This is a genomic window from Streptosporangium sp. NPDC053982 (assembly GCF_055585205.1).
The window spans coordinates 226785-284455 of the sequence record NZ_JBVJKQ010000009.1 but is presented as its reverse complement, the minus strand read 5'-3'; the positions used below and the strand labels follow the sequence as shown (position 1 = coordinate 284455).

Below are 57671 nucleotides of genomic sequence, written 5' to 3'. Positions count from 1 at the left end.
GCAGGTCGTTCCAGACCCAGAGGAACTGGAAGATCCCCAGCGACGCGATCGCGGGCTTGGCCAGCGGGAACACCACGGTCGAGAAGATGCGCCACTCACTCGCGCCGTCCATCCGCGCGGCCTCCAGCAGGGAGCCGGGGATGCCCACGAAGAAGTTGCGGAGCAGGAAGATGGCGAAGGGGAGCCCGAACGCGACGTGGAAGAGCACCACGCCGACGATGGAGCCGAAGATGCCGAGCGTGCCGTAGAGCTTCGCGATCGGGATCAGCGCGATCTGGATCGGCACCACCAGCAGGCCGACGACCACGAGGAACAGCGGGTCCCGGCCGGGGAAGTCCATCCAGGCGAACGCGTAGGCCGCCATGGCCGCGATGCCGATCACCAGGACCGTGGCGGGCACCGTGATGGCCACGGTGTTCCAGAACGACGAGGTGAACCCGGTGGCCAGCAGGTCGCCGTAGCTCTTCAGGGTGAACTCGGCCGGCTTGGTGAACGCGGTCCACCAGCCGGTGGAGTTGTTGGCCGCCTCGTCGCGGATCGAGACCACGAACAGGCCGAGGGTGGGGACCAGCCAGAAGACGCCGATCAGGACCATGAGGGCCTGGATCACGCCGCCGCCGATCCGGTCCGCGACCCGGCCCAGGGCGCCGCGCCGCGGGGCTCCGGCGATGGTGGAGGTTGTCACTGGTTGTCCCTCCTGAACCGGCGGATGTTGATGACCATGAACGGCAGGACGAGGATCAGCAGGAAGATGGCCAGCGCGCTGCCCAGGCCCTGGTTGTTGCCGCCGCCGAAGGCGACCCGCCACATCTCCAGCGCGATCACGTTGGCCTGCGGCTGCACCGATCCCGGCGCGATGACGAATACCAGGTCGAAGACCTTCAGGGTGTTGATGATCATCGTGACGAACACGACGAGCAGCACCGGCGACAGCAGCGGCACGGTGATCTTGCGGAACACCTGCCACTCCGTGGCGCCGTCGATGCGGGCCGCCTCCAGGGCGTCACGCGGGATGGCCGACAGGCCCGCCGCGATCAGCACCATGGAGAACCCGGCCCACACCCAGATGAAGGCCCCGATGATGGCCGGGGTGATCAGCGTCGGGCCGAGCCAGGAGACCCCGCCGAAGGCCGCCTCGAAGTTCGACTGCGGCAGCCGTACGACGTAGTCGCCCGGGGCCAGGCCGGTGAGGCGGAAGGTGCCGTCGGCGCCGGTGGTGCCGGTGGCCTTGACGGCGCCGTTCTGCACCGCCTCGACCGTCAGTCCCGAAAGGGCCTTCTCGGTGGGGTCGACCTCGTTGATCCGCCCGCCGCCGCCCTGGGTGAAGTCCACCCAGACGGTGCCGGCCAGCTCGCCGGGTCCGGCCTGCGGAGCCGCCTTGGCCGTGGAGGCCGTGGCGAGGTCGGCGGGCTTCACGCCCACCAGCGGGACCAGTACGGCCTTGCCGGGCTGCGCGGGCTGCCTGGTCACCACCGCGCCCTGCTGGGCGGCGATGGGCGCCTGGTCGTTCTCCCGGGGCCGGGCGTCGGGGAAGCCGGTGTGGCCGCCGAAGACGCCCTGGACCGAGGTGATGACGGCGTTCGCCACGCCCCGGTCGGGAGCCTGCTCGTACACGAGCCGGAAGATGACGCCGGAGGCCATCAGGGAGACGGCCATCGGCATGAAGACGATCAGCTTGAACGCGGTCGCCCAGCGGATCCGCTCGGTCAGCACCGCGAAGATCAGGCCGACCACGGTCACGATGGCGGGGGCCACCACGACCCAGATCAGGTTGTTCCTGATCGTGGTGAGGGTGCCGGAGTCGGAGAAGATCGCCCCGTAGTTGTCCAGCCCGACGAAGGCGTTCCCCGTGCTGTCGTAGAGGCTGCGGAAGATCGAGTAGATGATCGGGTAGATCACCATCGCGCCGAGCAGCACCACGCCCGGCAGGAGGAACAGGATCGCCAGCGTCGGCGACGGCCCCAGCCGGGAGGGGCCGCGCCCCGCTGCGGGAGCGGCCGCTCCGGGGGCGGCCGCCCCGGCGGTGGCGATCTCCGGCTCGACGGCCGGGGTCATCCGCTCGGCGGGGTCGTCGGAGGTGGCGGGGGTCACGTCGGCGAGGGCGGGGTGGACCTCGCCGTCGGCGCCGGGGCCCTCGGCCGCCTCGCCGGCGGTCCCGGCGGCGTCGCGGGTGTCCGCGACCGTGTCCCCGGGGTCCGCGGCGGTGCCGGCGGGGGCGCCGGAGGTGGTCCCGGCGTCCGCCGGGGGTGGGGGCTCCTCGCGTGGTCCGGCGGAGGAGCCGGGTGCGTCATCCGGTCCGGGAGAGGACCCGCGGGCGGCGTCGCCGCCGCCGCGCGGGGCCCGCGGGCCGTTCAACCGTTCGGTCACGGCCGCTCTCCCTTACTTCCAGGCCTTCTTGGCCTCGGCCTCGAGCTGCTTCTGGATGTCCTTGATCTTGGAGGGGTCGCGGACGAAGTCCTGCAGGAGCTTCCACTCGCCCTTGCCGTCGGTGCCGCCGAAGGCGCTGGGGGCCAGGTCGGACATGTCGTAGCGGACGGCCTCACCGGCCGAGACGATCGTCTCGGCGAGCTTCTTGGTCAGCTCGGAGGGGTAGTTGTCGGGCGAGACGTTGCGGTTGGGCGACAGGTAGCCGGGAAGCTTGGCCCAGACCTCGCCGCCCTCCTTGGAGGCGAGGAACTCCATCAGCGCCATCGCGCCCTTGGACTCCTTCATGACCACCGCGATGTCGCCGCCCAGCACGACCGGCTCGGTGTCACCGGCCTTGGGGAACGGGAAGTACTTGGCCTCCTCGCCCACCTTGGCCTTGGACTCCTCGGCGGTGGTGCCGACGAAGTCGGCCTCGATGACCATCGCCGCCTTGTCCTGGCCGTAGACCTGGGTGACGCAGGTGGGGAAGTCGGTCTGCAGGGCGCCGGAGGTGTCGCCGAGCAGGAACTCCTTCTTGCCGACGAGCTGGCCGATCTTCTCCAGCGCGGTGGTGACCGAGGGGTCGGTCCAGGGGATCTCGTGCTTGGAGAGCTTGGTGTAGTTCTCCGGGCCCGCGCTGGACAGGTAGACGTTCTCGAACAGGTCGGTCAGGGTCCAGCCGGAGGCGCCGCACAGGGCGAACGGCGGGGTGCCGGAGTCGGCGACCGTCTGGGCGGTCTTGACGAACTCGTCCCAGGTGGTGGGCGGCTGCGCGCCGGCGTCCTGGAAGGCCTGGTCGCGGTACCAGACCAACGACTTGTGCGCCGCCTTCATCAGCACACCGTAGGTCTTGCCGTCGGCGGAGCCCAGCTCCTTCCAGTACGGGGTGTAGTTGTCGTCGAGCTGCTTCTGCACCTCGGGGGAGAGCTCCTTGAGCGCGTTCTCCTTGGCGTACTGCTGCAGCAGGCCCGGCTGGGGCAGGATCGCGATGTCCGGCGGGTTGCCGCCCTGGATGCGCGGGCCGAGGTAGGCGCCGGTGTCCTCACCGGTGGAGGCGTAGGTGACCTTGGCGCCGGTCTTGGCCTCGAACGCCTTGAGGACCTGCTCGAAGTTGGCCTGCTCGGCGCCCGTCCACTTGGCGGCGACCTCGACCTTCACGCCCTCGAGGGTCTTGGCCGCCGGGGCCGCCGCGCTGTCGCTCGCGGCGGCGGAGGGGGAGGCGGCGTCGTTCTGGCCGCCGCAGGCGGCGAGTGCGAGCGCGAGGCCCGCGGTGGTCAGGGTGATGACGGATTTGCGCATGCTGGGAAGACCTCCTGTGCTTGCGGAGGACCCGTGGGAGCCGGGTCCTTCCAGGGGGGTGGCGGAGGAGGGAGGGCCGTGCGGAGCGAGAGTGGGGATGACGACTCGGACGGGGGGATCGCCCCCGGTCACTGAGTCCGTATGATCTCGCTGAGCTGGCCTTTGATGGAGGCGACGATGTCGCCGTCGTCCTCCTCCAGGGGATGTGTGAGGGCGTTGGAGACCGCGCTGGCGATCACCAGGCTCACCTGGTTGTAGTTGGCGCTCGCCGGTCTGGGGCGGGCGGAGAGGATGCTCTGCTTCAGAACCGGTAGGTAGGGGAAGCGCTTGATCAGGCCGGGGTCGTCGTACAGCTCGGCCCACACGGGCGGGAACGAGCCGTCGGCGAGCACCCGCCGCTGGTTCTCCAGGCCGGTGAAGTAGCGGATGAACTCCACCGCCGACTTCTGCCGCTTGGAGTAGGCGCTGACCGCGAGGTTGACCCCGCCCAGCGAGCTGGAGCCGGGACCGTTCAGGCCGGGCAGCCGGGTCACCCCGAACTTCTTCCCGACCGCCGAGGCGGTGGCCGGGCCGTAGGCGTGGGGCCAGTTCCTGGCGAAGGCCAGGCGGCCCTCCTGGAACGCCAGCCGGGACTCCTCCTCCTTGAAGGAGAGGGCCTCGGCCGGGATCCATCCCTCGCGGACGCCGCCGGTCAGGAAGTCCAGGCCCGCCTTGGCCCGGTCGGCGTCCATGGTGACCCGCGTGCCGTCCGGGCTGAGGATGTCGGTGCCGGCCGACTGCACGGCCTCGGCGAAGTTGACGGTCAGCCCCTCGTAGGCGAGGAACTGCCCGGCGTAGCCGCCGACGCCGTACCTCTCGTGCAGGGTCCTGGCCTGCTCCCGCAGCTCCGCCCAGGTCGTGGGCGGCTTGAAGCCCTGCTTGGCGAGCAGGTCCTTGCGGTAGTAGAGCAGGCCGGCGTTGCTGGTGTAAGGAACCGCCCAGAGCTTGCCCCGGTAGAGCGCGGTGTCGACCACCGGCGGCAGGAACCGGCCCAGCGGGAACGCGCCGCGGTCGAGCGGCACGATCCAGCCGGCGTCGGCGAACTCAGCCGTCCAGACCACGTCGAGGCCGAGGACGTCGTATCGTTCGCTCTTGGCCTGGAGGTTGGCGACCATCTGGGCGCGCTGCTCGTCGGCCGCCTCCGGAAGCTCCAGAAGGGTGACGCGCTCGGCCGGATGGGCCTCGTTCCAGCGGTCCAGGAGCGGCTGGAGATACCCGGTGGTGTCCCGTCCCGTGACGAAGGTGATCGGACCGGTCCCGCTCGACCGTTCCGGTGTCTCCTGCGCGACGGCCCCCGAGCATCCCGCCGCAAGCAGCGCGGCGAGCGCGACCGGGAACAGTCTGCGCATGATTGCCACCTCGTTTCGGTGCGGTTACATACGTGTTAGGTAGATGCATGCATGTTATGCACAGCGTTAATGTGGACGTCAACGGATAAGGCCGTAACGCTCAGATAACGAGCTCCTGGAGGAGGTGGGGCGTGAGGCTGTCGCTGCTGGCGCTCCTCGCGAAGGAACCTGCCCACGGGTACGAGCTGAAACAGGCGCTTGAGCAGATCTTCGGCCGGGCGTACCCCTCGCCGAACATCGGGCAGATCTACGTGACGCTGGGCCGGATGGAGAAGGACGGCCTGGTGAAGGCGGTGGACGTCGAGCAGTCCAACCGGCCGAACAAGAAGGTGTACTATCTCACCGCCAAGGGCCGGGACGCCCTCGACGCGTGGGCCGACGAGCCCACCGAGGGCCCCAGGGTCCGGGACGAGTTCTTCATGAAGCTCGTGCTGGCCCCGATGACCGGCATCGCGGACCGGACGGCGCTGATCAACCGCCAGCGCCGCCACTACCTCGCGCTCATGCGCGACCTCAACGAACTGGCCGAGCGGACCGACCGGGGGGATCGCGTCGCGCTCCTGCTGATAGAGGGGGCCATGCTGCACCTGCAGGCCGACCTCGACTGGCTCGAACGCTGTCAGGAGGACCTCCCGTGAGTCCACCCCCCATCGTGAACACCGTCAACCTCGTCAGGATCTACCAGGACGGCGGGGTTCCGGTGCCCGCCGTACGAGGGGTGGACCTGAAGGTCGAGGCGGGGGAGTTCGTCGCGATCATGGGGCCGTCCGGGTCCGGCAAGTCGACCCTGGTCCACATGCTCGGCGGCCTGGACGCCCGGACCAGCGGCGAGATCTGGCTCGACGGCTCGCGCGTCGACGCGCTGAGCGAGAGCGCCTGGGCGCTGCTGCGCCGCAGGAAGATCGGTTTCGTCTTCCAGTTCTTCAACCTGGTCGCCAACATGACCGTCGCCGACAACGTCGAGCTGCCCGCGCTGCTGGCCGGAGCCTCCCCCCGCGAGGCCCGCGAGCGCCGGGAGTACCTCCTCGGCGAGCTCGGCCTGGCCGACCGCGCCGACGCCGCCCCCGCCCAGCTCGCCGGCGGCGAGCAGCAGCGGGTCGCGCTGGCCCGCGCGCTGGCCAACCGGCCGAGCCTGCTGCTGGCCGACGAGCCCACCGGCAACCTCGACAGCCGCAACACCCGCGACGTCCTGCGCCTGCTCGGCGAGGTCCACCGCGACGGCCAGACCATCATCCTGGTCACCCACGACGCCCGGGTGGCCAGCCTGGCCGACCGCGTGGTCTCGCTGCTCGACGGCCAGATCGTCGACGACGGGGCCGTCGGCCCGGTACGGCGCCGCCCCCGCGCCTCCGCGGGCGACGTCGTCGAGCTGAGGAGCTAGCCGCCGATGAGCACGACCGGCCGCCCGCCCGCGCGCCGCGGGACCCACGTCGCCCCCGCGCGCCGCGGGACCGGCACCGCCCCCGCGCGCCCGGGGGCCCCGGCATGAGCACGGCCAGGGCATCGGCCCGGTGGATCCGCGCCGACCTGAGGGCCCGCCGGGGCCAGGCGCTGCTGACGGTGCTCGCGGTCGCGGGGATCGTCACGGCGCTGATCGTCTCGGTGACCCTCCTGGAGGACGGCACCAACCCCTGGCGGGGGCTGTTCGCCGAGTCCCGCGGCGCCCACGTGTGGATCCACACCAGGGACGCCCCCGACGTGACCGCGCTGTCCCGCCTGCCGGGTGTGGCCGAGGTGGCCGGGCCGTACCGCACCGCACCGGTGACGCTCACCCTGGAGGGCAAGAAGTCACCGGTGGCGCTGCGCGGGATGGCGGCGACGCCGCCGGCGGTGGCCACACCGCTGGTCCGGCAGGGGCGGTGGCTGCGCCCCGGCGACATCGACGGCGTGGTCGTCGAGCGGTCCTTCGCCGAGGCGCTGGGCCTGCGGATCGGCGCCCCCTTCCCGGTCACCGCGCTCAACGGCGCCTCGCACCCGATGACCGTGGTCGGCCTGGCAGACACCGCCGACCAGGGCTTCTACCCCGAGTGGACGCCCGGCCTGGCCTGGACGCTCACCTCCACCCTCGCCAGGGTCGAGCCCGCGCTCGGCCGCAGCGAGTCGGTCACCGGCCTGCGGCTCGTGGACGGCGAGGACACCCTCCCGGCCGTGCACGGCGCGGTCACCCTGCTGGACGACCAGATCCAGCGCATGTCCACCTGGCGTGAGATCCGCGCGGCCATGGAGCTGGACAACCGGCTGCTCGGCCTGCTGCTGGCCCTGTTCGGCGCCACCGGGCTGGTCGCCGCCGCGCTGGCCGTCGCCAACGCGGTGGGCGGCCGGGTGCTCACCCAGACCCGGGACATCGCCACCCTCAAGTCGCTGGGCTACACCCGGGGCCAGATCTTCGGCCTGCTGACCGTGGAGCACGGCGCGCTCGGCCTGCTCGGCATCGCCTGCGGGCTGGTCTGCGGGCAGCTCGTCGCCTTCTTCGCGCTGGACGGGATGCCGCTCCTGCCGCCGTCGCCGCTGCCGCTGCTGCTGATCATCCTCGGCACCGCCGCGGTGGTCGTGGTCGCCGCGGCCCTGCCCGCCTGGCGCGGGGGCCGCACGCCGCCGCTGCCCGCGATGCCCGCCGCCCCGCCCCGCGGCCGCCTGTCGCGGATGGCCCGGCTGGCCCTCCTGGTACGGCTGCCGCCGGCGCTCGTCCTGGGCACCCGCGACGCCTTCACCCGGCGGACGCCCGCGCTGCTGAGCATCTTCGGCCTCGCCGTCCCGATGATGATGATCACCATCGGGCTGGGGTGCTGGGCGACCCTGGACGACTTCCTGCGCCACCCCGAGCGGGTCGGGCAGGCCGCGGCGCTGGTCGTCCACCCCGACAAGCTGCCCGCCGACGAGGCCGCCCGGCTGGCCGCGGCCGACCCGCAGGTGCGGGCCGTCTACCCCGGCGCCGAGGTCTCCGCGCTGGAGCCCGAGCAGACCAGGACCGTGCTGGCCAGGGCGCTGGGCACCTCGGCGGAGCCGTACCCCTTCCGGGTGGCGGAGGGGCGGATGTTCGCCGCCCGGGGCGAGGCGCTGGCCGGGCAGGGGCTGCTCGACCTGCTGGGCGTGAAGATCGGCGACCGGGTGCGGATGACGGTCGGCGGCACGCCGCTGATCGTGCACATCGTGGGCAGGGTGGTGGAGCCCGACCAGGACGGCGAGGTGCTCTCCCTGGGGATGGACACCCTCGCGGCCAAGGACGCGGTGCCGCCGCAGTTCTACAGCCTGGTGCTCGCGCCGGGAGCCGACCCCGCGGCGGTCCGGGCCCGGCTGCTGGACGCCTCCGGCGAGAAGCTGGAGGTGACCCGGGTGGTCAACCCGGCCGAGCGGCTCTCGGTCATCCGCGTGGTGATCGTCGCGCTGATCGCCGTGCTCTCGCTGCTGGGCCTGGCGAACCTGCTGACCGCCAGCGCCCTGGGCCTGCGCGACCACGCGCTGGACCTGGCGGTGCTCAAGGCCATGGGCCTCACCCCCCGGCAGGTGGCCGCCACGCTGGTCACCGGCACCGGCCTGCTCGTCGTGCTGGGCGTGGTGGCCGGCGCCGCCGCCGGGACCTCCGTGGTGGCGGGCCTGGTGGACCTTCAGGGCCACACCAGCGGCGTCGGCGCGGGCATCGGCCGGGCCCCCTCGCCGCTGACCCTGGCCGTCGCGGTGGCCGTCGCGGTCGGCGCGGCCCTGCTGGTCGCGCTCATCCCGGCGAGGAAGGCCGCCCGCGCCCAGGTCCCGGTCACGGCCCGATAGCCGCGGGCCGGCACCGCCGGCGCCGGCCCCCGGTCACGCTCCGGGCCCGGGACCCGGGCCCGCCGAACGCCGCGAACCGGTGCGGTACGGCGGGGCCGTACCGCACCGGTTCGCGGGCGGGACCGTCTACGGGCGGGTGAGGGAGAACCAGTAGAAGCCGTAGGACGGCAGGGTCAGCAGGTAGGGGAGGGTGCCGATCTGCGGGAACGGCACCGAGCCGCGGGCCTCGACCGGCGTCATGCCCTCGAAGCGGCGCAGGTCCAGCTCGACCGGCTGGGGGAACTTCGACAGGTTGTTGACGCACAGCATCAGGTCGTCGCCGTCCTCGCGGATGAAGGACAGCACGGCCGGATTGCCGGACCACAGCTCGTTGTAGACGCCCGTGCCGAAGACCGGGTGGTTGCGCCGGATCTCCAGCATCCTGCGGGTGAAGTGCAGCAGGGACGCGGGGTTGCGCTCCTGGGCCTCGACGTTGATCGCCTGGTAGCCGTAGATCGGGTCCATGACGGTGGGCAGGTACAGCCGGCCCGGGTCGGCCTGGGAGAACCCGGCGTTGCGGTCGGGGCTCCACTGCATCGGGGTGCGGACCGCGTCGCGGTCCTCCAGCCAGATGTTGTCGCCCATGCCGATCTCGTCGCCGTAGTACATGACCGGTGAGCCGGGCAGCGACAGCAGCAGCGCGGTGAACAGCTCGATCTGGTCGCGGTCGTTCTCCAGCAGCGGGGCGAGACGGCGCCGGATGCCGAGGTAGGCGCGCATGCGCGGGTCCTTGGCGTACTCGGCGTGCATGTAGTCGCGCTCTTCCTCGGTGACCGTCTCAAGCGTCAGCTCGTCGTGGTTGCGAAGGAAGATGCCCCACTGGGCCTTCTCCGGGAGCTTCGGCGTCCGGGACATGATCTCGGAGATCGGCTCGCGGCTGCCGCGCCGCACGGCCATGAAGATGCGGGGCATCAGCGGGAAGTGGAACGCCATGTGGCACTCGTCGCCGCCGGTGGAGGGGTCGCCGAAGTACTCGACCACGTCCTCGGGCCAGCCGTTGGCCTCGGCGAGCAGCACCCGGTCCGGGTAGAGGCGGTCCACCTCGGCGCGGACCTTCTTCAGGTAGGCGTGCGTCTCCGGCAGGCCGGAGCAGGGCGTGCCCTCACGCTCGAACAGGTACGGCACCGCGTCGAGGCGGAAGCCGTCGATGCCGAGGTCCAGCCAGAACCGCAGCACCTCCAGCATGGCCTCCTGGACCGCCGGGTTGTCGTAGTTGAGGTCCGGCTGGTGGGAGAAGAAGCGGTGCCAGTAGTACTGCTTGCGGACCGGGTCGTAGGTCCAGTTGGACTCCTCGGCGCCGATGAAGATGATCGGGACGTCGGGGTAGCCGGTCGGCTCGTCGGCCCAGACGTAGAAGTCGCCGTAGGGACCCTCGGGGTCGTGGCGGGACGCCTGGAACCACGGGTGCTTGTCGCTGGTGTGGTTCATCACCAGGTCGGTGATGATGCGCAGGCCCCGCTGGTGGGCCTCCTCGATGAGCTTCACGAAGTCCGCCAGGTCGCCGAACTCCGGCAGGATCTTCATGTAGTCGGAGATGTCGTATCCGCCGTCACGCAGGGGCGACTCGTACAGCGGCAGCAGCCACAGGCAGTCGACGCCGAGCCACTGGAGGTAGTCCAGTTTCTCGATGAGACCGCGGAGGTCTCCCGTGCCGTCGCCGTTGGAGTCCTTGAACCCACGGACCAGCACCTCGTAGAAGACCGCGCGCTTGTACCACTGCGGGTCGGAGGAGACGAAGTCCTCGGACACGGTCTCGGGGGAGGGGGATGCGTGCATCGTGTTCTCGCTCAGGGTGAGAAAGGGCAGGACGATGTCGCCGGTCTACCGGCTGGACATGTTGTGGTGACCGCGCTGGCCGGGAGTCGTCATCCCCATGAGCTCCGGGCCCCGGTCGGACCGAATTCGTGGTTCGGTGCCGTCCGTTTGTGGCGCTTTCTGCGCGAAGACTACCAGCCGGAGGGGTGCGGGGAACCCCCAGAAATCGGACGGTCTCCGCTCCGTTCCGCGGATTCCCCGCGAGTATCGCGCCATACGCGCGTAGCCGTCACGACACTTACCGTTCCTTTACCGTGAAGCCGTCGGCCACGATCACGCTGACCTGGGCGTACGGTCACCCGGCCGGTCCGCGCCGGGGACGGTGGGAAAGGGTTTTCCGGCGATGCCGTCCCGGGGGTTCCGGGGCGCGGCCGTTTCGAACGGGGGGAGCCGGACGGGTCCGGAACCCCCGGAGGGCGTCCCTCAGGCCCAGGGCGGGGTGAGGCCGGTCAGGCGCTCCTCGTTGTCGGTGAGCCAGGCCCCGAAGAGCACCAGGCCGCGCACCCAGAACCGGTCGTTCCACCCGTTGAACCGCGCCAGGGCGTCCGGCCCGGCGGCGACGACGTCCTGGAGCTGCTCCGACAGCAGCTCGGGCACCGTCGAGGCGACCCGGGCCAGCATGCGGTGACCGTACTCCCTGGCCGGCGCGGCGGCCGAGCGCAGCGGGACCCGCTGGAGCGGCTGCTTGACCACGTTGGTGGAGGGCAGCGCCGCGACGCGCGGATCGGCCGCGTGCAGCAGCTCCCGGTAGAAGCGCCCGCCGTCCTTCCTGGCCACCCCCACCGACAGCGCCGCGTCGAAGAAGGCCGGGTGCATGAACGGCGCGACGAACGACACCTCGGGCCCGACGAGGTCGACGGCGGAGCGGGCGATGCCCCGGGCCGTCCGGGTGTGCAGCACGGAGAGGGGCAGCTCGGCCCGGTGGCCGTTCAGCATCGAGGTCGACTGGTCGAAGGCCGTCCGCACCACGGAGCCGATCCACTCGTCGGCGGCCTCGGACAGGAACGGCACCGAGGGGGCGCCCAGCGACAGCGAGCCCAGCAGCGCGGCCTTGCGCTCGGCCTGCGAGGAGGCGGTGATCGCGGCCCCGCTGACCATGAAGTTCTTCAGCAGCGGCCCGCCGGCCAGGCCGTCCACCAGGGTCCGGCCCGCCCGGTGGACCTCGCGGGCGAAGGGGGCGTACCAGGCGTGGTGCGGGGTGAGGAAGGAGAGACGCCGGGCGACGTCCAGCGCGTCGGAGGGGTAGGCGGCGGGGTCCTGGGGGATCACGCGGTGCCGTACGCCCAGCTCGCGGGTGATGGCGCGGGCGAAGGCGATGTCGGTGTCGGTGCCGTCGTCGGGGCTGGTCGTCCACGACTCCACGTCGGCGCCCCGGGACACCGCGACCGAGCACAGCAGCCGCGAGTCGTAGCCGCCGCTGACCGGCACCAGCAGCGGCCGGTCCTCGAAGTCCTTGTAGACCTCGTGCAGGATCTCCAGGATCTCCCCGGCCGAGCGCCCCGCCTCGAACGGCTCCTCCCGCAGCCAGCGGGGCAGCATCCGCTCGGTGGCGATCCGGCCGGTTGCCCGGTCGAGCACCAGGGCCCCGGCCCCGGCCAGCCGCTTGACCCCGGTGTAGGGGGTGTCGTCGCGGAGCGGGAAGGTGACCTGGATGATCGCGGCCCAGGCCTCCCAGTCGACCTCGTGGGGCCCACGCGTGAGCGACAGCAGGGGCTCCAGCAGGGAGGAGAAGTAGACCACGCCGTCCAGCGCCAGGTAGTAGACGTCGACCAGGCCGAGCCCGCCGGCGTGCAGCACGATCCGCTCGCCGTCGCCGATCAGGCCGGGCGTCTCGTACTCCTCCGCGATCCCGATCCACGACCGGGTCCGGCCCGGTCCCGACGGCCCGCGCTCACCCCAGGCGAACGCCCACGTCCCCTCGCCGCGGTGGTACGGCGGCAGCGGCGAGGAGCTGAACAGCGCCGCTCCCGGCTCGCGCAGCGCGGGCCGTACCCGCGGCCCGGCCTGCCGGAGGGTCTCCAGCGCGGCCTCGTCGAGGTGGCCGATGCCGCCGCAGACGTACGGCCTCACATTGAACGTCGGCCACTGCACCGTGCTACTCCTCTTTGTCGCGATTGAGTAAAGGGTATCCTTTCGCCCGGCTAAGGAATCGGAGGACGGCGTGACGGGCGATCAACTCGAGAGCACACGGCTGGCGCTGCGGGACGCCGTGGCCCAGGCGGAGCGGGCCGCCGAGCTGGCCAGACTGCTCGACGCGGCGCAGGCGAAGATCGCCGACGCGGAGCGCGCATCGGCCGAGGCGAACGCGCTGCGCGAACGCCTGGAGCAGGCCGAGAAGGGCCTCGCCGCGGCGCAGGCGGCCGAGGAGAGGCTCCGCCGCGACCTGGCCGAGCAGCGCTATCAGGCCGAGGTGGCCAGGTGGAAGCTCTCGTCGGTGCAGGTGGCCCGCTGGTCCCGGCTCGGCGACGCGATCAAGACGGGCAAGAGCAACCCGGTCAGGCTGGCGCGCGGCCTGCGCGGGGCCGCCAAGCCCGCCAAACGCCCGGCCGCGCCCAAGCGGCAGCCCATCCCGGTCACCAGGAAGACCGACCGGCAGATCCCCGGCGCGTCGTTCCAGGCCACCACCTCCACCCGGATCGTCGGCGGCGCCTCGGTCAAGCTCAAGCCCTTCCGCGTGCCGACCGGCCCCAACACCCGCCCCCACCTGACCGCGGCCGTCGTCGCCGAACCGCACGCCGAGGCGCTGCTGCGCTACGAGTGGCGCCAGACCGCCGGGTTCACCCCCGGCGACTTCACCCGCGCCCTGTCGGCCGAGGTCCCCCACCTGCTGCTGGTGGAGTCGGTCACCGAGGGCCCCTGGGCCGACGAGGTGCGCGAGGCCGGCCCGGGGCTGCGCGCCCTGCTGGCGTGGTGCGCCGAGCGGGGCATCCGCACCGTCTTCTGGCACACCCACGGCGAGGTCGGCCGCTTCACCGCCGCCGCGGGCCTGTTCGAGCACGTCGTCTCGGCGCTGCCCGGCACCGTCAAGGAGTGGGGCGCCGCCCTGGCGGCGCGGGAGCCGGAGCCCGGCCGCCGCCCGCCCTCCCTGGGCCTGTTGCCCTTCGCCGTCCAGCCCCGGGTCCACAACCCGCTGCCGCTGGCCGGAGACCGCTTCGACCGGGTGCTGACCCTCGCCGAACTGCTCCCCGCCCACCTGTCGTATCCCGACGTCCTCACCTCCTACCGCTGGCCCAGGGCCGTGTACTGCCCGCCGGGCACCGAGCCCTGGCGGATGGCCGAGCTGGCCGCCTGCGGCACCCCGATCACCCCGGTGAACCCGGCCGGAGCCGTGGCCGAGGCGCCGCCGCAGGCCGGGCCGCCCGCCCCGCCGGACGCCCTCGCCCTCTCCGCCGACGACCGCCGGGCCCACGCGGCGCTCCGCCAGGTCTACGCCGGCGGCACGATGAGCCACAAGGTCGACGACCTGCTCGACGCGATCGGCCTGCCCAGCGCCCGCGCCACCCTGAACATCTCGGTCATCCTGATCGACCGGGGCGACCTCGACCACGCCCTCGCCCAGGTCGCGCCGCAGAAGGGCGTCGTCCAGCTCGTCGTGCTGTCGGACGCCGCCGACGCGGCCGAGCGGGCCCGCGCCGCGATGCCCGACCGGGTGGACGTCACGGCCCGCCGCGCCGAGTCCGGGACGACCCTCGGCGGCATGCTGAACCGCGCCCTGGACCTGTGCGAGGGCGACCTGGTCGCCGTCATGGACGGCCGCGACCTCTACGGCGAGCACTACCTGACCGACCTCGCCCGCCCCTTCCTGTTCACCACCGCCGACATCGTCGGCAAGGCGGCCTACTTCGCCCACATGCGCGACGTCGCCGCGACGGTGCTGCGCCAGCCGGCGGCCGAGTACTCCTATCTGCCGGAGGTCTCCGGGGCGACGCTGCTGGCCCGCCGCGCCGTTCTGCGCGGCATCGGCTTCGCCGACGTCTCCGAGGGCTGGGACGAGGTGCTGATGCGTCAGTGCCGGGCCGACGGGATCAAGGTCTTCTCCGCCGACCGCTACGGCTACGTGTGCGTGCGCGACCGTGACCGCTGGCTCCTCGGCGCGGCACGGCTCGTCGACTACGGCCCGCCCGAGCCGCACGCGCTCGTCTAGACTGCGCGGCGTGGCACCGCTCACCGGCGCGTTCACCGCCGTGACGCCGCTCACGGGCGCGCTCACCGGCATGACGCCTCTCACCGCCATGGCACCGCTCACCGGCTCGTTCGCCGGTGTGACGCCGCCCGCGGGCGCGACCCCCGGCGGCCGGCCGTGACGCCCGGCGGGCTCGCGGAGGTCCTGGGCCTGCCGCCGATCCCGCGCGGCACCTGGGCCGAGGCGGCGACGTACGTCTCCCCGGCCGCGCTGCGGCGCGGCGAGGACCCGGAGGCGATGGCGGCGCGGCTGCGCGCGCTGCCCGGGATCGCGGCCGTGCGGGTACGACCGGGCGGGTTCCTGGAGATCGAGGTCGCCGTGCCGGGGGAGCTGGTCGCCGAGATCGGCCCGGCCCCGGTGGCCTCCACGGTCCCGGCCGCCGCCGGTCCTCCTCCCTGGCCGGACCTCCCGCGGACCTGGGCCAACCCGGGCTTCGCCGTACGGTACGCCCACGTGCGGGCGGTGGCCGTGCAGCGATGGGCCGCGGAGCTGGGCGTGGCCGGGGACTTCCGGCCCGAGCTGCTCACCGGCCGCCCGGACCGCGCCGTGCTCAGGTCGCTCGCCGAGCTGCCCGGCAGGCGGGTGAGCCGGGACCCCGGCTGGGCCGCCTACACCGAGCAGCTCGCCCTGGCCTACCACGACGCGTTCGAGCGCGCCCCCGCCCTGCCCTCGGGCGACGAGCCGCCCTCGCCGCTGCACGCCGCCCGGGTACGGCTGGCCCGCGCCGTACGGGACGTGCTGGCCGAAGGGCTGGCCGCACTCGGCGAGACAGCGCCGAGCCGCCTGTGATAAACCCTCACGGACAGTCCGTGGGGAACCTTTACGGAGCGAACGGACGGGAGGGGTCGATGAGCGGTCCGCGGGACTGGGCGCCCGGGGAGCCTCGCAGGCCAGGGGTGATCCGGCGCGTCCTGCCGATCGCGCTGGCCTTCGCGGTCATCGCGGGCGGGACGGTCTACCTCCGCGGCGACCTCCGGAGCCTCATCGGGACCGCGCCCGGCTCGCCCCGGTCGGCCGCCGCCACCCACCGCCTCTACGCCGCGACCCGGCCGGTCGGCGGACGCTGCGCCGGGCTGCCCCGCGACCTCGACGCCCGGGCGGGCGTGACCCTGCGCGCCCTGGCCCGCTGCCTGGACCGGATGTGGGCGGCGTCGCTCGCCGAGGCCGGCGTCGAGTACACGCCCCCCTCCGAGCTGCGGCTGGTCCGCGTCCCCGCGGACGCCGCGTGCGGCAAGGAGGACCACGACTGGGCCGGGATCTACTGCCCGAGGGACCGCGTGGTCAACGTGCTGGTCCAGGGCGGCGACGGCCGGACGGCCCCGATGATGTTCACCCTCGCCCACGAGTACGCCCACCACGTCCAGGAGGTCAGCGGGATCGCCGACCGGCGGGGCTCGGAGACCTTCGACGAGGCGTGGTCACGGCGGCTCGAACTGCAGGCCGACTGCCTGGCCGCGGCGGCGCTGCGGGTCGTCGGCCCGCGCCTGCTGCGCGACCAGCGCCGGCTGGCCGCCGCCGACGCCGGCGACGCGGACGGCCCGGCGGCGAGCTACCGCCAGTCGCACGGCTCGGGCGCCAGCAGCGCCGCGTGGATCGCCCGGGGGCAGCGCACCGGCACGGTGGGGGCGTGCAACACCTGGGGCGTCCCGGCGAAACAGGTGTCCTGACGGCCTCCCGGCGACGGGGGCGGCGGCGCGGCCCTTCGGGCACGGTCTCCCGGGTACGGTCCCTCCGCGCGGCGGGGCCGGGGCACGGATGTCCTGACGGCGAAAGCGGGGAGAAACGTAAAAATATCGCGTCTCGGGTGTGAAACACGTGAAAACTTCATGCCATTGGGGAGGACGGCGTCTCGACAGGTGGTCATCCGTCTCATCGGCGCCGCCGGGTCCGATAGCCTCGATCGGGTGAGTCGATTCGCCCATCCCGCCGGTGACCGGCACGCCGAGGTGCTGCCCGAGGAGCGCCCTCCGCACGCGCCCGCCGACCTCAACGGACTCGATCCCCAGATCTGGCCGCGAACGGCCGGCCGTGACGGCGGCGCCGTCACGATCGGCGGCGCCGACGTCAGGGACCTGGTCGCCGAGCACGGCACCCCTCTCTACGTGGTGGACGAGGAGGACTTCCGCTCCCGGTGCCGCGACTACCGCGAGGCGTTCGCCGGCGGCGACGTCCACTACGCCGGCAAGGCGTTCCTGTGCCGCGAGACGGCCCGCTGGATCATGCAGGAGGGGCTGGGCCTCGACGTGTGCAGCGCCGGCGAGCTGGCCGTCGCGCTGAGCGTCGGCTTCCCGCCCGAGCGGATCACGATGCACGGCAACAACAAGTCGCTCGCCGAGCTGGAGCGGGCCGTCGAGGCCGGCGTCGGGCACATCGTGGCCGACTCCTTCGAGGAGATCGCCCGCCTGGGCTTCCTCGCCGAGCGGCACGGCACGCGCCCCCGGGTGATGATCCGCGTCACCGTGGGCGTCGAGGCGCACACCCACGAGTTCATCGCCACCGCCCACGACGACCAGAAGTTCGGCTTCTCCCTCAGCAGCGGCGCCGCGGCCGAGGCGGCCCGCCGCGTCCTGGCCCTGCCCCAGCTGGAGCTCGTCGGCCTGCACTCCCACATCGGCTCGCAGATCACCGACACGGCCGGGTTCGAGGTCGCCGCGCGGCGGCTGGCCACGCTCCTGGTGCAGATCAAGGAGGAGCACGGCGTCGTCCTGCCCGAGCTCGACCTCGGCGGCGGCTACGGCATCCCCTACGTCGAGGGCGACACCGCGCCCGACGTCAAGGTGATCGCCGACGGCCTGCGGGAGATCGTCGCCAGGGTGGCCGAGTCCGCCGGTCTGCCGGTGCCCCGGCTGACCGTCGAGCCGGGCCGCGGCATCGCCGGCCGCGCGGGCGTCACGCTCTACGAGGTCGGCACGATCAAGGACGTCGAGGGACTGCGCACCTACGTCAGCGTCGACGGCGGCATGAGCGACAACATCCGCACGGCCCTGTACGGTGCCGAGTACACCGCGCGCCTGGCCTCCAGGGAGAGCGACGCGGAGCCGATGCTCTCGCGCCTGGTGGGCAAGCACTGCGAGAGCGGCGACATGGTGATCCGCGACCTGTGGCTGCCGGCCGACCTCGCCACCGGCGACCTGGTCGCGGTGGCCGGCACCGGCGCCTACTGCCGGTCGCTGGCCAACAACTACAACTACCTCCCCAAGCCCGCCGTGGTGGCGGTCAGGGGCGGGGAGTCCCGGGTGATCGTCCGCCGGGAGACCGAGGAAGACCTGCTGAGGGGCCAGCTGTGAGGGCGGCCGTGAGCGAGATGGGTGGTGCGGGCGCATGGCTCTGAAAGTCGCCCTCCTCGGGTGCGGCGTCGTCGGCTCGCAGGTGATCCGGTTGATGCACGAGCAGGCGGACGACCTCGCCGCGCGCATCGGGGCCCCGCTCGAACTCGCCGGGGTGGCCGTGCGGCGGCTCGGCCGCAGGCGGGACATCGAGGTCGATCCCGCCCTGCTGACCACCGACGCCGAGGCGCTGGCCGCCCGGGACGACGTCGACATCGTCGTCGAGGTGATCGGCGGCATCGAGCCGGCCAGGTCCCTCATCCTGTCGGCCCTGAAAGGCGGCAGGTCGGTCGTCACGGCCAACAAGGCGCTGCTCGCCGAGGACGGCGCGACCGTCCACGCCGCGGCGCGGGCCAACGGCGCCGACCTCTACTTCGAGGCGGCCGTCGCCGGGGCCATCCCGCTGATCCGCCCGCTGCGCGAGTCGCTGGCGGGCGACCGCGTCCACCGGGTGATGGGCATCGTCAACGGCACCACCAACTACATCCTCGACAAGATGGACTCCACCGGGGCGTCGTTCTCCGACGCGCTGGAGGAGGCCCAGGCCCTGGGGTACGCCGAGGCCGACCCCACCGCCGACGTGGAGGGCTTCGACGCCGCCGCCAAGGCCGCGATCCTCGCGAAGATCGCCTTCCACAGCCGCGTGACGGCCGCGGACGTCCACCGCGAGGGCATCACCGAGATCACCGCGGCCGACGTGGCCGGCGCCAGAGCCATGGGATACGTCATCAAGCTGCTGGCGATCTGCGCCCGCTCCGACGACGGCCGCTCCTTCGGCGTGCGGGTCCACCCCGCCATGATCCCCAGGTCGCACCCGCTGGCCGGGGTCCGCGAGGCGTACAACGCGGTCTTCGTGGAGGCGGAGTCCGCCGGCCGGCTCATGTTCTACGGCGCGGGCGCCGGCGGCGCCCCGACGGCGAGCGCCGTGCTGGGCGACATCGTGGCCGTGGCGCGCAACCGCCTGGCCGGCACCCGCGGCCCCGAGGAGTCCACCTACGCCGACCTGGCGGTGCACCCCATGGGCGAGACGGTCACGAGATACCACGTCTCCCTGGACGTCGCCGACAAGCCGGGCGTACTCGCCCGGGTCGCCGACATGTTCGCCAAACAGGACGTCTCCATCCAGACCGTTCGCCAGGAGGGGCACGGCGACGACGCCCAGCTCGTCCTCGTCACCCACCGCGCCGACGACGCCGCCCTCTCGGCCACCATCCAGGGGCTGCGCGAGATGGACATCGTCCGCGACGTGGTGAGCGTCATGCGCGTCGAGGGCGAGGACATCGCCTGACCCGGAGCCGTCCCGGCGATTCCGCCGGGACGGTTCGGTGACCCCGCGTGTGCCGGTGATCACCGGCTTGTACCGTGGTGTGTATGACTCCCTCCGCCGCCCGCAGGGCCGTGCCCGCCGACAGGACCGCCCGCCGGACACGGCCGCCCGCGACGGCCGTCCTGGCGGTGCTTCTCACGGCGTTCCTGACGGCCCTTCCGGTGGCGTTCCCGGGTGCGGCCCGGGCGGACGGACGGGAGGGCCCCGGGGCCGCCGGGCACCGTACGGCCGGAGGGGCCGGCGCGGAGGCCGCCGGCGCCCGTGCGGCGGGGGCATCCGGAACCCGGGCGGCGGGGGCGGCCGGAGGCCGGGCGCCGAAACGGGCCAAGGCGATCGTCTCGCTCACCTTCGACGACGGCGACGCCACCCACCCGGCCGTCGCCCGCATGCTGGAGCGGCACGGCATGCGCGGCACCTTCTACGTCAACACCGGCACCGTCGGGCACGAGCGGAAGCTGACCCGCCGCGGGCTCGCCGCGATCGCCCGTGCGGGCCACGAGATCGGCGGCCACACGCTGACGCATCTCCGCCTGCCCGAGCTGACCGTCGCCGAGCAGCGCGCCCAGATCTGCGACGACCGCCGGAAGCTGGTCTCCTGGGGATACCGGCCCGTCACGCTCGCCTACCCCTTCGGCTCGGTGGACGCCCGCGCCGAGGCCGCGGCCCGCCGGTGCGGCTACGACGCGGCCCGCGACGTCGGCGGGCTCCGCGAGTTCCCGTGCCCGGCCTGTCCGGCGGCGGAGAGCCTGCCCCCCAGGGACCGGCACGCGATCCGCACGGCGGGCTCGGCGGGCCCGGACACGCCGCTTCGGCGCCTGAAGCAGCAGGTCTTCGACGCCGAGAAGATCGGCGGGGTCCTGCCGCTGGTCTTCCACCGGGTCTGCGAGGACTGCGGCGACTACTCGGTGTCGCCGAAGCTGCTGGAGGACTTCCTCGGCTGGCTGGCGACCCGGAAGTCCCACGGCACGGTCGTCCGGCCCCTGGGGGAGGCGGTCGGCGCCCGCTACCGTCCGCTGCCGCCCTCCGCCGCACGATGAGCGGCCCGCCTGACCTCTCGGCGCGCCTCGGGCAGGGAGGACGCGGACGTCTCCATGCCGAAGACCAGGCCGGATGGGACATTTCGTGAAAAATGGCCTTTCGTCATCGCTATCCTTCGCTGGTGCCCGTTCAGCCTTCCCCCTCCCAGGCCGTCCCCGAGCCCTCCGCCCCGAACCCCGCCGAGACGGGCCCCGCCGAGGCGGACTCCGCCGAGACAGGGCCGGGTGAGACAGGGCCGGGTGAGACGGGTCCCGAGGAGACCGGTTCCGCTGAGAGCGGTCCCGCGACCCCCGAGGGCTTCAAACGCGCCGCCGACGGCCCCGTGGCCGAGCTGGTGTGGGACGGCCGGCACTGGACCGCCGACGGCGAGCCGCTCGGCGAGCGCCCGAGCGCCGCGGAGGTCGCCCGCCTGCGGCCGCTGCGGGGCCTGGCCGTACGGTGGCCCGCCGAACCCGCCCCGGCCGGCGCGGTCGCCGGGCTGGCCGCGGCCGGGGTGCCGCTGCACGCCGCCGTCTCGCCGGGCTGGGTCGAGCCCGGCCTGGCCCGGCTGCTCGCGGCCTGGACGCCCGAGGACGACCCCGGCGGGCCCCGCTCGGTGACCGCGCTGCGCCGCGAGGAGCACAGCGTGCGGCTGCGCCGCCACGTACTGCGCGGCCCGGCCTCCGGGACGGCGGGGGCCACCGTGAACGGGGCCGGGGCCGGGGCCGTGAACGGGGCCGGGACGGCGGCGGTCACGACACCGAAGGTCAGCGTCGTGATGTCCAGCATGCGGCCGCACCACCTCGGCCAGGCGCTCGCCCAGATCGCCCGCCAGCGGGAGATCGAGGTCGAGGTCCTGCTCGCCCTGCACGGCGTACCGGCCGGGCACGAGGCGGTACGGCGGGCCCTGGCCGCCTGCGAGGTGCCGGTGACGGTCGTCGAGGCCGCCGCCGACGTCCCCTTCGGGACGGCTCTCAACACGGCCGCCCTGCTGGCCGGCGGCGACCACATCGCAAAATGGGACGACGACGACTGGTACGGGCCCGAGCACCTGGCCGACCTGCTCATGGCGCGGTCCTACTCCGGCGCCGACATCGTGGGCACCGCCGCCGAGTTCTTCTATCTGGAGCCGCTGGACGCCACCGTCCGCCGCACCGACTACACCGGCGAGATCTGGTCCGACCACGTGGCGGGCGGCACGATCCTGCTCGACCGGGACCGGTTCATCGAGACCGGCGGTTTCCCCGCCCTGCCGAGCGGGGTGGACGCGGCCTTCCTCAAGGCCGCCCACGCCGCCGGGGCGCGCGTGTACCGCACCCACGGCCTCGGCTACGTGCTCCGGCGCTCGGTACGGGCCCAGCACACCTGGCGGCTCCCGCTCGCCCACTTCCTGCGCGTCGCGTCCGGTCAGTGGCGCGGCTTCCGCCCGAGCCTGCTCCTGGAAGCGTCATGACAGCACGGATCCCCGGCAACGACCACCGCGTCCTCACCCCTCCGGAGCTCGGAGGCTGGTCGCCCTCGCTGCGGGTCAGCGTGGTCGTGCCCGCCTACGGCGGTCAGGAGAAGCTCGACCTGGTGCTCGCCGGGCTGGCCGGGCAGAGCTACCCGGCCGGGCTGACCGAGGTCATCGTGGTGGACAACGGCAGCGACCCGCCACTGCGCCTGCCCGCGCTCCGGCCGCCGGGCACGAAGCTGATCACCTGCCCGGTCCCCGGCCGCCCGCACGCCCGCAACGCCGGGCTCGCGGCCGCCACCGGCGACGTGATCCACTGGCTCGACTCGGACGTGGTCCTCGACCGCCGGTCGATCGAGGCGCACATGCGCTGGCACCACGCGGCGCCGTACCTCGTGGTGACCGGCCAGCTGCGTTTCACCCCCGCCGAGCCGCCCACGCCGGAGGCGGTGGCCGCCGCCGGTGACCTGGCGGAGCTGTTCGAGCCCGCCGAGCCGCACGCCTGGCTGGTGGACCTGATCGAGCGCACCGGCGGTCTCACCGACAACCCGCACCGCGCGTTCAGCCTGCACGTGGGCGGCGCCACCTCGGTGAACGCCTCGCTGCTCGCGGCGGCCGGGCCGATGGACACCGGCCTCATCCTCGGCCAGGACACCGAGATGGGCTACCGGCTCGCCCAGGCGGGCGCGGTCTTCGTGCCCGAGCCGCTGGCCAGGGCCTTCCATCTCGGCCCCACCATGCGGATGCGCGGCAAGGCGCCGATCGACCGGGTGAGCCACGCGTTCGTGGCCGACCGGATCCCGTCCTACCGCTGGCTGCGCTCCCACCCGGCGCGGCAGTGGAAGGTGCCCTACCTGGAGGTGGTCGTCGAGGCCGGTGGGCGGGCGGGCTACGACGAGGTCCGCGCCACGGTCGACGCCGTCCTCGCAGGCACCCTCCCCGACGTCGAGGTCACCGTCGTCGGTCCCTGGGACCGCGTCGCCGCCGAGGGCCGCGCGCCGCTGCGGAACCCGGACCTGGAGAAGGCACTCGTCCGCGGCCACTACGCCCACGAGGGACGGGTGCGCTTCGCCCTCGCCGCTCCCGGGGCGGCCCGCGTGACCGTGCCGTACCGGGAGGAGGCCGCGCCGCGTCGCGGGGAGGCCGTGCCGTACCCGGGGGAGGGGGAGCCGGGATCGGTGACGGCGGTGCCGTACCGGCTGCGGCTGCCCGCGGGCTGGACACCGGACGAGGACACCCTGGCACGCCTGCTCGACCTGGCCGTCGAGGGCGAGTACGGCCTGGTCTCCGTGCTCCTGGCCGAGGAGGCCGGGACCGCCGGGGAGACAGCCGGGGAGACAGGGGAGACCGGAGACGCCGGGGAGACAGAGGAGACCGGAGACGCCGGGAACACAGACGGGGCCCGGACCGCCGGGACCGCCGGGACCGCAGCCGGTGCCGGGAACACGGGGGGTGCCGGGGGCGCGGGGCTGGTGACGGCCCGGCTGGAGCGCACCGCCGCGTTCGCCCGCGCCGCGATCGTCGCGGACGACGGCGAGGACCTCGACGACGCCGTGGACGACGTCTACGGGGTCATCTGGGTGGACGGCGAGACCTACGGGTTCGCCGCCGGGCCGCGGCGGATCACCGGACGCCGGAGCGCCTACCGGGCCCGTACCGAGGCGCGCGCGGAGGCCGACCGCCTCGCCAAGGAGACCGAACGGCTCCGCGGCGAGGTCGCCCGGTGGCGGGAGGAGTCGGGCCGCTGGCGCAAGAACGCCGTCGAGCTGCGGCGCGAGGTCGGCGGGCTGCGCAAGGAGCTGGCGGCGGCCCGGAAGGAACTGGCCGCCGCCAGGAAGGTGATGCAGCTCGGCCTGCTGTCGTCGGTCAGGCGGGCGCTCACACGCCGCCGGTGACGATCCCGACCCCGCCGAGGAAGTAGTCGCCGATCCCCCGGTAGGGCACCTCGGTGCCCGGTTCGGGACGCCACTCGGGAAGGTTGACGATGCCCGGCTCCACCACGTCGAAGCCGTCGAACATGCGGACGATCTCCTCGCCGGTCCGGGCGACGAAGGGCGCGGACGCCCGGTCGTAGGCCTGGGTGACGGCGCCGGCGGCCTGCGGCCGGGCGTCGATCGCCACGTGCGACATGATCAGGTGGCTGCCGGGCGCCATGGCCTCGCGCAGCGTGGCGATGATGCCCAGCGGGTCCTCCGCGTCCGGGACGAAGTGCAGGACCGACAGCAGCAGGACCGCGACCGGCCGGTCGAAGTCGATCGCGGCCAGCACGTCCGGGTCGGAGAGGATCTCGCGGGGGCGGCGCAGGTCGCCCTCGGCGATCGTCACCCGGTCGTCCTTGCCGAGGATCGCCCTGCCGTGGACCAGGACGGTCGGGTCGTTGTCCACGTAGACGACCCGGGCGTCCCGGGCGACCTGGTGCACGTTGTCCTGGGTCGGCAGGCCCGCCCCGAGGTCGAGGAACTGGTCGATGCCGGAGGCGGCGGAGAAGGCGACGGCGCGGCCCAGGAACGCGCGGTTGAACCGGGTGCTGTGCCGGATCTCCGGGACCGCGGCCAGGGCCCGTTCCGCGGCCTCCCGGTCGGCGGGGAAGTTGTCCTTGCCGCCCAGGTAGTAGTCGTACATGCGGGCGACGTTGGGAACGTCCACGCGGATGCCCTTGGGTATCTGGTCGGTCACGAGCCGCTCCCCCCGGGAGGTTCTTCCGAAATGCCGTGATCATATCGGTGGGAAGGCCCTGGAGAAGCGCCCCGGTAACTGACAAGATCGCCGCATGGCCGTCTCCTCCCCGCGCCGGGTCCTTGGCCTCCAGCTCGCCGACGGCATCGGCCGCGGCAACATGTGGGCCTTCCTGTTCCTGGCGTTCACCTCGACCATGGTGATCTCCTTCCTTCCCGCGGCGCAGCCGTACGTGCTGAAGGGCGTCCTCGGCGTCTCCGGGGACGACACGGGGAAGATCGTCGGATTGCTCGGCTCCGCCGCCGAGATCGCGATGATCGCCAGCCTGGCCTGGTACGGGGCGCTGGCCGACCGGTTCGGCCGCCGGCCGATCGTGGTCATCGGGTTCACGCTGTGCGCGCTGGGCGCCGGGCTGTTCCCGTTCGCCGGGAACACCGGGGCGCTGGTGGCGCTGCGGGTGGTCTTCGCCCTGGGCGTGGCCGCGCTGAACGGCATGCTCTCCACGCTGGCCGTCGACTACGTCCGCGACCGCTCCCGGGGGAAGTCCTACGGCCTGGTCGGCCTGTTCAGCGGGCTCGGCGCGATGGTCGCGGTGCTCGCGCTGGTCCGCCTGCCCCAGGCACTGGAGGAGGGCGGCGCGGAGCCGGTCACCGCCGCCCGCCTGTCGTTCCTGCTCGTCGCCGTCGCGGTCCTCGGCGTCGCCGTGCTGATGTGGTTCACCCTGTCCGCCGCGCGGGTCAGCGAGAGCGCCGCGCGCGTCCCGCTCACCCGCCTGGTCCGCGAGGGCGTGACGCTGGCCCGCGACCCCGGGGTGGCGCTGTCCTACGCGGCGGGGTTCGTCGCCCGCGCCGACCTCGCGGTGGTCGCCGGCTTCCTGTCGCTGTGGATCACCGACCACGCCACGAGGGAGCACGGCATGTCGGCCGCCGAGGCGCTGGCCCGCGCCGGGGCGGTGGTCGGCGTCGCGCAGACCGTCGCCATGCTCGGGGCGCCGCTGTTCGGCTGGCTGGGCGACCGGATGCGCCGCCAGGACGTGCTCATCCTCGCCCAGGCGGTCGCGGCCGTCTCCTACCTGTCCACGTTGCTGGTCGACGACCCGCTGGGGGCCGGGATGATGCCGGTGGCGGTGCTCGTCGGGCTGGGGGAGATCGCCGCCATCACCACCGCGGGCCCGCTCCTGGCCGAGCGGGTCCCGGCCGCCGTGCGCGGATCGGCCTACGGCGTGCAGACGCTCTGCGGGGCCGTGGGCATCCTGGTGGTCTCCTCGCTCGGCGGCGCGCTGTACGACTCCTGGCGGCCCGCCGCGCCGTTCGTGATCTCGGGGGTGTGCGGCCTGCTCGTCGTCGCCTTCGGCCTGGTCGTACGGCGGCGCCTCGGGGCGCCGTCCGCCGGGTTTGAGGACGTGCCCGCCGCCGCCCGCTGATCCGGCCCGCCGTCGCCCGTCGGTCCGCCAGCCATCAGCCGGCTGTCAGCCGTAGGTCGTCGGCGGACCGGTCGCCGGAGGGACGTGTCGGCGGGCGGGTGCGCCGGGCGGGTCAGTCGGGGCGCAGGGTCGAGCGCAGCACGGAGCGCCAGTTCCGCCGGGCCGCCGCGGACGCCGCCCGTCCGGGGACACGAGCGGACGGCCGGGCGCCGGAGGACGCCGACTTCGGCGCCTCCGCCGCCTTCTCGGGCCGGGCGGCCTGGGCCGTCTTCTCCGCCCGCGCTGTTTTCTCCGCTTCGTCCGTCTGCGTCGTCCGCACCGTCTGTGCCGCCTTCTGCGTCCTCCGAGCCTTCGAGGGCCAGAAGTCCGCCCGGACGCCGTGCCGTACGCCGTGGGTCGCCTCGATCGAGGCGGTGACGTCGGCGGCGCCCAGCAGCAGCGCCCGGCCCAGGGCCTCGGTCCGCACCAGCGTCGCCGGGCCGTCCTCGCCGAGGTCCGCCACGAGCATGCCGGACCGGTCGTCCTGCATCGCGGCGATCATCCGCTCCAGCGAGTCGCGGGCGGGCGGCGCCGAGAGCGGGCCCGTGTAGCGGAACGGGATCGGCGCGGGCGTCGCGGAGACCTCGTCGGCCAGCCGTATCCGCCGGTCGTGGGCGAAGTGCTCGCGCAGCAGTCGCAGTTCGAAGAGGGGGTCGTCCGGCCCCGGCCGATCCTCCGACAGCTTCGACCAGGGGGCGACCAGGGTGACCGCCACGTCGGGCAGCGACCCGGACAGCGCCGCGCCCACCGCCGCCCGGACCCGCCCGGGGTCCGGGTCCGCTCCGAGGCGGTACACGATCTCCACGTACGGCACCAGCCACTGGCGGCCCGGGTCCTTGCGCAGGTCGCGGCGGAGCGGCACGCGCTGGGCGAGGTAGGGCGCGACCGTGCGGACCGCCCGTTCGCGGTCGAGGCGCTGCGCGGGGATGCCCAGGTGCACCGCCTGCGCCTCCATGTCGGGCACGAACACCACGCCGTGTGCGGCGAGCCGGTAGGCGAACTCGGTGTCCTCGCCGCGCAGGACCGCCGGATCGAACCCGCCGACGGCGTGGAAGACCTCCCGCCGCAGCGACACCGTGGGACCGGTGCACACGTGGTAGGGGTTGCGGCTGGTCCGCAGGCCGTTCGTGCGGGCGATCGTCTGCTCGGTGGAGCTGGCCTGCGCCGCCGACAGGTCGAAGACCTCCCCGAGCGAGCCGGCCCGCACGGCGTCGTGCACCTCGCCGGGGGACAGGACGGGCTCCTCCACGAACCGCTTCGCGCCGATGGCGACGACGTATCCGGCCAGGTGGTGCCAGCGCGCCAGCGCCTCGATGTGCTCGCGGCAGACGACCATGTCGGAGTCGAGGCGCTGGACGATCTCGCCCCCGGCGCGGGCGGCACCGGTGTTGACCGCGTGCGCGATGCCCCAGCCGCCGGGGGCGGCCCGCTCGATCCTGGCGCCCGGCGGCGCGAGCTCCGGCAACCGCAGCGGGGGGTCGCTGCCGTCGTCCACCACGATCACCTCCATGAGGTGGGCGGGGTAGCTCTGCGCGGCCAGGGCGGCCAGGGCGAGGTCCAGGCGGTGCTGGCCGCCGCGGGCCGGGATGACCACGCTGACCGGCAGGGACGGCTCCCACGAGCCGAGCGCGGGCGGGGCCAGGGGAGAGTGGTCGTTGTGCCGGATCGGTGGCGGCCCGGCCGCTGCTCCATCCGTCATCCGAGAATGCCCCTTGTCTGCGTCGCCGCTTGTCAAGTTCGCGCCGACCCTACCCGGGCAGCCTGAGGGTTTCCTGTACGAGCCTTCGGAATCGGACGGATTCGTCCCACCTGGTGGACGGTGAATCCCGCCGCGCGGGCGGTTGCCCGTAGACTCGTGCCAACACCGCAGGTAGCGCGCGTGGTGTCGCCACGCGCGAGAGGAGCAATCATGACCAGGGCGTGGCGTGGCCTGATCGAGGAGTACCGTGACCGGCTTCCGGTGACCGCTGCGACGCCCGTCGTCACGCTTCTGGAGGGCGGCACGCCGCTCGTCCCCGCCCCCCGGCTGTCGGCACTGACCGGCTGCGACGTCCACCTGAAGGTCGAGGGCGCGAACCCGACCGGCAGTTTCAAGGACCGCGGCATGACCATGGCCATCAGCAAGGCCGTCGAGGCCGGAGCCAAGGCCGTCATCTGCGCCTCCACCGGCAACACCAGCGCCTCCGCCGCGGCCTACGCCGTACGTGCGGGCCTGACCTGCGCCGTGCTGGTGCCGCGCGGGAAGATCGCGATGGGCAAGCTGGCCCAGGCGCTGGTCCACGGGGCCAGGCTGCTCCAGGTCGAGGGCTCCTTCGACGACTGCCTGGAGATGACCAGGAAGCTCTCGGAGAGCTACCCGATCGCGCTGGTCAACTCGGTGAACCCGTTCCGGCTCCAGGGGCAGAAGACCGCCGCCTTCGAGATCGTGGACGCCCTGGGCGACGCGCCCGACATCCACTGCATCCCGGTGGGCAACGCCGGCAACATCTCCGCCTACTGGATGGGCTACACCGAGTACGCCGCCGACGGCGTCGCGACCCGTACGCCGCGCATGTTCGGCTTCCAGGCCAGCGGGGCCGCGCCGATCGTCAACGGCGCGCCGGTCTCCCACCCGCACACCATCGCCACCGCGATCCGCATCGGCAACCCCGCCTCCTGGCACCTCGCCGAGGCGGCCCGCGACGAGTCCGGCGGCCTCATCGACGCCGTCACCGACCGGCGGATCGCCGCCGCCTACAAGCTCCTGGCCCAGGAGGAGGGCGTGTTCGTCGAGCTGGCCTCGGCCGCCAGCGTGGCGGGCCTCCTCCAGGCCCACGAGCGGGGACTCGTCGCCCCGGGGCAGCGCGTCGTCTGCACGGTGACCGGAAACGGCCTGAAGGACCCCGACTGGGCCATCTCCGGCGCGCCCGCCCCCGTCACGATCCCGATCGACGCCCACGCCGCAGCCACAGCCCTGGAACTCGCCTGACACGTGACGCCGGCGTGGGTCGTCCGTGAGCGGGTCCGGGCCGCCACACGAGGAGACCAATGATCACTGTTCCCCGCGGGAAGGCCGTCGTCAGGGTTCCCGCGACGAGCGCCAACCTGGGCCCCGGATTCGACTCGCTCGGGCTGGCGCTCGCCCTGCACGACGAGGTCGAGGTCGAGATCGGGGCGACGGGCGGGCTGAGCGTCGAGGTCACCGGCGAGGGCGCCGGGCAGGTCGGCGCGGGTGAGGACCACCTGGTCGTCAGGTCGATGCGCGCGGCCTTCGACCTCTTCGGCGCCAAGCAGCCGGACGCGGTCCGGATGGTCTGCCGTAACCGCATCCCGCACGGGCGCGGCCTCGGTTCCTCCTCCGCGGCGATCTGCGCCGGCATCGTGGCGGCGCGTGCCCTGGCCTTCCCCGCCTCCCCGGACGGCGGCGGGGACGCGCCGTCGGAGGACGCCCTGCTGATCCTGGCCACCGAGATCGAGGGGCACCCCGACAACGTGGCGCCCTGCCTGGCCGGAGGGCTGACCGTCGCGTGGACGGAACAGTCCGGAGTTCCGCGTATGGTGAAACTGACCGTCCACCCCGAGGTCCGGCCCGTGGTCCTCGTTCCGGGGCACCGGCTGTCCACCGAGGTCGCCCGGGGTCTGCTTCCCGCGCAGGTGCCGCACGCCGACGCCGCCGCGAACGCCGCCCGGACCGCCCTGCTGGTGGCGGCTCTGACCGCCAGACCGGAGCGCGGGCTTCTGCTGGCCGCCACCGAGGACCGTCTGCACCAGGGTTACCGCGCGCCTGCGATGCCCCTGACAGCGGATCTGGTACAACGTCTGCGCGGGCTCGGCGTCCCCGCGGTCGTCTCGGGGGCCGGTCCCACGATCCTTGCGTTTTCCACGGGGGATACGCAGGATTTGATCGCACCGGAAGTGGGTAATGATTGGCACATCCAGTCACTGGATGTCGAAACCCACGGTGCCGGCGTGGTCTCTGCCGAGACACGCTGATGCCTCTTCGACCTTCAGGGAATAGCTGTGTGCGCTGGTGATGTTAGGCTGGTAGCCGCACCAGGTGTCCCCTTGTTGGGTGCGTGCTTGTCAGTCACACATCGCTGCACCACGACTCACCTTGTGAGGCGTGAGCGCCGCAGTGGCCTCCCCGAATCCGTCGCCTCCGAATGCTCCATATTCGGATGGGGCAACGCGAGGCGGCGTTTGAGGAGACATGCTCGTTCGAATTACCTCGACATCTGGTTGCCGGTAGCGATCCGGGGGGTGTCCTCCAAGCCCCACCGTCGGCGAATCTCGATGGTGACGGCAAGGATGTGCCCTTCCCCGACAGTGGCGGCGGCCTTCACCGGCCGTCGAGGATCGCGACGTGCAACCCGACCCGGTCTGTCCCTCCGGGTCGATCGCACCACCGGGACGATTGGCTGATCATGGCCACGCCCGACCCCTGGGAAGGACCCATTTAGTGAGCGACACCACCGAACTCCTCTCCGACGCCACCGGCACCCCGGCGGCCGGTGACACCCCCACCCGCCCCGCGGCCAAGCCGCGCCGTCGCTCCGGCACCGGCCTGTCCGCCATGGTGCTGCCTGAGCTGCAGGCCATGGCGTCCGGTCTCGGCATCAGCGGGACCGGGCGGATGCGCAAGAGCCAGCTCATCGCGGCCATTCAGGAGAAGCAGGGCGTCTCCGCCGAGAGCACCCCCGCCTCCACCAGCGCCGCCGAGGCCCCCGCGGCTCCGGTCGTCACGACCGAGTCGCCCGCCGAGCGCCCCGCCCGCAGCCGCAGGGAACGTTCCCGCGCCGCCGCGGCCGAGACGGCGCCCGCGGCCCCCGCGCCCACCGCCGCTCCCGCGTCCACCGCGGCCCCGGTGGCCCCGGTGGCCCCGGTGGTGCCGGCGACACCCGCCGCCGAGAAGACGGCTCCCGAGCCCGTGGCCGCGGCCGCTCCCGTCGTGGAGCAGCAGACGAACGAAGGCCAGGCCGCCGAGGGCCGCGCCGAGCGCGGGGAGAGCCGCCGCGAGCGCCGCAGCCGCGGTGAGCGTGGCGAGAGCCGCCGTGAGCGCGGCGAGCGTGGCGACCGCGGTGAGCGTGGCGAGAGCCGCGGTGACCAGCGGACCGCCGACGGCGGCCAGGGCCGCGACCGTGACGGCCAGGGCCGCGACCGCGACGGCCGGGCCGACCGCGACGGCCGGGCCGATCGTGACGGCCGTGACAGCCGGGGCGACCGTGACAGCCGGGGCGACCGCGGCGACAGGGGCGGCCAGAACCGCGGCGTACAGGACCGCCAGGACCGCCAGGATCGCAGCGACCAGCACGGCGACGACGACGACCGCCGCGGACGCCGCGGCCGGTTCCGGGAGCGCAACCGCCGCGGCCGCGACCGCTTCGACGGCAACGAGCCGGTCGTGAGCGAGGACGACGTCCTCATCCCGATCGCCGGCATCCTCGACATCCTCGACAACTACGCGTTCGTGCGCACCAGCGGCTACCTCCCCGGCTCCAACGACGTCTACGTCTCCCTGGCCCAGATCCGCCGCAACGGCCTGCGCAAGGGCGACGTCATCACCGGCGCCGTCCGCCAGCCGCGCGACGGCGAGCGCCGCGAGAAGTTCAACGCCCTGGTCCGCCTCGACACCGTCAACGGCATGGACCCGGAGCAGGCGCGCCAGCGCCCCGACTTCAACAAGCTGGTCCCGCTCTACCCGCAGGAGCGCCTGCGCCTGGAGACCGAGCCGAACGTCCTGACCACCCGGATCATCGACCTGGTGGCCCCGATCGGCAAGGGCCAGCGCGGTCTCATCGTCTCCCCGCCCAAGGCGGGCAAGACGATGGTGCTGCAGGCGATCGCCAACGCGATCACCCGGAACAACCCCGAGTGCCACCTGATGGTCGTCCTCGTCGACGAGCGTCCGGAAGAGGTCACCGACATGCAGCGGTCGGTGAAGGGCGAGGTCATCCACTCGACCTTCGACCGCCCCGCAGAGGACCACACCACCGTCGCCGAGCTCGCCATCGAGCGGGCCAAGCGCCTGGTGGAGCTGGGCCACGACGTGGTCGTCCTGCTCGACTCGATCACCCGCCTGGGCCGCGCGTACAACCTCGCGGCACCCGCCAGCGGCCGCATCCTGTCCGGTGGTGTCGACTCGACCGCGCTCTACCCGCCGAAGCGCTTCTTCGGCGCCGCCCGCAACATCGAGAACGGCGGCTCGCTGACGATCCTCGCCACGGCGCTGGTCGAGACCGGCTCCAAGATGGACGAGGTCATCTTCGAGGAGTTCAAGGGCACCGGAAACCTGGAGCTCAAGCTCAACCGTTCGCTCGCCGACAAGCGGATCTTCCCCGCGGTGGACGTCGACGCGTCCGGCACCCGCAAGGAGGAGATCCTCATGTCGCGGGACGAGCTGCAGATCACCTGGAAGCTGCGGCGCGTGCTGCACGCCCTGGACATGCAGCAGGCCCTTGAGCTGCTCCTGGAGAAGATGAAGGAGACCAAGTCCAACGCGGAGTTCCTCCTTCAGGTGCAGAAGACGACGGTCAACTCCGACCGCGACTGATCACCGTCCGCACCGTCCGCACTGTCGTACGGCGAACGCCCCGGCCCCGTGGCCGGGGCGTTCGCCGTTTCCGGGGCCGTGGCGGCCTTTACCCCTTGTGCGCCCGCGGCCCGGCGTGTATCCATGGCGTGAGGGCGCCCGTACTCTCCGTTCCGCCGCGTCCGGGTGCGCCGCCGCACCCTCCGGAGGGGCCGAAAAGAGACGGATCCGGGCGCGGACCGCGACCGGTGGCCGCGGAGCGCGGAGCCGGAGGGGCGCACGGAGCCGGAGGGGGCGCATGGCCGTCGAGACCGCGACCGGGAGAAGGCGCACGGTCATCAGGGCCGTCGAGGGCGTCGAGGGCGTCGAGGGCGTCGAGGGCGTCGAGGGCGCGACCGGGCGGGCGGCGCCCACGCCGTCGCGCGGACGGATGCCGCTGGGACCGTACGGGCCGCCGGCGCTGCTCACCGACCCGATGACCTGGCGGGCCGTGCCGTACCTGCTGGTGAACATGTTCTACGGCCTGGCCTTCTTCGGCCTGTTGTCGTTCGCGGTCCCGGCCGCGTTCGCCCTGACGGTCGTCGGCGTGGGGGTGCCGCTGCTCGCGCTGCTCATGGTCGTCTGGCGGGCCGTGGCGATGGCCGAGCGCCGCCTGCTCCGGCTGGCGTTCGGGGTCGTGATCGCCGACCCCTACCGGCCGTCCGCCGGGGGCGGCCCGCTGCGGCGCTGGCGGGAGATGGTCGTCGACCCGGCGACCTGGAAGGACCTGCTGTACCTGCTGCTGCTGCCTCCGATCGGGTTCGTGGAGCTCGTCGTCTCGGCGGTGCTGTGGACGCTCGGGGCGGTCCTGCTCGTCGCGCCGCTGCCGCTGCTGTTCGGCGGCGGGCCGCTGAAGGTCACCGACGGGCTCCTGGTGGACACCTGGGCCAAGGCGCTGGCGTGCCCGCCCGCCGGCCTGGCGGTCCTCGTCGCGGCGCTCTACGCGACCCGCGGGCTGGCCTGGCTGCACGCGCTGCTGGGCGTCGCCCTGCTCGGCGCCGGGGAGAAGGAGCTGCTGGCGGCGCGGGCGGCCCGGCTGCGGGCGAGCCGGGCCCGCGGGGTCGACGCCGCCGAGGCCGAGCGGCGCAGGATCGAGCGCGACCTGCACGACGGCGCCCAGCAGCGGCTGCTGACGGTCGCCATCGACCTGGGCCGCGCACGGGAGAGACTGGACCACGATCCCCGGGAGGCCGGGGAGCTCCTGGCGCGGGCCCACGAGGGAGCCAAGACCGCCCTCGCGGAGCTGCGGGACCTCGCCCGGGGCATCCACCCGGCGATCCTCACCGACCGGGGGCTTGAGGCGGCGCTGTCGTCCCTGACGGCACGGGCGCCGGTGCCGGTGCGGCTGTCGGTGGAGCTCGTCGATCGCCCGCCCGCCGCGGTGGAGAGCATCGCCTACTTCGTGGTTTCGGAGTGCCTGGCCAACGTCGTCAGGCACGCGTCGGCCACCGAGGCGTCCGTCCGGATCGGCGGCCTCGGGGAGCGGGTGACGGTCGAGGTGCGCGACGACGGCGCCGGCGGCGCGGTGCTCCGTCCCGGGGGCGGGCTGGCCGGCCTGGCCGACCGGGCGGCGACCATCGACGGCGTGCTGACCGTGGACAGCCCGCCGGGAGGCCCCACGACGGTCCGCGTGGAGCTGCCGTGCCGGTGGTGACCTCCCGGGCCGCGCGGACGGTCGCCCCCCGGCCCATGCGAGTGGTGATCGCCGAGGACTCGGTGCTGCTGCGCGAGGGGCTCGCCCGGCTGCTGGCCGACGGCGGGATCGAGACCGCCGGGACGGCGGGGGACGGCCCCGGCCTGGTGGCCGCGGTGGCCGAGCACGACCCGGACATGGCCATCGTGGACGTGCGGATGCCGCCGACCCACACCGACGAGGGGCTGCGCGCGGCCCTCGCGGTCCGGGCGGGACGGCCCGGCCTGCCGATCCTGGTGCTGTCGCAGTACGTCGAGGAGAGGTACGCCGCCGATCTGCTCGGCGGCGGAGCCTCGGCGGTCGGCTACCTCCTCAAGGAGCGGGTCGCCGACGTGGCGGAGTTCCTCGACGCGGTCCGCCGCGTGGCGTCCGGCGGCACGGTCGTCGACGCCGAGGTCGTCGCCCAGCTCCTGGGACGGCACCGCCCGGGAGACCCCCTGGCGGCGCTGACCGCCAGGGAGCGGGAGGTCCTGGCCCTGATGGCCGAGGGCCGCTCCAACACGGCGATCGCCGCGCGCCTGGCCGTCACCGAGGGGGCGGTGGAGAAGCACATCTCCGGCATCTTCGGCAAACTGGGCCTCGGCCCCGCGCCGGACGACCACCGTCGCGTCCTCGCGGTCCTGGCGTACCTCGGCCGGTGAGCCCCCGGCCCGCCCGGACCGGTGGCTTCCGGCCCGCCCGGAGCCTCCAGCCGGCCCGGACCGGTGAGCGGGGTCCTGCGGGACGGCGGGCGGAGCCCATGAAGCCCGGTGGGCAGGGGGCGGAGGGCCGGTGCGCGAGTGCCGGGGACCGCCGGGGAATGTCTTGTGGCCTGGGATGGTTGGAGCATCTGGCACACTGGTAGCCGAACCGAAGCGGTTCCGGTTCCCGCCCGCGCGCATCCCGGTGTGCTCACCGCGCGCGAAGCCCCATCGGGCGACGAGACAGTGGCGACCCGGCGACCGCGCTCTGGAGAGGAAAGCAAGCCATGAAGTCCGACATCCACCCGGAATACAACGTCACCGAGGTCACCTGCACCTGCGGTAACACCTTCACCACCCGCAGCACCGCCAAGAACGGCGTGATCCACGCCGACGTGTGCTCCGCCTGCCACCCGTTCTACACGGGCAAGCAGAAGATCCTGGACACCGGTGGCCGGGTGGCGCGCTTCGAGAAGCGCTTCGGCAAGAAGACCACGGGCCAGTAGCCCACCCCCGACGCCGGCCCGGAACCGCCCGCCTTCACCGAGGGCGGGCGCGCCCGGGTCGGCGTTCGTGGTGATGAGGCACGTCACGAAAGGCCCCGCAGGAAGGACGCACGGTGAACATCGACGAGCTGCTCAGTGAGTACGCCGAGCTGGAACTCAAGCTCGCCGACCCCGCCGTGCACGCCAACCCCACCCAGGCGCGCACGCTCAGCCGGCGCTACGCCGAGCTGACCCCGATCATCGCCGTCAACCGGGAGCTGGAGAGCCTCCAGGACGACCTCGCGGCGGCCCGGGAGCTGGCCACCGAGGACCAGGCGTTCGCCGAGGAGGCCAAGGAGCTGGAGGCCCGCGTCCCGGAGCTGGAGGACCGCCTCAGGCACCTGCTCGTCCCGCGCGATCCCAATGATGACAAGGACATCATCATGGAGATCAAGGCGGGCGAGGGCGGCGAGGAGTCGGCCCTGTTCGCCGGCGACCTGCTGCGCATGTACCTCCGCTACGCCGAGCGCGCCGGCTGGAAGACCGAGATCATCGACGCCACCCACTCCGACCTCGGCGGCTACAAGGACGTCACGGTCGGCCTCAAGGCCAGGGGTGACGAGGGCGTCTGGTCCAGGCTGAAGTTCGAGGGCGGCGTCCACCGCGTGCAGCGGGTGCCGGTCACCGAGTCCCAGGGCCGCATCCACACCAGCGCGGTCGGCGTGCTCGTCTATCCCGAGGCCGAGGAGGTCGACGTCCAGATCGACCCCAACGACCTGCGCATCGACGTCTACCGCTCCAGCGGCCCCGGCGGGCAGAGCGTGAACACCACCGACTCCGCCGTCCGGATCACGCACCTCCCGACCGGCGTGGTCGCCTCCTGCCAGAACGAGAAGAGCCAGCTCCAGAACAAGGAGTCGGCCATGCGCATCCTGCGGGCCCGCCTGCAGGCCATCGCCGAGGAGGAGGCCAACGCCGCCGCGATGGCCGAGCGCAAGTCCCAGGTCCGCACGGTCGACCGCTCCGAGCGCATCCGCACCTACAACTATCCTGAGAACCGAATCTCCGACCACCGCGTCGGCTTCAAGGCCTACAACCTCGATCAGGTGCTGGACGGTGATCTCACGGCCGTCCTCCAGGCCCTGCTCGACGCTGAGATGGCGGAGAAGCTCGCCGCCCACGCATAGAGCGCCCGATGACCTTTCTGCTGGACGAGATCGCCCTCGCCACCGCCCGGCTCGCCGAGGCAGGTGTGCCGTCGCCGCGCACCGACGCCGAGGAGATCGCCGCGTTCGTCCACGGCGTACGGCGCAGCGAGCTGCACACCGTCTCCGACGCGGAGTTCGACGCGCTCTTCTGGGAGGGCGTCGCCCGCCGGGAGGCCCGCGAGCCGCTCCAGCACATCACCGGCCGGGCCTACTTCCGCTACCTGTCCCTGGAGGTCGGGCCGGGTGTCTTCATCCCCCGCCCGGAGACCGAGGTCGTGGCGGGCTGGGCGATCGAGCGGCTGCGGGAGATGGACGTCGCCTCACCGGTGGTCGTCGATCTCGGCACCGGCTCCGGCGCCATCGCGCTGTCCATCGCCCAGGAGATCGCGCTGGCCACGGTGCACGCGGTCGAGGTCGACCCGGACGCCTACCACTGGGCCAAGCGCAACATCCTGGAGCACGGCCAGGGGCGGGTCCACCTGCACCCCGAGGACCTGGCCGACGCCCTGCCCGAGCTGGACGGCCGGGTCGACCTCGTCATCTCCAACCCGCCCTACATCCCGCCGGGCGCCGTCCCCCGCGACCCCGAGGTGCGCGACTACGACCCCAGGCGGGCGCTGTACGGTTCGGGCGGCGACGGCCTCGACGAGGTCAGGGCGGTGGAGCGGACCGCGAGAAGACTGCTGCGGCCGGGCGGGTTCGTCGCCGTGGAGCACGCCGACGAGCAGGGCACCGCGGTCTATCTGATCTTCTCCGAGGAGAACGGCTGGCGCGACATCCGCAGCCGCCAGGACCTCACCCGCAGGGACCGTTTCGTCACCGCTCGGTTCGGCCAGGAGTAGGCCGGGAGTTCGGCCGGGCATCCGGCCGGGAATAGGATGGGTCGCCGTGAGCCGCCGTTATGACTGCACAGACACCGAGCAGCGGGCCGCGGGCCTGACCGACGCGGCGTCAGCCGTACGGCGGGGCGAGCTCGTGGTCGTCCCCACCGACACCGTCTACGGCATCGGGGCCGACGCCTTCACCCCGGCCGCCGTCACGTCGCTCCTTGAGGCCAAGGGCCGCGGACGCGACATGCCCGTGCCCGTCCTCGTCGGCACCGTCCGCGCCGCCACCGCCCTGGTGGAGAACCTCGGCCCCTACGGCCAGGACCTCATCGACTCCTTCTGGCCAGGCCCGCTGACCCTGATCTGCCGGGCCAACCGGTCGCTGTCGTGGGACCTGGGCGACTCCAAGGGCACCGTGGCGCTGCGGATGCCGCTGCACTCCATCACCCTCGACCTGCTCAAGGAGACCGGCCCGATGGCCGTCTCCAGCGCCAACCGCTCCGGCGCCCCGCCCGCCACCACCGCCGCGGACGCCGAGGAGCAACTGGGGGAGTCGGTCGCGGTCTACCTCGACGGCGGCCCGTGCTCCGACGACGTGCCCTCCACCATCCTCGACCTGACCACGGCCGTCCCCCGGCTGCTGCGCCAGGGCGCACTCCCGGTGGGCAAGATCCGCGGTGTGATCGGCTACGTCGCGACGGACGCGGAGCCCGACTCCGCCGGTTGATCCGGCGTGTGCCCAGGCCCGTGCGCACGGTCCATGACTCACGGCCCGTGCCGTGAGTCATGCCGTCTGATTATCATCGTGACGCCGGGCGATCTCCCCGGTACCTTGAAGTGGGCCGACACTTCTGGGAGACGTCCATGGGCAAGTTCGACGGAATGGACCCCGAGCTGGTCCGCGATCTGCTGTCCGAGGTGCGTCAGGCGGCCGAGCAGATACGGTCCGTCGAGGGCAGGGTCACCCGGCTGATGAGCGCGGCCGGTCTGTCCTCGCAGTCCGCCCACCGTCCGGCGCAGGTGGCCGACTCCGGCGACAAGATGGTCCGTGACGTCTCCGCCCGCGTGGCGCTGCTGGAGAAGAAGATCAAGCAGGGCACCGGGCACGAGGCGGGCCCCAAGGCCGCGGCCCCGAAGCCGGACACCGAGCCGTCGAAGGCCGACGACCGCGCCCCGGAGAGGCCGAAGGCCGAGGACCTCACCCCGGCCGTTCCCAAGGACGGCGACGGCCCGGACACCGGGCACGACTCGGGCTCGCACTCCAAGCAGGACGGCGGCCCGGACGCCAAACATGACTCGGACGCCAGGAAGGATTCGGACGCCAAGAAGGACGCCGGTTCGGACGGCAAGCAGGAGGTCCGGCGGGACGCCAAGGTCGAGGACAAGCCCCAGACCGGTTCCAAGGGGGACGAGACCTCCCCGCGGCGCGACACCTCCGTCCCCGACACCTCCGCACGCGGAGACGACCAGGCCCAGGACACCTCCACCCGCCGCGACGACCAGGCTCCGGACACTTCGGCCCGCCGCGACGACTCCGCCCAGGACACCTCCGCGCGCCGGGACGGCTCCATCCCGGAGACCTCCGCGCCCCGTGACGACTCGACCCCGGAGTCGCCCGGCGGGCGTTCCGACGGGAAGATCGAGATCGTCTCCATCGGTGACCACGACGCAGGTCAGGACCCCGGTGGCGACGCCGGAGGCAAGGGGGACACCGGTTCCAAGGGTGACGAGCGCTCTCCCAGGGCGGACCAGACCGGGACCCAGCAGGTCGGGACGGACCAGCAGGGGACCGGCCGGCAGGGAGCCGATCAGACCGGGACCGGTCAGCAGACCGCCGACCAGACCGGAACCGATCAGACGGGGACCGGGCAGACGGGGACCGGGCAGACGGGGACCGGGCAGACCGGGACCGATCAGACGGGGACCGATCAGACAGGGACCGGGCAGGGGACGTCCGGCGCCGACATCCTGGACACCCCGCGCAAGGACCACCCCGACGACATCGACCAGACCGATCCGAGGCCGAAGGTCGTGACGGTGGACGGCGTGAAGGTGCTGCAGATCCCGCTCAACCAGCCCACCGCCGCCGAGGTGACCGATCTGCTGAACAACGCGGGAGGCGTCCCGCCGGCCGACATGCCCACCGTGGACGGCACTCCGGATCCCGCGGGGGCGCCCCCGGCCCAGGACGCCTCCCAGGGCGTCCCCCCGGCCCAGGACGCTCACCGCGGCGTGCCCGCCCAGGACACCGCTCAGGGCGTGCCCACCGCTCAGGACGCCTCCCAGAGGGTTCCCACGACCCAATACGCCCCTTCCGACGCCCCCACCGCCTCGCAGGGAGTCCCCACGGTCCAGGACGCCTCCCACTCCACCTCCCAGGGGGTCCCCACGACGCAGGGGACCGCGGACGCCCCGGCCACCGGGACGCCGGCCCCCTCCGGCGACTCCGGGACCGCGGGGGTCCCGCTCGACCGGCCGGGGCAGGTGGAGCCGCACGGGCCGGTGCGGGACGTCAAGCCCGCCTTCCCCATCCCGGACACCGTCGAGCCCGTCCCCGACCAGGAGATCCAGCCGCCGGGAACGGGTGGGGAGCCGGCCTCCTCGCAGCACGGCGCCCTCCGCCCGGACGGCTCCGCCGCCCATCACTCCGCCGCCCATCACGTGGTGCGGCACCCCTTCGACGCCCCGGACGCCCCGGACGCCCGGAGCACCGGCACGACCGGCGACGCCGTACCGCGGCAGGCGCCGCCGGTCGCGGGAGCGGCGGCGGGCGGTGGCCTGGGCGGCGACGCAGGCGGCGCGGGCGGCGCGGGCGGCGACGTGGTCTCGGCGCGGGTAGTCCCGCCGGACCCGGACGTCCTGGCGGGGCTGGTCGACGACGCGCGGGACGTCGAGCCGATGGACATGCCGAGTGTGCGGGTCCCCGGCGGCGAGGTGTGGGGCGAGGGGGCCTGGCGGCCCATGGACGTCGGGCCGGACGGCCCGGCGGGCGACCTGGACCCGGGAGACCCGCTGCGGCCGATCCCTCCGCCCGGTGACGAGCGGCAGGGCGGACGGTGACGGTGGACGGTGACCGCGAGGCGACTGTGAGGAGCGTGTGATGTACGTGGACCCGCCGGCGCCGCAGCCCATGCGTCAGGGAGAGACCCCTCCGGTCTCCCCGAGCCCCGGCCTGCCGACCCCGGGCACGGCGACGGCCTGGGAGTTCAACCCCGACTACCAGAAACTGGTCACGCTGTGGCGGGAGGTCCTCCCCCTGCTCGACACGCTGACCACCAGCCTGGACAAGGCGTACCGGATGGCCAGGAGCGGGGACGTCTGGGACGCGCCCGTCGCCGAGCGCTACGTGGAGGACATGACCGAGTGGCGCAACCGCCTCGGCCTCTACCGGCAGGCGATCCTCACCTCGATCAGCGACCAGGCGGCCGACACGCCGAGATGGGTGCCCGCCGACGTCGGGGCGCCGCACGCGTTCTCCTGAAGGACACCCCTGGCCGAAACGGCTGCCGGACCCGGCCGGGACGGCCGCCGGACCCGGCCGGGGAAGGCGTCCGGCCCGGCTCGACGGCGGATCCAGGCCCTTCCCGGCGTCGGGTCCGGGTCCGGTCCGGCGGCCGGGCGCGGGCCCGGCTCGGCGAGGCGATCCGCGCCTGACCTGGGAACGGAGAGGCGGTTGGACTTAGAGTGGGGTAGTCACCGTCCCGGGGATGTGAGCCATGGACGACGCAGATCCGTACTACGGTCCCGACTTCGGCCTCCTGCGGAGGCAGGACCCGGAGGTCGCGAGCGTCCTGCTGGACGAGCTCGAACGGCTTCGCGGAGGGCTCCAGCTCATCGCCAGCGAGAACTTCACCTCGCCCGCGGTGCTCGCCGCCCTCGGCTCGACGCTCACCAACAAGTACGCCGAGGGGTATCCCGGCAGGCGCTACTACGCCGGGTGTGAGGTCGTCGACCGGGCCGAGCGGCTCGCGATCGACCGGGCCAGGCGGCTCTTCGGCGCCGACCACGTCAACGTGCAGCCCCATTCGGGGGCCTCGGCCAACCTCGCCGCCTACGCCGCGCTGCTCCAGCCCGGTGACACCGTCCTGGCCATGGCGCTGTCGCACGGCGGTCACCTCACCCACGGCTCCAGGGTCAACTTCTCCGGCCGGTGGTTCGACGTCGTCGCGTACGGCGTGCGCCGGGACACCGAGCTGATCGACTACGACGAGGTGCGGGAGCTGGCGCTGCGGCACCGGCCCAAGATGATCATCTGCGGGGCCACGGCCTATCCCCGTGCGATCGACTTCGCCGCCTTCCGCGGGATCGCCGACGAGGTGGGCGCGTGGCTGCTCGCCGACGTCGCGCACACCATCGGGCTGATGGCCGGGGGCGCCCTGCCGTCGGCGGTGCCGTACGCCGACGTGGTCACCTTCACCACGCACAAGGCGCTGCGCGGGCCGAGGGGCGGCGGGATCATGTGCACGGAGGAGCTGGCGGCCAGGATCGACCGGGCGGTCTTCCCGTTCGTCCAGGGCGGTCCGCTCATGCACGCGGTGGCGGCCAAGGCGGTGGCGTTCGGGGAGGCGCTCCGGCCGGAGTTCGCCGGCTACGCCCGGCAGGTGGTGGCCAACGCCAGGGCCCTGGCCGACGGCCTGGCCGCGGAGGGCATGCGTCCCGTCTCCGGGGGCACCGACAGCCACCTGGCCCTGATCGACCTGCGCGACGCCGGGATGTCCGGCGCCGTCGCCGAGACGCGGTGCACCGCCGCGGGCATCACGCTGAACCGCAACGCGATCCCCTACGACCCCGAGCCGCCCACGGTGACGTCCGGTCTCCGGGTCGGCACCCCCTGCGTCACGACGCAGGGCATGGACGCGGAGGCGATGAAGGAGGTCGCCTCGATGGTGGCGCAGGCCGTCCGGAATCCGGACGCATCAGGAGAGATCAGGGAGCGGGTGGCGGGGCTCGCCCGCGAATACCCCGCATATCCCAGCGAACTCTGAGGTGTTCCGTACCCCTTTCCGGTCACAGCCGGTCGTGGCATCCGCGAAACTAGGTCCGTGCGCGAGTATCTGTTCATGGCGCTGGTGGCGGCCGCGGTGACATACCTGCTGGTGCCTCTGGTGCGCGTGTTCGCCATCCGCATCGGAGCGATGCCGGAGGTCCGTGACCGGGACGTGCACACCATCCCGACACCCCGGCTCGGCGGCCTGGCGATGTACGGCGGGCTCGTCGCCGGCCTGCTGGTCGCCGCCTATCTCCCGTACGCCGGAGGCAAGCTGGCCGAGGGCAAGACCGTCATCGCGCTGATCGCGGCGGGCGGTCTCATCACCCTGACCGGCTTCCTGGACGACTGGTGGGGGATGGACGCCTTCATCAAGCTGGCCGGGCAGATCGGCGCCGCCGGAGTGCTGGTGGTGTTCGACGTCAGCCTGCCCTGGCTGCCGCTGCCCGACTCGCTGGGCGGCCAGGTCATCCTCGACTCCACGCTGAGCCCGCTGATCACCATCATGGTCGTGGTGGTCATGATCAACGCGGTGAACTTCGTCGACGGCCTCGACGGGCTGGCGGCCGGGATCGTCGGCATCGCCGCGATGGCCACGTGGAGCTATTCGGTCGTCCTGTCGAAGGACTACGGCAACACCAGCATCAACGTGACGGCGGCGATCGCCGCGGTGCTCATCGGGGTCTGCCTGGGCTTCCTGCCGCACAACTTCCATCCGGCCAAGATTTTCATGGGCGACACCGGGGCGATGCTGATCGGCCTGGTCCTCGCCTCCACGATGATCACGATCACTCCGCTCGATTCCGAGACCTTCGAGGTCAACAGCTTCCCGGTGGTCCTGCCGCTGGTGGTGCCGGTCGCCATCCTGGTGCTGCCGCTGCTCGACCTGATCATGGCGGTCATCCGGCGCACGTCCAACGGGCTGTCGCCGTTCGCGCCCGACCGGGGGCACCTGCACCATCGGCTGCTGGACATCGGCCACTCCCACCGGCGCAGCGTGCTGCTGATGTACGCCTGGACCTTCCTGTTCGCCTTCGCCGTCGTGGCCATGGCCGCGTGGGGCGTGCCGCTCCTGCTGTTCCCGCTGGTGGTGCTGCTGGCCGTCGGCGTGCTGGTGATGATGGCGCTGCCGCGCTGGCGGGCGCGCCGGGGCGGCGGCGGGGCGGCGCCCGACGCCGGGCACCACGACCGGCCGGACACCGGTCCGGGCCCGGACGGCGGCCGGGCCCGCCCGCTCCCGGGGGAGATGCCGGGGCTGCCGCCGGAGATGCCCGGTCCCCGGTCCTCAGGCGCCGCGGGGGACGACACGGCCACGCTGGCGGTGCTGCCCGACATCACGGTCACCGCCCCCGGGCCGGGTGTTCCGGGTCCTGAGACGGGTCGCTGATCGTCCTCGGGTTCACGCCTTGATCGTTTACTTGAAACGGCAGGTAAAGGCGCTCTTCCATGAGCTTGTGATAGCTTTCACTAGCAGCCGCCGAGTTGGACGCGCCCTGTAAGGTACCAATCGCTCGCTTGATAACAGTCATCTGGAGTGTCGATGCAGACCAACGACCTGCGCCTCCTGAAGGGGGCCGCGATCCCCACGTTGCTGGTGGGTCTGGTCGTGGTCGTCGTCGCCGCTCTCCTGGCGGGGGGCGGGGGAGCACTCGGCGCGGCGATCGGCGTCGTGGTCGTCAGCGCGTTCTTCGCGCTCGGCATCCTGGCCGTCTCCTACGCCAGCCGGATCTCGCCGATGGCGATGATGACGGCCGCGGTGGTGGGCTACCTGGTGCGGATCGTCATCGTCATGGCGCTGTTCCGGATGTTCCAGGACGTCACGGTCTTCGAGCCGAAGGCGTTCGGCTGGGGCGCCCTCGCGAGCATCGTGGCCTGGACGGCCGGCGAGATACGCGGTTTCATGAAACTCCGGATCCTCTACGTCGATCCGGCCGCCGGTCCCCCCGGGCAGGGCGGCCCGCGATGAGGCGTAGGATCCTCCCGGGCGTGATGGGGCCCGATATGACTAGCCCTCACCATGCCTGCTATCGTCGTGCCCGCGATGAGCGAGAAGAAAATCCGGCCCGAGGACGACGGCCGCGACTTCGCCAACGCCGCCTGGTCGATTCCCAGCTATCTTCTCGCCGGGATGATCCTGTACGGCGGCGCGGGGTGGTTGCTGTCCAAGTGGACCGGCGTGGTCGCCTTCACGCCGATCGGGCTGATCCTCGGAGTCGCGCTCGCCGTCTACCTGGTCTACCGGAAGTACGGTCGCTAGCCGGCGGCGGTCGCCTCGCCGACGAAGCCATTTCGATCCACTACCACGCTGAAGGGAACGCCGCGTGAGCACGCTGACGCTCCTCGCTTCCGGGGACGAGTTCACCCCTCCGGGCCTTGAGCTCTTCAACTCCACCCCGATCATCTCCGGCGTCGCCTGGTTCACCAAGCCGGTGCTGCTGGCACTGCTGAGCACGCTCATCGTCGTGGCCTTCTGCTGGTCGGCCTTCGCCAACCCGAAGCTGGTGCCCCGGGGTGTGCAGAACGTCGCCGAGATGGGCTACATGTTCGTCCGCGACCAGGTCGCCCGGCCGTTCCTCGGCAAGGACGCAGACCGGTGGATGGGCCTGCTGCTCAGCATCTTCTTCCTGGTGTGGATCTGGAACCTGATGGGGGTCGTCCCCGTCCTGCAGTTCCCGGTCGCCTCGCACATCGCCTTCCCGATCGTGCTGGCCCTGTCGATCTACATCCTCAAGATCTACCTGGGAGTCAAGCACCAGGGCGCCGTCGGCTACTTCAAGAACATGATGTTCCCCCCGGGCCTGCCCAAGCCGATCTACGTGCTGCTGGCCCCGATCGAGCTCCTGTCGAACATGATCATCGCGCCCTTCACGCACGCGGTGCGACTGTTCGCCAACATGTTCGCGGGCCACATCATCCTCGCGTTCTTCAGCCTGGTCGGCTTCTGGTTCCTCTTCGAGAAGCTCACGCCGCTGGGCGCCCCCCTCGGTGTGGTCGGCGTCATCATGACGATCGCCATGACCGGGTTCGAAATGTTCATCCAGTTCCTGCAGGCGTTCCTCTTCTCGATGCTCGCCGCGATGTACATCGGCAACTCGCTCCACGCCGAGCACTAGACCACTCTTCGAATGTCCAGACCGGTGAAGCCCTCACCGGCCGACCAGTAAAGGAATACACAATGAGCGTCCTCGCTGAGGTCACCGGCTCCCTCAACGCTCTCGGCTCGATCGGTTACGGCCTCGCCGCCATCGGCCCCGGCATCGGCGTCGGCATCATCTTCGGTCAGGGTGTGCAGGCCATCGCCCGCCAGCCCGAGGCGTACGGCCTCATCCGCCAGAACATGCTGCTCGGCTTCGTTCTGACCGAGGCCCTGGCCCTGATCGGCCTCGTCGCGCCGTTCATGTTCCGCTGAGACGCACGACAACTGACGGAAGGCTGCACCAATGATTAAGGCAGCTTCACTCCTGGCGGCGGAGGAGGGGGGCAACCCCCTCATCCCGCACACCTACGAGCTGGTCGTCGGTGTCTTCGCGTTCTTCGTCGTCGTTCTCGTCGTCGGCAAGATCCTCACCCCGCGCATCCAGAAGACCCTGGCCGAGCGGACCGAGGCCATCGAAGGCGGGATCCAGAAGGCGCAGGACGCCCAGGCCGAGGCCCAGGCACTGCTCCAGCAGTACAAGGACCAGCTCGCGGAGGCGCGCCACGAGGCTTCCCGCCTGCGCGAGGAGGCCCGCGAGCAGGGTGCGCAGATCAAGGCCGAGCTCCGTGAGGAGGCGCAGGCCGAGGCCCGCCGCCTCGTCGAGGCCGCGCACGCCCAGATCGAGGCCGACCGCCAGCAGGCGTTCGCGCAGCTCCGCAACGAGATCGGCCGCCTGTCGGTCGAGCTCGCCACCCGCATCGTCGGCGAGTCCCTCGAGGACGAGGCGCGTCGCCGCCGCACCGTCGACCGGTTCCTCGAGGAGCTGGAGTCCAGCAGCGCGGCGGTCAGGTGATGAGGGGCTTGAGCAGGGCCTCGCTGGCCGAGGTCGAGGAGCGCTTCAACGCCGTGGCGGGAAGCGCGGACCTCGGCTCGCTGGCCGACGAGCTCTTCGCGGTCGCCGACCTGCTCGACCGTGAGCACGGGCTCCGCCGCTACCTGTCCGACCCCTCCCGCGACGCGGCCCAGAAGGGGCAGGCCGTACGGGTCCTGCTGCAGGGCAAGGTCGGCGCCGCCGCGCTGGAGACCATCGCGGCGGCCGCGTCCGCCAGGTGGACGCGGCCCGGCGACCTGGCCGACGCGCTGGAGCGGCTCGGCGTCGTCTCGGCGGCCGCCGAGGCCGAGGCGCAGGGCAGGCTCGACGACGTCGAGGACGAGCTGTTCCGGTTCGGCCGCGTCGTCGCCTCCAACCGCGACCTGCACCAGGCGCTGGCCAACCCCAACGTCCCCGCGGAGGGCAAGCGGGAGCTGCTCCGGGGGCTGATCGGGGCCAAGGTCTCGCCCAGCACCCTCCGCCTGGTCGGGCAGGTCGTCGCACACCCCCGAGGACGTAGCCTGGACGGGGGGCTGGAGGAGTTCGGCAGCCTGGTCGCCGCCCAGAGGCAGCGCCTCGTCGCGGTGGTGCGCAGCGCCGTCGTGCTCTCCGAGGAGCAGAAGCAGCGTCTCGCCAGGTGGCTGCGCACTACGTACGGTCACGACGTTCAGCTGAACGTCGAGGTGGATCCGCGGGTGCTGGGAGGGTTCTCGGTACAGATCGGGGACGACCTCATCGACACCACCGTCGCGGGACGAATCGAAGAAGTCCGCCGCCGGTTGGCCGGCTAGGCGAATAGGGAGACTGAAGAGAGATGGCGGAGCTTACGATCCGGCCGGACGAGATCCGGGACGCCCTTGAGCGCTTCGTCCAGGCATACGAGCCGGAAGGTGCCGCGCGCGAGGAGATCGGGACCGTCGTCGACGCCGGCGACGGCATCGCCCACGTCTCCGGCCTTCCCTCGGCGATGGCGAACGAACTGCTGGAGTTCGAGAACGGCACGCGCGGCCTGGCCCTGAACCTCGACACCCGTGAGATCGGTGTCGTCGTCCTGGGTGACTTCAGCGGCATCGAGGAGGGCCAGACGGTCCGCCGGACGGGCCAGGTCCTGTCCGTGCCGATCGGAGACAACTTCCTCGGCCGCGTGGTCGACCCGCTGGGCGTCCCGATCGACGGCAAGGGCGCCATCGAGTCCGAGGGCCTGCGCGCCCTGGAACTCCAGGCCCCTTCCGTGGTCCAGCGCCAGCCGGTCAAGGAGCCGCTGCAGACCGGCCTCAAGGCCGTCGACGCCATGACGCCGATCGGCCGCGGCCAGCGCCAGCTGATCATCGGTGACCGCGGCACGGGCAAGACCGCCATCGCCGTGGACACGATCCTCAACCAGCGGGAGAACTGGCTGTCGGGCGACCCCGACAAGCAGGTCCGCTGCGTCTACGTCGCGATCGGCCAGAAGGGCTCGACGATCGCCCAGGTGCGGGGCCGCCTCGAGGAGGCGGGCGCGATGGAGTACACCACCATCGTCGCCGCTCCGGCCTCCGACCCGGCCGGCTTCAAGTACCTCGCCCCCTACACCGGTTCGGCCATCGGCCAGCACTGGATGTACCAGGGCAAGCACGTGCTGATCATCTTCGACGACCTGACCAAGCAGGCCGACGCCTACCGCGCGGTCTCGCTGCTGCTGCGCCGCCCGCCGGGCCGTGAGGCGTTCCCCGGCGACGTCTTCTACCTACACTCCCGCCTGCTGGAGCGCTGCGCCAAGCTCTCCAAGGAGATGGGCGGCGGCTCGATGACCGGTCTGCCGATCATCGAGACGAAGGGCAACGACGTCTCGGCGTTCATCCCGACCAACGTCATCTCCATCACCGACGGCCAGTGCTTCCTTGAGACCGACCTGTTCAACGCGGGTGTGCGTCCGGCCATCAACGTCGGTGTCTCCGTCTCCCGAGTCGGCGGCTCGGCGCAGATCAAGGCGATGCGCAAGGTCGCCGGCACGCTCCGCCTGTCGCTGTCGCAGTACCGCGACCTGGAGGCCTTCGCGGCCTTCGCCTCCGACCTGGACGCGGCCTCCCGCGCCCAGCTGGAGCGCGGTCAGCGCCTGGTCGAGCTGCTCAAGCAGTCGCAGTACGCGCCGTTCCCCATCGAGAAGCAGGTCGTGTCGGTCTGGGCCGGCACCTCCGGTGAGCTCGACGACGTCCCGGTCGAGGACATCCGCCGCTTCGAGGCGGAGTTCCTGGACCACCTCGAGCGCAACAACAAGGGTCTCTTCGACGGCATCCGCGAGACCAAGGAGCTGTCGGACGACGCGGTGACGACCCTCAAGGACGCCATCACCGAGTTCAAGAAGACCTTCGAGACCGCCTCCGGCGAGCTGCTCGTCCGCGACGAGTCGGTGGCCGCCCTGGACGCCGGCGACGTCGGCCAGGAGAAGATCACCAAGCACGTCCGCACGGCTGAGAAGAAGTAGCCGATGGGTGCCCAGCTAAGACTGCTGCGGCGGCGGATCCGGTCGGTCAGGTCCACGGCGAAGATCACGCGTGCCCAGGAGCTCATCGCTTCGTCGCGCATCGTGAAGGCGCAGCAGCGGATGCAGGCGGCCATGCCGTACGAGCGCGAGATCACGCGCGCCGTCACGGGCGTCGTCAGCAACACCGCCAGCGTCGACCACCCGTTGACCGTGGCCAAGGAGCAGCCCGCCAGGGCCGCCGTGCTCATCCTGAGCAGCGACCGCGGGTTCGCCGGCGGTTTCAACGCCAACGTCCTGCGCGAGGCCGAGGCCCTGCGCGGCCTCCTGGAGCGCAGGGGCGTCACGCCCACGCCCTACGTGGTGGGCCGCAAGGGCATCGCCTGGCACTCCTTCCGGGGTCGCGAGATGGGCGGGCAGTGGGCCGGGTTCTCCGACAACCCCTCCTACTCCCACGCCAAGGAGATCGCTGACGCCCTGATCCAGGCGTTCTCGGCGGAGGACGGGGTGGACGAGATCCACATCGTCTCCACCGGATTCGTGTCCATGCTGACCCAGGAGGTGCGGGTCAACCGCATCCTGCCGCTGGAGGTCGAGGAGACGACCGAGGCGCCGGACACTCCGTTGCCGTACTTCGAGTTCGAGCCCGGCGCCGGCGCGGTGCTGGACTCGCTGCTGCCGCGCTACGTGGAGTCGCGCATCTTCAGCGCGCTCCTGCAGTCGGCGGCCTCCGAGCACGCGGCGCGCCGCCGGGCCATGAAGTCGGCGACCGACAACGCCAACGAGCTCATCAGGGTCTTCACCCAGCAGATGAACCAGGCTCGCCAGGCGGAGATCACCCAGGAAATCAGCGAGATCGTCGGTGGCGCGAACGCGCTGGCTGACGCCGCAGCGGGGAAAGAGTGAAATGACTGCAGAGACTGTTGAGACCGGCGTGGGCCGCGTCGCGCGGGTCACTGGTCCCGTCGTCGACGTGGAGTTCCCCGTCGAGGCGATGCCCGACATCTACAACGCCCTCACCGTCGATGTCACCATCGGCGAGGAGACCCAGACCCTGACCATGGAGGTCGCCCAGCACCTGGGTGACAACCTGGTCCGCGCCATCTCCATGCGGCCCACCGACGGCGTCGTCCGCGGCGCCGCGGTGACCGACACCGGCGGCCCGATCTCGGTGCCGGTCGGCGACGTCGTCAAGGGCCACGTGTGGAACGCCCTCGGCCAGCCGCTGGACACCGACGCCGCGTCGCTTCAGGTGACCGAGCGCTGGGGCATCCACCGCCCGTCGCCGTCGTTCGACTCCCTGGAGTCGCGCACCGAGATGCTGCCCACCGGCATCAAGGTCATCGACCTGCTCACCCCGTACGTCAAGGGTGGAAAGATCGGTCTGTTCGGCGGCGCCGGCGTCGGCAAGACTGTTCTGATCCAGGAGATGATCCGCCGTGTCGCGCTGAAGTTCTCGGGCACCTCGGTGTTCGCGGGCGTCGGCGAGCGCACCCGTGAGGGCAACGACCTCTGGCTGGAGATGGAGGAGGCGGACGTCCTCAAGGACACCGCGCTCGTCTTCGGCCAGATGGACGAGCCGCCGGGCACCCGTCTGCGCGTCGCGCTCTCCGCCCTCACCATGGCGGAGTACTTCCGTGACGTGCAGAAGCAGGACGTGCTTCTGTTCATCGACAACATCTTCCGGTTCACCCAGGCCGGTTCCGAGGTCTCCACCCTGCTCGGCCGCATGCCGTCCGCGGTGGGTTACCAGCCGACCCTGGCCGACGAGATGGGCGTCCTGCAGGAGCGCATCACCTCGACCCGCGGTCACTCGATCACCTCCATGCAGGCGATCTACGTCCCCGCGGACGACATCACCGACCCGGCTCCGCACAACGCGTTCGCGCACCTCGACGCGCAGACCGTTCTGTCCCGGCCGATCTCGGAGAAGGGCATCTACCCCGCGGTGGACCCGCTCGACTCCACCTCGCGGATCCTCGACCCGCTGATCATCGGCGAGGAGCACTACCGCGTGGCCCAGGAGACCAAGCGGATCCTGCAGAAGTACCGCGAGCTGCAGGACATCATCGCGATCCTCGGTATCGACGAGCTCTCCGAAGAGGACAAGGTCACCGTCCAGCGGGCCCGCCGTATCGAGCGCTTCCTCTCCCACCCGATGTACGCCGCCGAGGCGTTCACCGGCCAGCCGGGTGAGTTCGTGCCGCTGGACGAGACGATCGCCTCGTTCAAGGGCCTGTGCGCCGGTGAGTACGACCACCTCCCCGAGCAGGCGTTCTTCATGGTCGGTGGCATCGAGCAGGCCATCGCCAAGGCCAAGGAACTCGCCCGCTAGTCGCCTTGGGCGCCGGCGCGGCCCAAGGGCCGTGCCGGCGCCTGGTTCGAAAGGAACTGGAAAGAAAGTGGCGAAGCTGCGAGTAGGCGTCGTCTCTCCGGAGCGGGAGCTCTGGTCCGGAGAGGCCGACATGGTGATTGCCAAGACCATCGAGGGTGAGATCGGCATCATGCCGAGGCACGCCCCGGTGATCGGTGTCCTCGTCGAGGGCGGCGTGCTGAGGATCAAGCGCGGTGACGACACGGACCTGGTCGCCGCGGTCCACGGCGGGTTCATCTCGGTGGCCGGCGACGAGGTGTCGATCCTGGCCGAGACGTCCGAGCTCGGCTCCGAGGTCGACGTCGACCGGGCCCGGGACGCGCTCCAGCGGGCCCAGGCCTCGATCGACGCCAACGAGAGTGACGTCGACGACGCCGCCGCCGCCAAGCGCGCCAGGGCCAGGCTGCGCGCGGCCGGCGAGGAAGTCGGTTAAATTCTGCTTCTGAGCGGTACGGCTTTTGGGAGCGGGAATGACGGCGCTGAACGTGCTCATCGTGGTGACGGCGGTCGTCGTCCTCGTCGCCCTCCGCGGGCTGGTCCTGACACGCTCCCGGGGATCGGTGCTGTGTTGCCTGCGCCCGGTTCCGGGGAAGCGGAGCTGGCGGGTGGGGGTGGCCCGTTACGCCAAGGACCAGCTCAACTGGATTCCGCTCATAGGTCTGCTGCCAAGGCCGCGCCACGTCATCGTGAGGCGCGGCCTTGTCGTTTCCGGGCGCCGCAAGGTGGGGTCCGGTGAGTTCTTCGGGTTCATCGAGGGGGTCACGGCGCTGGAGTGCCGCAACGGCCCGGACGCCTTCGAGATCGCCATGGGTTACCGCGCGCTGACCGGGTTCGTCGCCTGGCTGGAGTCCGCACCGCCCAGCGCCTATCTCGACGTCGCCTGACTCCTCCGCCGCCTTCCCTATCGCCGGCAGGCCCCGTTCCCGGTCCGCCGGGGACGGGGCCTGCCGCTTTTCCAGCTCTCTTCTCCCTGATCCGGCCCCGCGTCCGGTACGGCTCGCGCCCCGGGTCCGGCCCTCGTGCCCGGTACGGCTCCCGCCCCGCGTCCGGTCGTCGTCCCCGGCCGGGTGCTCGCCGGAGGATTGACCGGTTCCCGTGCCCCTTCTATGGTTCATTAGTAGAGTAATGAACCATAGAAGCAGGTGCCATGTTCGACGACCGGAGCCCGATCTACCGGCAGATCGCCGAGCGCATCAGGGCCGATGTGCTGAGCGGGACGTTGCGCGGCGACGAGCAGGTCATGTCCACCAACCAGTACGCCGCCTTCTACCGGATCAACCCGGCGACGGCCGCCAAGGCCTTCCAGCAGCTGGTGGACGAGGGCGTGCTGTACAAGAAACGAGGGATCGGCATGTTCGTGAGTCCGGACGCCCCGGAGAGGCTCAGGGCCGGGCGCAGGGAGAGGTTCTTCACCGACGTGGTGGACCCGATGGTGGCCGAGGCCAGGGCCATCGGCATCCCGCTGGGCGAGGTCGTCGGCCGCATCGAGGAGCTGGAGGGGAGATGAGGGTCGACGTCCGGGATCTGGTGCTGCGTTACGGCGAGACCACGGCGCTCGACGGGCTGACGTTCACCCTGGAGAGCGGGAAGATCTACGGACTGCTCGGCCGCAACGGCTCGGGCAAGTCGAGCCTGACGTCGGTCCTGGCGGCCTTCCGCCGCCAGACGAGCGGCGAGGCGCTGGTGGACGGGAGGCCGGTGTTCGAGAACGCCGGCCTCACCCGCGGGATCGCCCTGGTCCGCGAAGAGGGGGAGGCGATCACCATCGGCACCGCCGAGGACGCCCTCTACTTCGCCGAGGGGCTCCGCCCGAACTGGGACGCCGGCTACGCCCGCTCGCTGCTGGAGACGTTCGGGATCCCGCCCAAGGCGAACGTCAAGGCGATGTCCAAGGGGCAGCGCTCGGCGCTGGGAGCGGTGGTCGGCCTGGCGAGCCGGGCGCCGCTGACCATGTTCGACGAGGCCCACCTCGGCATGGACGTGCCGTCCCGGCAGGCGTTCCACGACGCGCTGCTCGCCGACTACATGGCGCACCCGCGCACGTTCCTCCTGGCCGGCCACCTCATCGAGGAGGCCGCCCCGCTGTTCGAGGGGGTGCTGGTCATCGACCGCGGCCGGCTCGTCGTGCAGGAGGACGCCGGGACGTTGCTGTCGAGGGGGGCCTCGGTGACCGGCCCCGCCGCCCGGGTGGATGCCTTCACCGCGGGGCTGACCGTACTGGGCGTCAAGGACCTCGGCCCGACCAGGTCGGCGATGGTCTACGGCGACCTCGACGACACGCGGCGCCGCGAGGCCGCCGAGGCCGGCCTCGAACTCGGGCCGGTCGCCATGCAGGAGCTGTTCGTCCACCTGACCGGAGGCCCCCGATGAGGTTCCCCAGCCGTCTCCTGGCCGCCAACGTGTTCTTCGCGCTGCTGCTGTGGGGGTTGCTCCTGGTGGGCGTCGCCCTGGTCGCGGCGGGCGTCGCGGTCTTCGGCACGCTCACCGGGAGCACCTGGGAGAAGGGCGTGCAGCTCGCCCGATGGTACGCGCTGTTCGCCGGCGTGGCCCTGGTGCGGGAGTTCCTCCCGATGTACGTCGCGCACGGGGTGACCCGCCGCGAGTTCGGCGCGCAGGCGGCCGTCACCGCCACCCTGTTCGCGCCGTTCCTGGCCGTCCTGGTCGCGGCCGGCTACCTGCTGGAGGCGGGGGCGTACGGCCTGGCCGGTCTGCCGCAGACGCTGGACCGGGCCCACCTGTTCGCCGAGCCGACCCACGTGCCGCTCGTCTTCGCCGAGTACCTGATCGAGCTCGCCGCCTGGCTGGCCGCCGGATCCTTCATCGGGGCCGGCTTCTACCGATGGGAGGGAGGCGGCCTGCTCACCCTGCCGGTCGGCGTCGGCCTGGTCGTGCTGGCGGAGAGCGCGATCGGCACGGAGCTGCGGCTGCCGTTCGTCAGCCGCCTCGCCCTGGGCGTGGACGTCCCGCAGTCCCCGGCGGTCACCGCCGGCCTCGGGCTCGCCGCGTTCCTGATCGGCCTGGCCCTGACCTGGCTGGTCATCCGCGACGTGCCGCTGCGCAACAGGCCGGCCTGAACGACGGGCCGGGACCGGGTTCCGCACGACGCCGCGAACCCGGTCACGACTGCTTCCTCTGACCGGCCTCTCAGTGGGCGTCCTGCACCTCCTCGATCTCGGGCCTGCCCTCGATCTGGGCGATGCGGCGCAGGAGGTACGGCGATGCGAAGACGGCTCCGGTGGAGTGTGTGTATGGTTGTGTGTATGGCACGTAGGAACGTCTACATCGACGATGAGCTGGACGCGCAGCTCAGGAGACATCGAAAGCTCAACGCCTCAGAAATCTTCCAGAAAGCCGTGCGGGACGCCATCCTCGCCAGCGAGATGGACGACTACATCGCCGGTGTCGAGGCCGAGCTGGCGGAACGGGGTGTCACGGATGAGGAGTGGGCCGTCGCCGAACGGTACGCGGACGAACTGATGAACCGCATCGCGCCCTCCGGAAACGACGAGCGGATGGTCGGCTAGACGTGCCGCGTCTGATCCTCGACTCCGGGGCCGTGACCTTCTTGGCAGGCAGGACCCCCGAGTCGATCGCCGTCATGCGCCGACTCCGCGACGAAGGCGTGTGGCCACCCCTGATTCCTTCGGTCGTGCTGGTCGAGTGCTTCACGGGTCATCCGGCGTGGGATGTGGGGGTCAACCGTTTCCCCCCGGCACGTGCTCCTCGTACCGAAGTGCCGAAGGAGCTCGCCAGACGTGCGGCGGCCTTGCGCACCAAGGCCATGGCCGCCATGGCGAGATCAGACCGTAAAGCACTGCCCTCCGCGGTGGACGCGCTGGTGGTGGCGTACGCCGAGGCGGAAGGGCCCGCATTCGTGCTGACCGGTGACGGCAAGGACCTGCGTCCGCTGGCGGACGAGGCACGGGGAGTTCAGATCGAGATGCTCGCCCAGGCGGTGGAGAGGTCCCGAGGCCGCCGCTGATACCGGAGTCCGGTGCAGCGGTCACGGTCGTTCGGCGGTGGGACGCGGGTCTTCTCTCGTGTCAGGGGACGTAGTCCGTCACATGGATCTTGATCTTGGCCCATTCGTCGTCCACGTAGACACCGGGGCGGTTTCCGGTGGTCCCCCTGGCGGCGTCGTGGCCCTCCCCGCCCCACGTCGGCCTGTCCAGCCTCGACCCCCGGTCCGGACGGACCTCGGTGTAGAAGGTGAAGCTTCCCCGCTTGTGCCGCTCGGAGGCCGGCAGCGGCCCGGCGTACGCCTGGACCTGGGGAAAGGAGCTGTAGCGCGGCGACCGGCCCCACAGCTCGCCTGAGTCGAGGACCCTCTGCAGGAAGTCCGGCTCCTGGTTCGGGGTCATGATCCGGTGGAAGGGCCCGTACAGCAGTTTCTCGTTCTCCGGCACGTCCGGCGTGCAGCCCATCAGGCCGAGCGGGTTGTGGACGTAGGCGTAGGGGTTGGGGTGGGACAGCAGCCCCAGCGGGTCGGCGCTCGCGTACCGCGCGGTCTCCGGGTCGTAGTGGCGGTGGTGGTTGTGGTGCAGGCCGCTCTCCGGGTCGGCGTACTGCCCGGGGAGGCGCAGCGGGCACTCGGCGGAGCCGGCCGGCTCGTCCGGATGTTCGCCCCACAGGGTCGGCCGCGCCCGCCAGGTGACGGTACCGCCGGGGCCGGCCAGCTCCGCCGGCGCGCCGGCCGGATCGGTGACGACGGCCCGGAAACGCTCGTCGGACCACCCCTGTACGGCGTCGCCGGCCGGGAAACGCGCCTCGAACCGTCCCTGTACGGCATCGCCGGTTCGGGTGCGGCGGACCTGCGTGACGGGACGGAAGGTGCCGGGTTCGTACTCCCACACCGTGGCCTCCAGGCCGGTCGGCCCCGTCTCCGCGCCGTTCCACCCCGTGCCGCGGATCTCCTCGGCCAGCAGGAAGCCGTCCCAGGCGAAGTCCACCCGTTCCGCGACCGACCGGCCGTCCGGTCCGAGCCGCAGCTTGGAGACCCGGCGGCCCAGGGCGTCGTACAGGTACCGCCACCGGGTCCGGTCGGGGGTGAGGACGCCGCTCGGGCCACGATGCGTCCACGACGTTCCCCGACGGGTCGTAGGAGTACCGCTCGCTCCAGCCGGCGCCGTGTACGGCGGTGATCCGCCCGGCCGCGTCCAGGTCGTGGCGCCGCGGGCCCGTGACGGAGTCGTCGACCCCGGCGAGGAGGCCGTCCGCCCGGTAGGTGAAGGCGCTGTGCCGCAGGAGGACGCCGTGCCGTACCGGGTCCGCCGGGGCGCGGCCGGTCACCGCGTCCGGAGACGTGTCGGGGAGCGGGTCCGGGGACGTGCCGGGGTGCGGGCCCGCCGGGTCCGGGAGCGGGACGTCCGGCGCCGTCCGGAGGGTCTGGGAGGTGAGGCGGCCGGCCGCGTCCCAGGTCCGGGCGAGTGTCATCACCGAGTCGACGTGGCGCAGGACCTCGCGGCCCGCCGCGTCGCGGCCGAACGACACCGTCCGCCCGCCGGTGCGCACCCGCGCCGCCTGGCCCGACGCGTCGTGGTCCCACAGGCTCTCGGCGCCGGAGGGGGTGCCGCGCCGTACGCGGCGGCCCGCGGCGTCGTACGCCGAGGTGACGACGAGGCCGTCGCGCCACTCGGCGACGACCCGGCCGAGCGGGTCCCGCTCGAACCGCAGGTCGGCGTCGGCGTTGACCGCCCGCACCATGCGCCCGGCGGCGTCGTAGGCGAACCTGGAGACCAGGTCGCCGGACCGCCGTTCCACGACGTTGCCGAGGGGGTCGCGGACGTAGCGCGTCGCCCGTCCCGCCCCGTCGGTCCGCTCGGCGGGCCGTCCGGCCTCGTCGTAGGAGTAGGAGCGCACGTGCCCGGCGAAGTCGGTCTCCCGTACCAGGCGGCCGGCCGCGTCGCGCTCGTAGCGCCAGACCAGGCCCCGCGGGTCGGTCACCGAGACCAGCCGCAGCTCGGTGTCGTGGCCGAACTCGAGGCGGGCCCCGTCCGGTCCGGTCCGGGCCGACTCCATGTCGAAGACGGCGAACTCCGACCGTACGGCGTGCCCGGCGGCGTCGACGTACTCGACCGGGTTGCCCTCGCCGTCGTAGGTCCACCGCTCGGTCGCGCCGCCGGGGAGCGCCCTTGAGGCCAGCCGGCCCTCGGGGGTCCAGGTCAGCCGGGTGACGCCTCCCGCGGGGTCGGTGATCGAGACGACCCGGCCGAACGCGTCGCGCCCGTAGCGGGTCGTCCGGCCCTC

52 protein-coding genes and 1 pseudogene (2 of these 53 cut by a window edge) are annotated in these 57671 nt (G+C 72.5%); 42 read left to right on the top strand and 11 right to left on the bottom strand.

The features are described 5' to 3' along the window. The 4 genes from ACZ6W9_RS18570 to ACZ6W9_RS18555 form a co-directional block, all read right to left on the bottom strand. A protein-coding gene (locus tag ACZ6W9_RS18570) for a carbohydrate ABC transporter permease (RefSeq protein WP_362930369.1) crosses the window boundary here: on the bottom strand, positions 1-685 show its 5' portion. The gene continues 194 nt to the left of window position 1, outside the view; 685 of the gene's 879 nt are visible here — the first part of the coding sequence; its start codon is at positions 683-685; the stop codon falls past the left edge of the window. After that, positions 682-2367, bottom strand: coding sequence for an ABC transporter permease subunit (locus ACZ6W9_RS18565; RefSeq protein ID WP_389964544.1), 1686 nt, complete (start codon positions 2365-2367; stop codon positions 682-684). Before ACZ6W9_RS18565 ends, ACZ6W9_RS18570 begins: the two co-directional genes overlap by 4 nt. A 12-nt stretch (positions 2368-2379) precedes the next feature. Then, positions 2380-3705 (bottom strand): ABC transporter substrate-binding protein, encoded by a 1326-nt coding sequence (locus ACZ6W9_RS18560; protein WP_389964547.1) that lies wholly within the window; start codon positions 3703-3705, stop codon positions 2380-2382. 128 nt (positions 3706-3833) lie between these two features. Then, a complete protein-coding gene (locus ACZ6W9_RS18555) occupies positions 3834-5093 on the bottom strand; it encodes an ABC transporter substrate-binding protein (protein WP_389964550.1) in 1260 nt (419 codons plus the stop codon). Between the two features lie 131 nt (positions 5094-5224). Here ACZ6W9_RS18555 and ACZ6W9_RS18550 point away from each other — a divergent pair, with 131 nt between their 5' ends. From ACZ6W9_RS18550 to ACZ6W9_RS18540, 3 genes are all read left to right on the top strand, one after another. After that, positions 5225-5731 (top strand): PadR family transcriptional regulator, encoded by a 507-nt coding sequence (locus tag ACZ6W9_RS18550; protein ID WP_362930377.1) that lies wholly within the window; start codon positions 5225-5227, stop codon positions 5729-5731. After that, positions 5728-6474, top strand: coding sequence for an ABC transporter ATP-binding protein (locus tag ACZ6W9_RS18545; protein WP_362930378.1), 747 nt, complete (start codon positions 5728-5730; stop codon positions 6472-6474). The genes ACZ6W9_RS18550 and ACZ6W9_RS18545 overlap by 4 nt, the downstream gene beginning before the upstream one ends. 104 nt (positions 6475-6578) lie before the next feature. After that, positions 6579-8858: an FtsX-like permease family protein gene (locus ACZ6W9_RS18540; RefSeq protein ID WP_389964555.1), complete on the top strand. Its 2280-nt coding sequence runs from the start codon at positions 6579-6581 to the stop codon at positions 8856-8858. A gap of 126 nt (positions 8859-8984) precedes the next feature. On the opposite strand, the gene treS is transcribed toward ACZ6W9_RS18540, so the two are convergent. After that, complete coding sequence (treS, locus tag ACZ6W9_RS18535; RefSeq protein WP_389964558.1) at positions 8985-10673, bottom strand: maltose alpha-D-glucosyltransferase; 1689 nt, start codon at positions 10671-10673, stop codon at positions 8985-8987. 462 nt (positions 10674-11135) lie between these two features. Then, positions 11136-12803, bottom strand: coding sequence for an asparagine synthetase B family protein (locus tag ACZ6W9_RS18530; RefSeq protein ID WP_362930384.1), 1668 nt, complete (start codon positions 12801-12803; stop codon positions 11136-11138). A 70-nt stretch (positions 12804-12873) separates the two neighbouring features. On the opposite strand from ACZ6W9_RS18530, the gene ACZ6W9_RS18525 reads away from it, so the two are divergent. The 9 genes from ACZ6W9_RS18525 to ACZ6W9_RS18485 all read left to right on the top strand — a co-directional run bounded on the left by ACZ6W9_RS18525 (position 12874) and on the right by ACZ6W9_RS18485 (position 23913). Further along, positions 12874-14856: a glycosyltransferase gene (locus ACZ6W9_RS18525; RefSeq protein ID WP_470118755.1), complete on the top strand. Its 1983-nt coding sequence runs from the start codon at positions 12874-12876 to the stop codon at positions 14854-14856. A gap of 10 nt (positions 14857-14866) precedes the next feature. Continuing rightward, positions 14867-15016: a hypothetical protein gene (locus tag ACZ6W9_RS18520; protein ID WP_389964564.1), complete on the top strand. Its 150-nt coding sequence runs from the start codon at positions 14867-14869 to the stop codon at positions 15014-15016. After that, complete coding sequence (locus tag ACZ6W9_RS18515; RefSeq protein ID WP_389964567.1) at positions 15013-15684, top strand: DALR anticodon-binding domain-containing protein; 672 nt, start codon at positions 15013-15015, stop codon at positions 15682-15684. The genes ACZ6W9_RS18520 and ACZ6W9_RS18515 overlap by 4 nt, the downstream gene beginning before the upstream one ends. A gap of 59 nt (positions 15685-15743) precedes the next feature. Beyond that, the gene (locus ACZ6W9_RS18510) at positions 15744-16562 is read left to right on the top strand and encodes a neutral zinc metallopeptidase (protein ID WP_389964569.1); all 819 of its coding nucleotides are present in this window, start codon (positions 15744-15746) and stop codon (positions 16560-16562) included. 237 nt (positions 16563-16799) lie between these two features. Further along, positions 16800-18182, top strand: a complete 1383-nt coding sequence (gene lysA / locus ACZ6W9_RS18505; RefSeq protein WP_389964572.1) for a diaminopimelate decarboxylase — start codon at positions 16800-16802, stop codon at positions 18180-18182. Positions 18183-18216: 34 nt separating this feature from the next. Next, positions 18217-19509, top strand: coding sequence for a homoserine dehydrogenase (locus tag ACZ6W9_RS18500; protein ID WP_389964575.1), 1293 nt, complete (start codon positions 18217-18219; stop codon positions 19507-19509). Positions 19510-19592: 83 nt separating this feature from the next. After that, complete coding sequence (locus ACZ6W9_RS18495) at positions 19593-20585, top strand: polysaccharide deacetylase family protein (RefSeq protein WP_389964578.1); 993 nt, start codon at positions 19593-19595, stop codon at positions 20583-20585. A 122-nt stretch (positions 20586-20707) separates the two neighbouring features. Then, positions 20708-22018, top strand: coding sequence for a glycosyltransferase family 2 protein (locus ACZ6W9_RS18490; RefSeq protein WP_389964582.1), 1311 nt, complete (start codon positions 20708-20710; stop codon positions 22016-22018). Further along, positions 22015-23913, top strand: coding sequence for a glycosyltransferase (locus ACZ6W9_RS18485; protein ID WP_389964585.1), 1899 nt, complete (start codon positions 22015-22017; stop codon positions 23911-23913). Before ACZ6W9_RS18490 ends, ACZ6W9_RS18485 begins: the two co-directional genes overlap by 4 nt. Here the strand turns inward: ACZ6W9_RS18485 and ACZ6W9_RS18480 are convergent. After that, positions 23897-24694 (bottom strand): SAM-dependent methyltransferase, encoded by a 798-nt coding sequence (locus ACZ6W9_RS18480; protein WP_389964588.1) that lies wholly within the window; start codon positions 24692-24694, stop codon positions 23897-23899. The genes ACZ6W9_RS18485 and ACZ6W9_RS18480 overlap by 17 nt on opposite strands. 94 nt (positions 24695-24788) lie before the next feature. On the opposite strand from ACZ6W9_RS18480, the gene ACZ6W9_RS18475 reads away from it, so the two are divergent. After that, the gene (locus tag ACZ6W9_RS18475) at positions 24789-26117 is read left to right on the top strand and encodes an MFS transporter (protein WP_389964591.1); all 1329 of its coding nucleotides are present in this window, start codon (positions 24789-24791) and stop codon (positions 26115-26117) included. A gap of 112 nt (positions 26118-26229) precedes the next feature. Here the strand turns inward: ACZ6W9_RS18475 and ACZ6W9_RS18470 are convergent, their stop codons facing one another. Next, a complete protein-coding gene (locus ACZ6W9_RS18470; protein WP_389964594.1) occupies positions 26230-27855 on the bottom strand; it encodes a glycosyltransferase in 1626 nt (541 codons plus the stop codon). 210 nt (positions 27856-28065) lie between these two features. Here ACZ6W9_RS18470 and thrC point away from each other — a divergent pair, with 210 nt between their 5' ends. The 27 genes from thrC (at position 28066) to ACZ6W9_RS18335 (ending at position 54499) form a co-directional block, all read left to right on the top strand. Beyond that, entirely contained in the window at positions 28066-29124 is a 1059-nt protein-coding gene (gene thrC / locus ACZ6W9_RS18465) for a threonine synthase (RefSeq protein ID WP_470118749.1), read from the top strand. A 59-nt stretch (positions 29125-29183) separates the two neighbouring features. Then, positions 29184-30128, top strand: a complete 945-nt coding sequence (gene thrB, locus ACZ6W9_RS18460) for a homoserine kinase (RefSeq protein WP_389964600.1) — start codon at positions 29184-29186, stop codon at positions 30126-30128. Positions 30129-30594: 466 nt separating this feature from the next. Then, positions 30595-32685, top strand: a complete 2091-nt coding sequence (gene rho / locus ACZ6W9_RS18455) for a transcription termination factor Rho (RefSeq protein ID WP_470118747.1) — start codon at positions 30595-30597, stop codon at positions 32683-32685. Between the two features lie 277 nt (positions 32686-32962). Further along, on the top strand, positions 32963-34357 hold the full coding sequence (locus ACZ6W9_RS18450) for a sensor histidine kinase (RefSeq protein WP_470118745.1): 1395 nt from the start codon (positions 32963-32965) through the stop codon (positions 34355-34357). 35 nt (positions 34358-34392) lie between these two features. Next, a complete protein-coding gene (locus tag ACZ6W9_RS18445; protein ID WP_389965178.1) occupies positions 34393-35037 on the top strand; it encodes a response regulator transcription factor in 645 nt (214 codons plus the stop codon). 326 nt (positions 35038-35363) lie between these two features. Then, positions 35364-35582: a 50S ribosomal protein L31 gene (gene rpmE, locus ACZ6W9_RS18440; protein WP_362930415.1), complete on the top strand. Its 219-nt coding sequence runs from the start codon at positions 35364-35366 to the stop codon at positions 35580-35582. Positions 35583-35695: 113 nt separating this feature from the next. Next, positions 35696-36748: a peptide chain release factor 1 gene (gene prfA, locus ACZ6W9_RS18435; protein WP_362930417.1), complete on the top strand. Its 1053-nt coding sequence runs from the start codon at positions 35696-35698 to the stop codon at positions 36746-36748. An 8-nt stretch (positions 36749-36756) separates the two neighbouring features. Then, positions 36757-37611 carry a peptide chain release factor N(5)-glutamine methyltransferase gene (gene prmC / locus ACZ6W9_RS18430; protein ID WP_362930419.1) on the top strand — a complete coding sequence of 285 codons (855 nt, stop codon included), beginning with the start codon at positions 36757-36759 and terminating at the stop codon, positions 37609-37611. Positions 37612-37657: 46 nt separating this feature from the next. Next, positions 37658-38323: an L-threonylcarbamoyladenylate synthase gene (locus ACZ6W9_RS18425; RefSeq protein ID WP_362930421.1), complete on the top strand. Its 666-nt coding sequence runs from the start codon at positions 37658-37660 to the stop codon at positions 38321-38323. 137 nt (positions 38324-38460) lie between these two features. Beyond that, the gene (locus ACZ6W9_RS18420) at positions 38461-40656 is read left to right on the top strand and encodes a hypothetical protein (protein WP_389964612.1); all 2196 of its coding nucleotides are present in this window, start codon (positions 38461-38463) and stop codon (positions 40654-40656) included. Positions 40657-40696: 40 nt separating this feature from the next. After that, positions 40697-41077 (top strand): hypothetical protein, encoded by a 381-nt coding sequence (locus ACZ6W9_RS18415; protein WP_362930425.1) that lies wholly within the window; start codon positions 40697-40699, stop codon positions 41075-41077. 235 nt (positions 41078-41312) lie between these two features. Next, positions 41313-42581 carry a serine hydroxymethyltransferase gene (locus tag ACZ6W9_RS18410; RefSeq protein WP_389964616.1) on the top strand — a complete coding sequence of 423 codons (1269 nt, stop codon included), beginning with the start codon at positions 41313-41315 and terminating at the stop codon, positions 42579-42581. 57 nt (positions 42582-42638) lie between these two features. Further along, on the top strand, positions 42639-43970 hold the full coding sequence (locus ACZ6W9_RS18405; RefSeq protein ID WP_389964619.1) for a glycosyltransferase family 4 protein: 1332 nt from the start codon (positions 42639-42641) through the stop codon (positions 43968-43970). 153 nt (positions 43971-44123) lie between these two features. Continuing rightward, positions 44124-44549, top strand: coding sequence for a hypothetical protein (locus ACZ6W9_RS18400; protein ID WP_389964622.1), 426 nt, complete (start codon positions 44124-44126; stop codon positions 44547-44549). A 75-nt stretch (positions 44550-44624) separates the two neighbouring features. Further along, complete coding sequence (locus tag ACZ6W9_RS18395) at positions 44625-44840, top strand: AtpZ/AtpI family protein (RefSeq protein ID WP_389964625.1); 216 nt, start codon at positions 44625-44627, stop codon at positions 44838-44840. A gap of 64 nt (positions 44841-44904) precedes the next feature. After that, a complete protein-coding gene (atpB, locus tag ACZ6W9_RS18390; protein WP_389964628.1) occupies positions 44905-45696 on the top strand; it encodes a F0F1 ATP synthase subunit A in 792 nt (263 codons plus the stop codon). Between the two features lie 62 nt (positions 45697-45758). Continuing rightward, entirely contained in the window at positions 45759-45992 is a 234-nt protein-coding gene (gene atpE / locus ACZ6W9_RS18385; protein ID WP_012888402.1) for an ATP synthase F0 subunit C, read from the top strand. A 31-nt stretch (positions 45993-46023) separates the two neighbouring features. Then, positions 46024-46572 carry a F0F1 ATP synthase subunit B gene (locus ACZ6W9_RS18380; protein ID WP_389964632.1) on the top strand — a complete coding sequence of 183 codons (549 nt, stop codon included), beginning with the start codon at positions 46024-46026 and terminating at the stop codon, positions 46570-46572. Continuing rightward, on the top strand, positions 46572-47381 hold the full coding sequence (locus tag ACZ6W9_RS18375; protein ID WP_389964635.1) for a F0F1 ATP synthase subunit delta: 810 nt from the start codon (positions 46572-46574) through the stop codon (positions 47379-47381). Before ACZ6W9_RS18380 ends, ACZ6W9_RS18375 begins: the two co-directional genes overlap by 1 nt. Positions 47382-47404: 23 nt before the next feature. Further along, entirely contained in the window at positions 47405-49054 is a 1650-nt protein-coding gene (gene atpA / locus ACZ6W9_RS18370; protein WP_389964638.1) for a F0F1 ATP synthase subunit alpha, read from the top strand. A gap of 3 nt (positions 49055-49057) precedes the next feature. Beyond that, positions 49058-49957, top strand: coding sequence for a F0F1 ATP synthase subunit gamma (locus tag ACZ6W9_RS18365; RefSeq protein ID WP_389964641.1), 900 nt, complete (start codon positions 49058-49060; stop codon positions 49955-49957). 1 nt (position 49958) lies between these two features. Then, complete coding sequence (atpD, locus tag ACZ6W9_RS18360) at positions 49959-51386, top strand: F0F1 ATP synthase subunit beta (RefSeq protein ID WP_389964644.1); 1428 nt, start codon at positions 49959-49961, stop codon at positions 51384-51386. Positions 51387-51453: 67 nt separating this feature from the next. Next, complete coding sequence (locus tag ACZ6W9_RS18355; RefSeq protein WP_389964647.1) at positions 51454-51858, top strand: F0F1 ATP synthase subunit epsilon; 405 nt, start codon at positions 51454-51456, stop codon at positions 51856-51858. 37 nt (positions 51859-51895) lie between these two features. Beyond that, complete coding sequence (locus ACZ6W9_RS18350) at positions 51896-52309, top strand: DUF2550 domain-containing protein (RefSeq protein ID WP_389964650.1); 414 nt, start codon at positions 51896-51898, stop codon at positions 52307-52309. A gap of 263 nt (positions 52310-52572) precedes the next feature. Beyond that, the gene (locus ACZ6W9_RS18345; RefSeq protein WP_389964654.1) at positions 52573-52932 is read left to right on the top strand and encodes a GntR family transcriptional regulator; all 360 of its coding nucleotides are present in this window, start codon (positions 52573-52575) and stop codon (positions 52930-52932) included. Then, the gene (locus ACZ6W9_RS18340) at positions 52929-53795 is read left to right on the top strand and encodes an ATP-binding cassette domain-containing protein (RefSeq protein WP_470118738.1); all 867 of its coding nucleotides are present in this window, start codon (positions 52929-52931) and stop codon (positions 53793-53795) included. Before ACZ6W9_RS18345 ends, ACZ6W9_RS18340 begins: the two co-directional genes overlap by 4 nt. Further along, complete coding sequence (locus ACZ6W9_RS18335) at positions 53792-54499, top strand: hypothetical protein (RefSeq protein WP_389964660.1); 708 nt, start codon at positions 53792-53794, stop codon at positions 54497-54499. Before ACZ6W9_RS18340 ends, ACZ6W9_RS18335 begins: the two co-directional genes overlap by 4 nt. 70 nt (positions 54500-54569) lie before the next feature. Here ACZ6W9_RS18335 and ACZ6W9_RS18330 read toward each other — a convergent pair whose 3' ends face one another. After that, the gene (locus tag ACZ6W9_RS18330) at positions 54570-54692 is read right to left on the bottom strand and encodes a hypothetical protein (RefSeq protein ID WP_389964663.1); all 123 of its coding nucleotides are present in this window, start codon (positions 54690-54692) and stop codon (positions 54570-54572) included. Between ACZ6W9_RS18330 and ACZ6W9_RS18325 the strand changes: the two genes are divergently transcribed. Both ACZ6W9_RS18325 and ACZ6W9_RS18320 read left to right on the top strand, forming a co-directional pair. Further along, entirely contained in the window at positions 54686-54949 is a 264-nt protein-coding gene (locus tag ACZ6W9_RS18325) for a hypothetical protein (protein WP_389964666.1), read from the top strand. The genes ACZ6W9_RS18330 and ACZ6W9_RS18325 overlap by 7 nt on opposite strands. A 32-nt stretch (positions 54950-54981) precedes the next feature. Next, the gene (locus ACZ6W9_RS18320; RefSeq protein WP_470118735.1) at positions 54982-55407 is read left to right on the top strand and encodes a hypothetical protein; all 426 of its coding nucleotides are present in this window, start codon (positions 54982-54984) and stop codon (positions 55405-55407) included. Positions 55408-55468: 61 nt separating this feature from the next. Here ACZ6W9_RS18320 and ACZ6W9_RS18315 read toward each other — a convergent pair whose 3' ends face one another. Then, entirely contained in the window at positions 55469-56278 is an 810-nt protein-coding gene (locus ACZ6W9_RS18315; RefSeq protein ID WP_470118846.1) for an RHS repeat-associated core domain-containing protein, read from the bottom strand. Positions 56279-57614: 1336 nt separating this feature from the next. After that, positions 57615-57671 (bottom strand): annotated as a pseudogene (locus ACZ6W9_RS18310) (DUF6531 domain-containing protein); its annotated part runs 1149 nt beyond the window's last position; the annotation flags it as partial.

Bases quoted from the DNA above. Each gene is read 5' to 3' on its own strand.
- ACZ6W9_RS18540 (WP_389964555.1), top strand. From the start codon at position 6,579: ATGAGCACGGCCAGGGCATCGGCCCGGTGGATCCGCGCCGACCTGAGG.
- thrC (WP_470118749.1), top strand. From the start codon at position 28,066: ATGACCAGGGCGTGGCGTGGCCTGATCGAGGAGTACCGTGACCGGCTT.
- ACZ6W9_RS18395 (WP_389964625.1), top strand. From the start codon at position 44,625: ATGAGCGAGAAGAAAATCCGGCCCGAGGACGACGGCCGCGACTTCGCC.
- ACZ6W9_RS18415 (WP_362930425.1), top strand. From the start codon at position 40,697: ATGTACGTGGACCCGCCGGCGCCGCAGCCCATGCGTCAGGGAGAGACC.
- ACZ6W9_RS18380 (WP_389964632.1), top strand. From the start codon at position 46,024: ATGATTAAGGCAGCTTCACTCCTGGCGGCGGAGGAGGGGGGCAACCCC.
- thrB (WP_389964600.1), top strand. From the start codon at position 29,184: ATGATCACTGTTCCCCGCGGGAAGGCCGTCGTCAGGGTTCCCGCGACG.
- ACZ6W9_RS18485 (WP_389964585.1), top strand. From the start codon at position 22,015: ATGACAGCACGGATCCCCGGCAACGACCACCGCGTCCTCACCCCTCCG.
- ACZ6W9_RS18500 (WP_389964575.1), top strand. From the start codon at position 18,217: ATGGCTCTGAAAGTCGCCCTCCTCGGGTGCGGCGTCGTCGGCTCGCAG.
- ACZ6W9_RS18510 (WP_389964569.1), top strand. From the start codon at position 15,744: ATGAGCGGTCCGCGGGACTGGGCGCCCGGGGAGCCTCGCAGGCCAGGG.
- ACZ6W9_RS18420 (WP_389964612.1), top strand. From the start codon at position 38,461: ATGGGCAAGTTCGACGGAATGGACCCCGAGCTGGTCCGCGATCTGCTG.
- treS (WP_389964558.1), bottom strand. From the start codon at position 10,673: ATGCACGCATCCCCCTCCCCCGAGACCGTGTCCGAGGACTTCGTCTCC.
- ACZ6W9_RS18495 (WP_389964578.1), top strand. From the start codon at position 19,593: ATGACTCCCTCCGCCGCCCGCAGGGCCGTGCCCGCCGACAGGACCGCC.
- atpA (WP_389964638.1), top strand. From the start codon at position 47,405: ATGGCGGAGCTTACGATCCGGCCGGACGAGATCCGGGACGCCCTTGAG.
- ACZ6W9_RS18350 (WP_389964650.1), top strand. From the start codon at position 51,896: ATGACGGCGCTGAACGTGCTCATCGTGGTGACGGCGGTCGTCGTCCTC.
- ACZ6W9_RS18560 (WP_389964547.1), bottom strand. From the start codon at position 3,705: ATGCGCAAATCCGTCATCACCCTGACCACCGCGGGCCTCGCGCTCGCA.
- ACZ6W9_RS18345 (WP_389964654.1), top strand. From the start codon at position 52,573: ATGTTCGACGACCGGAGCCCGATCTACCGGCAGATCGCCGAGCGCATC.
- ACZ6W9_RS18555 (WP_389964550.1), bottom strand. From the start codon at position 5,093: ATGCGCAGACTGTTCCCGGTCGCGCTCGCCGCGCTGCTTGCGGCGGGA.
- ACZ6W9_RS18445 (WP_389965178.1), top strand. From the start codon at position 34,393: ATGCGAGTGGTGATCGCCGAGGACTCGGTGCTGCTGCGCGAGGGGCTC.
- atpD (WP_389964644.1), top strand. From the start codon at position 49,959: ATGACTGCAGAGACTGTTGAGACCGGCGTGGGCCGCGTCGCGCGGGTC.
- ACZ6W9_RS18470 (WP_389964594.1), bottom strand. From the start codon at position 27,855: ATGACGGATGGAGCAGCGGCCGGGCCGCCACCGATCCGGCACAACGAC.
- ACZ6W9_RS18375 (WP_389964635.1), top strand. From the start codon at position 46,572: ATGAGGGGCTTGAGCAGGGCCTCGCTGGCCGAGGTCGAGGAGCGCTTC.
- ACZ6W9_RS18450 (WP_470118745.1), top strand. From the start codon at position 32,963: ATGGCCGTCGAGACCGCGACCGGGAGAAGGCGCACGGTCATCAGGGCC.
- rpmE (WP_362930415.1), top strand. From the start codon at position 35,364: ATGAAGTCCGACATCCACCCGGAATACAACGTCACCGAGGTCACCTGC.
- ACZ6W9_RS18475 (WP_389964591.1), top strand. From the start codon at position 24,789: ATGGCCGTCTCCTCCCCGCGCCGGGTCCTTGGCCTCCAGCTCGCCGAC.
- ACZ6W9_RS18325 (WP_389964666.1), top strand. From the start codon at position 54,686: ATGGCACGTAGGAACGTCTACATCGACGATGAGCTGGACGCGCAGCTC.
- ACZ6W9_RS18365 (WP_389964641.1), top strand. From the start codon at position 49,058: ATGGGTGCCCAGCTAAGACTGCTGCGGCGGCGGATCCGGTCGGTCAGG.
- ACZ6W9_RS18400 (WP_389964622.1), top strand. From the start codon at position 44,124: ATGCAGACCAACGACCTGCGCCTCCTGAAGGGGGCCGCGATCCCCACG.
- atpE (WP_012888402.1), top strand. From the start codon at position 45,759: ATGAGCGTCCTCGCTGAGGTCACCGGCTCCCTCAACGCTCTCGGCTCG.
- prmC (WP_362930419.1), top strand. From the start codon at position 36,757: ATGACCTTTCTGCTGGACGAGATCGCCCTCGCCACCGCCCGGCTCGCC.
- ACZ6W9_RS18335 (WP_389964660.1), top strand. From the start codon at position 53,792: ATGAGGTTCCCCAGCCGTCTCCTGGCCGCCAACGTGTTCTTCGCGCTG.
- ACZ6W9_RS18340 (WP_470118738.1), top strand. From the start codon at position 52,929: ATGAGGGTCGACGTCCGGGATCTGGTGCTGCGTTACGGCGAGACCACG.
- ACZ6W9_RS18410 (WP_389964616.1), top strand. From the start codon at position 41,313: ATGGACGACGCAGATCCGTACTACGGTCCCGACTTCGGCCTCCTGCGG.